Raw genomic sequence first — 57671 nt, 5'->3', positions numbered from 1 at the left:
CAATACAAGCCTTGGTTGCTTTTGGTTTTATTGGAACTCCCTTGTATTCTTTATAAGGATAATTGCCTGGAACCTCAAATGAATGGAGGCTTTTTCGATGCCTAATCACATCTTTGATCTGATTTGCATAATTAGATAACTCTTTCTTATCCGTTGTATCAGGACGTTGTGTGCCAAAATGTCGAACAATTGAATGTTCTGCATTGGCAGCTATCGCAGCACCGACTTCAAAACCACAAGCGATTGCTTCGTTCTTAAGTTCCAATAAAGCGTCATCATAAGCGCGGTTTCCAAAAACAGCAACAATAATGGCTAACGCGCCATCAGCTTGCGTTTGCTTTACACGCTCTATGGCAGTGGGAGCAACTCGTCCGCCAAAGACAGGAACACCGATGAAACAGATATCCTCTTTTTCAAAATGATAGGCGCTGTAATCTTTATCATGTTTTGACAAATCAATAGAAGTATCTAACGTGATTTCTGCAAGCAAAACATCTAAAACTTTTTCTACTCCTCCAGTGGGACTAAAATACATTGAATAGACACTCATAATTCATCCTCCTGTTTCTTCTGATGATAAGTATTCATACTCGTCTAACAATTGTTTTAACGTATAATTTGACATTGCTTCTTGAACGGCATCTGAAATGGCTAAGTAGGGTTTTTCTAGTAATTTATTGATTTTGCTTCCGACAGGGCAATCAGGTGATGGATTTGGATGAACGCCAACCAATGCATCCAAGCTAACTGTATCAACAGCTTGATAAACACGCCAAATGGAAATATCTTCTGGAGCCATTATTAACGCAGCACCTCCAGTTCCTCGTTGTACATCTACTATGCCTGCTTTTTTTAAACGTCCCAACGTATTCCGAACCACCACTGGGTTACTTCCGATACTCATTGCTAACAATTCGCTGGTAAGCTTTTGCTCTTTAAATACATCCAGTAGGATAAGTAAATGCAGTGCAATGGATGTCTTGGTGCTAATTCGCATAAGAATCACCTCTCATAATTCTCAGTATATCAAAGAAGTATTCCGTTGTAAAAATTGAATTTACAACGAGCGGAATATAAATTCATCAATAAGCAGGGGAGATAGTACATTATTTCGCTCTGTTCTTACCTTAATCAGAAAGAGGGAAGAAATATCTCACCTAATTCATGAAGATGACACTACTGCACACAAAAAACTGCTGTTAAATTAGTGTAGTCACTAAGAAATGAGGAAAGTAATCGATAAATTACTGATTGGAATCTCTAGTAGCTATTAATGCAATGACAATTAGAGAAATGAAGGCTGAGGTGACTCCCAAAAAATCTAGTAATATCTGAGATAGTGAGAATAATGGAAAATCAATATGTAGGATATCTTTTAGTTTAATAATTGCGTATAAATTTACAAACAAAACTAAAAAAAATAAGAAAGAGCGCTTATCATAAAACGATAACAGTTTGAGTATTTTCTTTAACATGTTGGATCATTCCCCATTTGTTTTTAATGATTATACCAAAGAAATAGTGGTACATCCCGATATTTTATAGGTTAAGTTGGACTGGAATGACAACCTTGTTTTTTCAAAAATTATAAGGGGTCATGAAAACTTCGTGCTATTGCTCCGGTTGCCTTGACATAGAGCCTCCTCGAATCTGATGATATTTGGCAGAAGCTCAATCATAAGTGTTTGAGCTGTCTACCCACCAGTAATCACATCCGGGCTCATTATCAAGAGGATGCTTCGCCAATCTCTGGTGACGATAAGCCAATGGTAAAAGAAAGACCTCAGATGTTCAAATAAGAACAATCAGAAAATATGAGTCCCAAAATATTGAATAAAAGAGATATAGCTCAAAAAAATCTGTTGCAAAGAATTTCATTCTAAATACTGCAACAGCTGATGATTTAAAGCTAGTTAAAGAATGGCTGGATAAGGCTGAAAAACAACTTAATACATAAAAAAATGGAGAGCTGGAAATCAGCCCTCCTTTTCTATTATCTATAGTATTTTCATGCTACTTCTTTCTATTCTTCTTTTTCAGTAACAGTTCCATTTCTTTAATTACTAATCTCTAATATTTCCTTTTGACATAAATTTTTCCATTCTTTATTTTATATATCTTTTTTTGGGAATCCATGGAAATTCTCAACTCATTAATATCAGTATTTGTGTCTTTAAGAAATTCTCTGATTGCTCCATTAAAAAAAGCTGGCTTCATTTTACATAAGAATAAAATAACGAGAATTATATAGAGACTATTATTGGAAAACAAGTATTTTAAATCTCTTTTAGATGGAGAAAAATCATACTTTAACCAGATGGAAAGAAAACTAGCTATCAAACAAGTTAAAAGATAGGCTCCCATTGCTAGTATCCAATATTTTCTATAGGTAGCATTTAATTTCTTATACATCCTTCTCACCACTATATGAGATTATAAAATACAACAAGCAAAGTATAAAGAATTAAAATAACAGTCTCTTTGAATTCTTATCCTATACCCCAAGGACTTTAACATAATCATCAAGTAATCTTTCATTATTAACAGTCGGATCAATGATCTCTCTAAACTCTCCCTGAGACTTCATAACTAGCTCTGCAAGTTTCATCTCTGTGCCTTCATTAGCCCCTGAGTTATTCAAAGTCTTTCTGATAAAAGCTAAACTTGTTAGCATCACACCCATAGTATTTATTGGTGTGAGTGTTAGCCTTTTTTGCCCTTCTTATTTCCAAATGAAACGGAGGGTTAGGTATGGGAAAAGACGTACGTGATCAATAAGCAGGGGAGATAGTACATTATTTCGCTCTGTTCTTACCTCAGTCAGAAAGAGGGAAGGAAGATTAACCTAAATATGAGTTTAGGTTCTAACACATAGAAAAAAGACTAGCCAAGCTAGTCTCAAAATAGTTAATTATAAAGCGGCTGCATAGTTGGCCACTTTTGATAGAAAATCTTTTCTTTTTCTTTCGTCGGTATTGCGAAGAAAGGGTAAAGTAATCGATCGAGTCGTCTTAATGCCACACATTTTTAGTACTTGCTTTTTAAGAACCTTGTTATAGTCTTGCTGAAAAATTTTGGCGTACATGTTGGGTGTGTCGTGAGTCGTCACTATAGTGGCAGTTTTATTCGGCAATAAAGCGATAGGCAAGACCCCTTTATATTCATAGGCAAAGCCTTTAACAAATACTCTATCAATATATCCTTTAAGTATTGCTGGCATCCCACTCCACCAAATTGGATAGATAAAGATCACATGATCCGCCCATATTAAATCATCTCGATACTCTTTTGTGGATACATTTTCCTTTAAGTCTCTGCGTCTATTGTTTTCGTCAAAATGAAGTACAGGATCAAAATTTTCTTTATATAAATCAAGAATTTTAACCGTATGCTTGGACGATATATTCTGTTTGAAAGAGTCTAAAATTGCGTAATTAAAGCTCTTCACGTTGGGATGGGAATAACCAACTAAAATATTCATGAAATTCTCCTAATGTTTTTACTAAGTTTAAAATAGTAGGGACGAATAATCAATCATACTTTAGTCTTAAAGCCTTTGTTATCGGACGAACCAACATAGATCCAGAAGCTGGAGCTGTCATGTAGAAAATAAAAAAGCTATTTGTTCAAAAACAAATAGCAATTAACTGGGAATAGAATTCTAGATAGAATCATATAAATTCAAAAAGCGATCGCCTCGTAAAATTTGATTGTATCATCTGCAGACATAAACTCATTGTCGTAGCATTTTTTTTATATAAATTTCGTATCCCAAACTATGTGCTACTTTTACAGTAGTATCTATAAAAAACTGTGTTTGTGCCCCACATATTTCTATGGATTTAGCAAATCATTGATTGTAGTAGGTTTTCAGTTCATCCCAAGTTATTTCCCCACTATCATCATGAGAAATAACTACACCCAATTTGAAAAGATGCAAACCCTGAGTTGCACTATTACTTATATTAGTAATTTTTAAGCGAACCCACCCTTCGGCATTTGGAACAGCATTTTCAGTATAACCAATATCTCTATTGCGGAATCCTATGCGACTAGTTTTATCTATAAAATCTTCACTAGTATATTTGTAATAATCATCTTCCGGATCAAAGTGAGGAATGTAATATGAGAACTCACTTCGTATATATGCACTGTGAGAAGACTCTTGTAGTGGAAGTGATGTTATATCTAATTTAAAACGAATATCTCCATTTTCATCTGTTTTAAACTTATAATAAAACTCAGCGGATTCACTATCATCTCGTTTTCCGGTATTCCCTAAAGGAAACCAAGAAACTCTTTTAAATGGATAATCTTCGAATAAGGCATTTTCCGATGAATTCAGAGGTAGGGCATCGACTTCATTGGAAGTTACTGATAACAAACTTGAATTGGAAGGTAAAGTCAAAGGTGTACTTTTAGTTTCAACAGCAGACGCGTCAACAGTTCCCAAAGACAAACAGAAAATTAATCCGAAAAAGAATGAAAGAATAAATTTTTTTCATGTTAGCCCCTCCCGCTAAATTTCTTACAATTCAATTGTAACAGATGACAAGGTACTAAAAGGGTTTTTACCAAAAGCTTGGTTCTTTTTAAGAATATCGGGAATATTCTGACAATTTAGCAAAACAACCAAAAAAGCCACCTCAAAAGAGATGACCTAGCTAAGTAAAATTATAACATATAAGGGGTGGCGATTGTGAGATTCCAATGGCTGAAAGATTATCAAGACTTAGAGGATCAAATCCTTTATTTAAAATGGAACCTTAATAAATCAAGATTAGAGCTTAATCTCTGGGTTTATGGTGATTTGTCAGATGTCAGTTTAGATGAAAACCCTTGATCTTCATCTCTTGAAAAGAGTATCAGTAAAATTGAGATGGAGATCACGCTTCAAGAAAATCAAAGAAATGAGATGATTTCCTTAATCGAAGTTTATCAAGCCTGCAAATAAAAAGTCAATCAGAAATTACTAAAAAATTTGTCTGTTTTGAGAGCATGACAAATAGAACCACCGAAAATCGCTGGTTTTTAATTTAATTCATACGTGCATGGCGCTATTCCATTTTTGGAAATGAAGCTAGGTATTCTTTTACACGTCCGTAGTAGACACGCAAGAATTTATTTGATCCAGCGGTCATATAGACATAATAAGGTTTTCCTTCTGCTCTCTTTTTAGAAATGAACGTGTATACAGGATCGTCTTCTGGGGAATTTTTAACTAAAGTATTCATGACTTGAAAAAGAGTCTTTCGAAGCTGTGCAGAGCCACGCTTAGAGGTGCGAACACCCTTTTGATTATAAGTGCCAGATTGATTCACACCAGGATCGACACCCGCAAAAGCAGTTAATGCTCCTCTGCGAGAGAAACGACTAATGTCGCCAATTTCTGCTATAAGCTGAGGACCTAATGACGCTCCAACACCTTTCATGGACATGACTACAGGATATTCCGGCAATTGTGAAGCCAGTTGGTCCATTTGTAAACGAAGTTGTTCAACGGTTTTGGAAAGAGTATTTAATTGCTCAATTGCCTGCATAATAAGCAATTTAGTCATTTTATCTTTGGGTAAAATAGCAACTAATTCTTTGGATGATTTAAGAAGTTGTTCAGGTTTATTTGGTTGAAAGTCATATCCGTTACGCTTACAAAATTTTCGATACCGTTCGGTAAATGCGTTCAAGGACATATTTCGAACACAATCAACATGCCAAAAAGTTGTAACAAAATCAACCCATTTTTGACTTCCGTTGGATCGTGCCGGACTAGAGAAAAACGTATTGGCTCCAGGGAAAGTTTGATCCAAAAGAGAAATGAGATTATTTTTAATGGCAGTTTTATTCTTCGTATAAAAATCAAATTGACGGTTCAGGGTCTTTAATTGATCTCTTTGCTTATCCACAAGATTGTACTGTCGCAGGTCGTTCCAGTTGTCAAGCGCGTAGCGAGCGATCTTAATAGCGTCTTTTTTATCAGATTTTACTTTACGTAAAGTGTTATTTCCAAAATCTTTAACGAGTTTGGGATTTACTACACTGACATAAAAGCCTGCGTCAGAAAGCCAATGTGCAACAGGTTCGTGATAGCGCCCTGTGTATTCCATGACGATCCTGATGTCTCCTTCTAGCTTTAAAAGAGAATGAATCAACTCATTAATATCACTAGAAGTATGGCTGATCTCGCGAGGACTCAAAACAACTTCACCGAAGGGACGGATAATCGAAATAACGCTTTTACCTTTAGAAACATCAACACCTACTGCGTTCAAAATAATCCTCTCCTTAAAAATTATTGCAATGAAATGCCAGCATTAGCACATTGCCGATTCAATCTACTGGGGGTGACACGAACGTACTGGAAAACAGCAGTTCAACCTGCATAAAACGAACGCTGTGAATGAGCAGCTGGTTGACAGACTTGATAGCGGACGTGATAGTCCAAGGAGGTTTTACGCCTGACCATTGCTTTCTCATTCTAACAGCTTAAGCAACATGATAGATAAAAGGGATTACTTAAGTTAGTCCCTTATAACCTATAAATATATTGTAGTAGGAGGTTTTATGAATACAAACAATACATGTGATTTTCAAATAGGGCGATTAGACGGAGAGAAATATGTAATCATGCAGAACTTTCAATCGATGGCTGAGTTTTGGAAACGGAATAACGGTGGCATTACGGTTCAATACACTTTAAGCTTCCAAAAATTGGATATGCCTGACACAGATGCAACGTTTCTGAGAGAAATCTTTACTACGGGAGGACGGCGAATGAAGACAATCAAACATAAAGTTTATAAGCATGGAAGTTATCTTTACGCCTTAAAAGGTGCAGGTTTCGAATCATTAAGTATTGATTCAGAAATTAAAAAAATGGAGAAGCTACATCAAATCGCTCCATCAAGTACGACTATAGAAAAAGTGAAATTAAACGATAATCAGCTAGGTTTACTAAAAGATATAGAAATGATGTGGACGCAACGAGAACAACATGAACTGTCTTACAAAACCGCAGCGGTTTTTGAAGTATTAAATTCTGATTTTGAATATGAAGTTTATGGAAATGATATTGACGAGGTAGTGAAGATTTTCATTGGAATTTAGTTCCGTGATCCACGCCATTGAGGAGAGGAAATCAAATGATCAAACTAATTATTTTATCGATTATTTCATCAGGAATCGTTTCATTTCTTATGATGAAATTTCAAATGAGGATGATTGAGAAATGGATGGATAGGTCTTTTGAAGAAGAAACTAAGCGAATAAAAAGCTACCTGTCTAAAGACAAATAGCGCAAAAGTTTTTACCAAAAGGAGTAATTCTAATTAGTCCTTTTTGGATTTCAGGTCCGGATAAAACTGGTACCCTATCGGCATCGATATTCGATGAGGGGAATTCGACGGCAACTCTACGGATTTCATCGTATTCATTGTTTAGTCTCTTTATTTCTTGATCAAGAAGATGATACTCTTCCGTTTCTTTAAAAATGTCGTAAATACCCTCTTTAATTTTTAGTTCTTGGTAGGTTATTTCACATAAACCTAATCTTGAGAGGTTATCTAAAGAGGGGCTAATACGACTTTGAGGAATCGACTTCTCGTTTCCTAAGAATAGGTTGGAGAATACCACATCATATCCGCCAGTGCTATAGTTCTTTTTAAGTGAACAAATAAGGGCTTCGTTTTCTGTTGTATGAATAGATAGCAGATTTTCTGCATCCAAGGGAGTCAGCTGTTTGATAATTTCAACATACGACGAATGGACGATGTCTTCTTTAGATGAATCCATAGAGGATGCAATTAATTTTGCGAACATGATTCTCAAAGGTTCGTCCTCAATGTAATATTTCGATGCTTCAAGGGCAGGACCCAATATTTTTAGTTCAGGTTCTTTTAAATTAGCAGGATCAATTTTTGATGCTTCTTCTAGTAGAGAAGTTTTATATGCGTCAATATTAGCGTTCTGTTTAGCGCGAAGCATCTCGGCCTTTTCACTCGATGTGTGACCGAAATTAATGTACCACCAGTCTTCAACAGTTTGAATTGGACCTTTGAATAGACCTGCAGAGGCTGCACCTCCTAACATTCCTGAAATAATCGGAAAAAATGAAGAAGGATCCATAATTTCAACTCCTTATTAATAGTTTAAATGAATTATATATGAAAACAGGTTACAAAAAAAGAAAATCTACATTAACTCATTCAATTGTAGAAAAGTATCTGTCAGCAACAGTTGAAAAAGCTGCTAAACATTATGATGTTACAATAAAATCCGATTCGATAGATTTCATATTTCCATATTGGCTGTTGTAAATATCTTGCGCCATATTTCCAGATCCTTTCTTAATTCGCATTATCGCCCTGAGCCGTAAAGGCGTACTATGCTTATCATGTAAGGATAGAAAAACTTTTACCATCCCATTTAATACAAATAATATCGACATTTTTGATTTTAGGTTTTGTTCGCAACATTTCTTTTGAAAACAAATACTGCAATGTTTTAATAGTAAAAGCATGAGTAACGATCAGGACGTTTGGATTATTCAAGTGAATAAAATTATCAGCTGTATCTTTGAGAAAACTTTCCAATCTATCCGTAATCATATGAAACGGTTCAACCATCCCTGTTATGTCGGATTTATAAATAACCTCATGAACTTCTGGCAGACGAAAATTAAGTTCTGAAAAATCATTTTGTATCTGTAATTCATTCATCATACTGGAAATGAACTTATCATTATTTTCTGCTTCCCAGCAGCCCAAACACCACTCACGGAGCCTTGAATCAGTAATAACTTGCAGTTCATTTTGCCCCTGTGCAGTTAATATGGTTTTTGCAGTTTGTAAAGCTCTGGATGTATCACTTGAAAATGCAGCCGAAAATTGGATATTTTTCAGTTGCAGTCCTAATTGTGTGGCTGTTTGGATTCCTCTTTCAGTTAATGGAGAATCTGCCCAACCTTGTGCTTTATTTAATCGGTTAAGTAATGTTTCCCCATGTCGAGTAACGTAGAAAGTAACTGTTGAATTCATGTTTTATCCTCCGAAATAAACCTATGTAATCGCTTCACCTTATCGGCAATAGTCGAACCAAGAAATTACTAGCATTATAGCAAAACCACTCGCTCAGAACAACGCTGTAGGAAGAAGTAATGTTGACGAAAGGGGAGTTTAAAAAAGAACTACAGGAAGTAAGGTCAAGAAAATTTGCCTACATTGAAAGCACGACAAAGCTGGGGAAAAAGAGAAAAGAGATTGAAGAATATGTTCAAAAGATCCGGTAATAGAAGCTATGACGGAAAAAGACTGCCGCATTTTAAAACGGCAGTCTAAAGGCTAGTGGGGAAGCTAATTTGTCAGTTAGTTACCTAGCCCTATGTCTATTAACTAGACTATTTCATTGTAGCAAGAGTATGTTGGCAGTTTCAAACGCGAACGGTAGTAATGAGGAAATTTTTGCAATGAAACTAAAAGAATTAATTGAGCAACATACAGTAAGAATTGTCTACTGTGGTAATTGTGAGTGTGGAGAGAGAAAGTATGATTTGATTACAGATCATAATCTTGCTTATCCACCATTTCATGAGTCGACTATTAGGGATGTGAAACCGGAGTTGTTGGAGGGGAAGGTAAATGAAAAAGCAAATCGAAATTCAAAATAGAAATGTAAAAACATTACCTGATTTGATCAAGGATAATCCTGACCTAAGAATCATGCCTATGGTTGAAAGTGAGATTGTTATTAGTGATGACTTCTCAAGTTTGCTGGGATCGTTTGGAATAACGGAGAACGAATCTATTTTAAAATCTCATGATGAAGAAGAATTGGTACAAGATGTACTAGATGATATACCAGCAGAAATAAATGACAAGATAGCTGATAAAACGGCGACAGAGGCTGTTAAAAATTACGAATGGGAAAAGGCGAATATTGTTGCCAGCGGTGGTAAAGCCGATAGATGGCGGCTCCAGTCTTGGGATATCTGTAGTTGAAACGGAGCAGAATTTGAAAATTGCGGTAAAAGAGGCGATTCATTACTCGAATCATCCTAGAATAATAATAGAAGATAAAATAGAAGGAAGAGATTTTTCTGTAGGAATACTTGGAAATCAAGTTCTGCCGGTAATTGAAATGATCCCTAAAACAGGCTTCTATGATTATCAAAATAAATATCAAAAGGGGCGAACGGAAGGGATTGTTCCTGCAAAAATAGATTATAAGTTAGCAGACCAGCTCAACGTTTTAGCAGTGAAACTTCATAAGATATTAGGGTTGTCAGTTTGTTCGAGAACAGATTTTTTAGTGGATAAAAACAATCGTATTTTTGCGACTGAAATCAATTCTTTGCCAAGTATGACCTTGAATAGTTCGTTTTCACAGGCTGCCGGGGCCATGGGGCTTGGGTTTAGTGAATTGTGTGAATGCATTATTAAAGAATCGTTGAAAAAATATGAAAAATAGGCTGTGTTGAAAGGAATACGAAGGAGCTGCAACAAGCTGGAGTTTTGGAAAATGGAGGAAAGAAAATGAATGTAGTAATTGGTTTGGGACTGTTCCTACTTGGAGGATTTATTGGAGTAGCAGTAATGTGTTTAGTACAGGTTGGAAGGTCTGATAGCAAAGAGAAACGGGAGTTGCGGGAATAGTGTGAAAAGGAATTACACGTCAGTATGACAAAAAGAAACTCTTATACGAATCGTTCATTTTTTAAAAGAATGTGGTGAGAAAAATGGAAAAGAATATAGGATTGAGGATGTTTTCATCTGAAGATGCACTGAAAAAAGAAGTTAAAGGCCTGATCGAGTCATTAGAATACAGTGCTGAAGAAACGAAGGCGATTTATTTCCAACAGCTGGGTCAATGTGAAAGTTACTCCGAATTGCAGGAGTTGATAAGTGTGATTGAGATTGGGGAACAACAGCTACGTGAAATAGAACGATCATTGTTCCAAGCGTTAGAAACTTATGTCTGGAGGATCAATGAATTTAAGTGTTTGCCGATGAATGATAAAACGCAGTGGGTTGAAAAAATAGTCGCCTGCGATTTTCCGGAAAACATGGCTGATGTATTCAGTAAAGCACTAGCGGCAGAAAAAGAAGCGAGTAAAAATATACGAGAAGCAAGCAGGGCAGTTTATGACGGCTGGACGATCTCAATAGACTATCAGCTATGAATCGGCTTAGTTTAATAGTGGAATTTAAATAACTTTTGTTATGCGGTGGGATCTCACAAGAAAGTATATTTGAGTCTAACACTAAGGAAGAGAAAAACAAATTGAATCGTCAAACCAATCAAATCTTTATTGAAAATGAAAGGAAGTTTTTTATTCGTAATTAACCCAATTTTTTTAGGAGGTATAAGAAATTTGGACAGTTGAAATGACTATTCTTATGAATTTTCACGTTAAAATAAAGTGAGTTATTTTTGAGTGATGTCAGTTTTAATGAGATGTGGCTAGCAAATGATCCGTCCAGAAGAAATGTTCAGAAAATTTGTACGATATAGTGATCATAAGGAGAGAAAGCTAATGAAAAAAAATGCAGGGAAATTATTGGTTGTCTTAATGTTGATACTCCGGTTTTTACCAGTCACTGAATTGAGTCTGGCTGCTACCACTGAGCCGGAGCCATTGCAAAATCAGCAGTCTACTATGACGAAGCCGTTGAAGGAAGCTGTGCCCGTTTCCAGTACCAGCAGCTCTTCGGTGTCTAGCGCATCAAAAATAAGTGAGATTAGCCAAACAAATCAGTCAGCTGCAAGCTCTTCTGATAAAACAACGATTTCAATATCTAAATCACAGTTGTCAGCGAAGACAGTATCCTCAACTTCTGCATCGATGGAGCCAAAGAAGAGACTGGCAAAAGCTGAGCAACCAACAATCACGATTGATTATGAACAAGAGTCATTGACAGGCTTTGATGCGGGTGCGGAATATAGCTTAAGTTATGACTCGACTACTGTTCCAATTAACGGAGCTGTCGACTATCCGATAGCAGAAGTGATGATGGGGAAAACGTTGACGATCATTCGAAAAGGGGATGGCGGCTCCATAGAGGATAGCGAGGCACAGCTGCTCACACTTCCCAAGCGTCCAGTTGTTACTTCTAGTTATGTACGTGTTTCAGATGAGAGTTCCCTTGGAGCCAATGACGGAAGTTTAGGCGCTATGGGTGCAGATATGGAATATCGGTTAAAAGGGGATGGAGAATGGTTAGTTTTACCTCACTACACAACAGGCACAGGTCCACTGGCCCCGGGAGATTACGAAATCAGGTTTAAGGCAGTCCAATCAAAGAACCAATTCAAAAGTTTGACTTATATCCAAAAGATTAAGGCCGGAATTGATCGAGAAGAAATCCCTAAGGTAACGATTGATTATGAAAAAGAAACCTTGGAGGGCTTTGATCCTGCTGGAAAATATGAAGTGAAATACGATGCGAGTACGCAGTTTACAGTGGATGGGGAGACGAGCCTCAAAATCACAGATGGTACAAATGGCACGACCAATATGTTTAGTAAGGTTTGGAAAATTACCAAAAAGAACACGGATAGTACTAGACCTGACAGTGTCGAGCAAAAGTTAACTATTAAAGCACGTCAACAAATGATGAATAATTGGGTAACCGCAAAAGACGAAACGGCTAAAGATAAAAATGATGGACAGTTGACTAGCATTTATGCTGATAGAGAATATCGCATGGTCGGCGATCAAGAGTGGATACGAGGAAATGCGAACAATTCACTTGTTACCGGACTTAAACCAGGAGAGTATGAGATTCGAATAGCGGCAAGTAATGCCAATCAACAGTTTGTTAGCAATATCATTAAAAAGACGATCAATCCAGGAATTGCGAGAGAAGAAATGCCAAATATCACGATTGATTATCAAAAAGAACTGTTAGAAGGCTTTGATTCTAGTGGGAAATATGAATTACGCTTTGGTGAAAAGGCGATACCTGTGTCAAGTGAAACTGCGCATAAAATCACTGAAGAAATGTTTGGCAAAGGCTGGAAAATTGTTCGATTGGGTGATGGGAGCACTACACAGGATAGTGAAGCACAATCATTAACGATTGCCTGGCGACCAGCATTTTTCGAATCCCATCTGTATCCACAACATGAAAGCGTGAAGGGAGCAAATGATGGTGTTTTAGCGTCCTCTACTAGAGATACGGAATATCGGAAAAAAGGGGAGATGGCTTGGATCGCTATGGATACTTCTACTGGCGAATCCGGTCCACTTGCTCCGGGAACCTATGAAATTAGGCGTAAAGCAGATCAAGCTACTGGGAAATTCAATAGTGTGATTCTTGAATGTACGATTTTGCCAGGTTTGGCAAGAGAAGAAAGACCGAATATTACGGTTGATTATGAGGAAGAGCGACTAGAAGGATTTGACGTAGCGGCGTCTTATAAAATCTCCTTTAATCAGGATGTTGTACTTGTCACTGGAGCGGCAACTTTTAAGATTCCGGAAGAAATGCTTTTAAATAGGGTGTGGAAGGTTGTCAAAGAAGGCGATGGTCAGAACACGCAGGATAGCGAACCGCAAGACTTATTAATCAAATCACGGCCATTTTTATCAGAGACATCGATCAAGGCAGAAGATGAGACAGAAAAAGATAGGCATGATGGGAAATTAACCGGTGTTAGTTTAGATCGAGAATATCGAATGCTTGGGGATACAGATTGGAACAAAGGCAGTTCCAATGGACAGGTCGGGGGACTTAAGCCGGGAGATTATGAGATTCGATATGCACCGAGTAATGCAAGTGAAAAATTTGCCAGCAATATTGTAACGAAAACAATCGAAGCGGGACTAATAACAGAAGAGACACCGGAATTTGCTATTGATTATGAAAAAGAACTACTAACGAATTTGGATCCAACGGCTACTTATGAATTAAAGGTGGTTGATACATTCCCACCTCATACTGAAACAGGAGAATCTTTTACTATCGCATCAGGGAGCAGCACCTATCAGATAAAGGATGACATGCTAGGCAAGAGATGGTTCATTATCAGAAAAGCTCGTTCAAGCGAATACAACGACAGCGTTGAACAAAGTATTTATTTGGATAAACGTTGGACTATCAACGTTACAACCTTTACGGCCATTAAAGAAACTCAACCTGGCGTAAAAGACGGCAAGCTGAAAAATATTTTCAAAAACGCTCATTATCGTAAAAAGGGAGAAATGCCATGGCTTGAGGGCGCAACTAATGGAACGATTGAAAATTTAGAAGAAACAGTGTATGAAATTCAATATAAAGCAGATGCTGGTCAACGGATGTTCGCTAGTAAGATTGTTGAAGTGGATCTTGCTCAAGGGCTGATTCAGAAGATCAAACCAGCAATTAAAATAGATTATGAACGAGAGGTGCTCTATGATTATTTACCAAATGAGCAATACAAGACTGCCTCTTATGTCGTAGATCATTGGATAAATGCGCCGCAACCTAAAAATCTAGAAGTGCCAATAACGGAAGAAATGTTTGAAACATGGACGTATATCAATATTGAAGGACAGTCGGGAGTTTCCGTTTCAAGTGATATACAGAAGTTTGTCATTCCAGCACGGCAAACGATTGATGAAAAAAACATTTCAGTTGAAAATGAAAGTTATATGGGAGCAGAAGATGGGCGATTGACTGGTATCTTTCCAACAATGGAATACCGAAAATCTGGAACCAACACTTGGCATAAAGGAACTGTGGACGGGATCATCAAGGATCTATCTGTTGGAAGCTATGAAGTTCGATTAGCAAGTAGTAACACAGCACAAAAATTTGCGAGTCTGTCCATCAATAAGCAGATCAAGGCAGGCATTCCTAAAGCGGAAACACCGCAACTCAGTGTTAATTATGAAGAGGAAATGCTTGATGGGTTGGATGAGTCAGCAGAGTATCAAATTACTGTCGAGAGCAAAAATTATCCTGTTAAGGCAATGAAAAGCTATGCTCTTCTTCCAGAAATGTTTGGCAAAACCATTTCAATCGTTCGCCTTGGAGATGGCAAGAATCGTTTGACTAGTGATCCACAGCAACTAACAATCAAAGCTCGTCCAACCTTTGACGAAAAAGCCATACAAGTAGTCAATGAGAGTAGTAAGAATAAGAAGGATGGTCAGCTAAAAGGATTAACTGCGGACATGGAATACCGCAAAGTTGGCGACACGGCATGGCATCGAGGAACACAAGATGGGGTAATTTCAAATTTAGCCTCTGGAACTTATGAAATTCGTCTCGCGAGCAGTAATGACGATCAGCGATTTGCAAGTGAAAGTATTGAAAAGACTATCAAGACGGATACCGAGAATAAGACTCCAGTTATACCAGATGATCGGACAACGAAGCCTTCTAGTGAAAAACCGGTTATAAAGCCAACAACAAAGCCGATACCAAAGTCAGTCAATGCACCAAAAACAACCAGAGTATCTAGCACTAAGACGCTGCTTAAAGCAGGTGATGAAAAGTCTATTACTGTGACTCTAATTGGGATGGGAATGTTGACAGGATTAGCTCTCTATTGGAGGAAACGTCAAAAAAAATATTAGGATCATAATAATTTGATTCTAATAGAAACTATCGGTATTGATCGGGCTGTAATCAAATCAGGTGATTCTCTCAATAGCTGAGGGGAGAGCCTGATTTTTTACATGAGAATAGTGAATAGAATTGTAAGCGTCATATACCAAGGTGTACTTAAAAGCCCAGCGTCCAACCTATAGAATAGGGAGAACGCTGGGCTTCTCTAAAGTTTGCTAATAGCTTGCACGACAATCCGCTTGGACTGTTTGATTCCACGGTAAATAAGCTGCTAGCGCAGTTTTTGTTACACTTGACAGGTTGGGGATTTGTTCGAATAAGTAGGATAACCTTCGGACAAAAAATCGTCCAGGTAATCTGAGGTTCAACGTTTACCATGGAACTCAGTTTTTTTAGGTTGAGGCGAAAGCATAGAAATTTTAAGATAAATTTGATAATTGGTATTTTAAATGTATTTCTTATTGATGAAACTGTGTTAGAATGAACTAAGAGATTTGATAATCGAATAAAAAATGCTGAAAAGACAATCTGTAAAGAATAGTAGGTGAGGACATGCCAATAAAACTAAAACAAGTAATAATTGAAAATGTAAAAAATGTGGAGTATGGAGAGATTCTTTTTAAAGAGAAAGAAAAGTTTCTAAATGTTGTAGGTATTTATGGGCAGAATGGTTCTGGAAAGACGACTCTAGTGGATGTACTTGAAATAATAAGAAAGCTCATTCTAAACGACTCGCTCAATGAGTTAGATTCTGGGATGCTAAATGCATCAGATGCTACGATTACGATTACAATTGAAGACGTAGATAATAGAATAATACGTTATATTCTTGTTTTGAGGAAAGTGGTAAAAGAGAATCAAGAAGTTATTCAAGTTCAAAAAGAGGAAATTCAAACAAGAATCCTTGAAAAGTATAAACCAACTAAGACAGTTGCTATCTTCAATAGGGACTCCGATGAATTGGTTTCTTTTAATATTAATGAAGCTCCTGCTAGCAAGGATGCATTGAATGTTATTCTTGATGTGATTACTGAGAATAAATCATCATTTCTTTTTAGCTCCAGTTTTATCAAACTTATAAGTGAAAAGGAAAAATTGAATGAATTACTTGAGTCAATAAACATACTTAAAGCTTTTTCTGACAATTTACGTATTTACACAAGCGAATATGCTGGACTGATATCCGCAAATATCTTTGCACCAGTAGGCGTTCATTTCAAAATGGGTGATGCTAATATACACGGTATCCTGCCTTTTCGATTAAGGGGCCCAGAAAGCTATGTTCCAAAGCGTATGTTAACAACGTATGAAAATGTTATTCGTCAAATGAACATCATCCTTCCAGAGATTATTCCAGGACTTTCTCTAAGCATGATTCAAAAGGATACTCGAGTAAATCAAAAAGGTGAAGAAGAGGTACAATTAGGATTTCTTTCTAATCGAGGAGAAAAACGCTTTTCATTGGTTTACGAATCAGATGGTATTAAGAAAATTATTGGATTGGTCAGCTATCTTATTGAGGTTTACAATAACCCCAGCATAATAGCAGTGATTGATGAGCTGGATTCCGGGGTCTATGAGTATCTATTGGGCGAAATAATTTCCGTGATGTCTACAGGTGCAAAAGGTCAATTGATATTCACCTCCCATAATTTGAGAGTCCTAGAAGTATTGGAAACGAATAAAATTATTGCTTCGACCTCTAATCCGATGAACCGATATATTAAGTTGAGACATGTGAAAGAATCAAATAATCTTCGAGATTTGTACTTGCGTACGATTCAATTGGGGGGACAAAAGGAAGAGCTTTACCAAGGGAAGAGTTCAGCTGATTTAAGGATTGCTTTCATGAAGGCAGGTAAGATGGTTGACTAAAAAGAAAAAGGTAATTGTGTTGATTGTTGAAGGAATTACTGATGAAATGGTAATGAATCCTATTAATAAGTTAATAGAAAACCATCAATTATTTGTAAAAGTGATTCATGGAGATGTATATTCGAATATATGGAATCAAAATAAACCGGCAAAAACTATCGTTGGAGAAATCATGAAACAAGTGAAGCAAGAAACAAAATTTAACGATAGTGATATAGAAATGGTTTTACAACTTATCGATACTGATGGAATTTTCTTAGAAAAAGATTGTTTTATTGTAAAAGAGCAAGCGGTAGTAGGTGCGAAAACATACGCCTATGATTTGGATGAAAGTAAAGTAATTTTGAGATCTGAAAAAGATAAGACACGACTTCATGAGATTTGGGATAGAAAGAAGAAACTTATTCTCCCGTTGATTGGAGGAATAACCTATGGCAAATCAAAAATTCCATTCACTCTATATTATAATTCGTTAAATTTGGATCATGTCATTGCAGATAAAATTTTGTTGGATTATGAAAAGGAAGAGAATGCTTTAGATTTTATTGTTAACCTTAACGACGACGTAGAAGCATTTAAGAGATTCTTTCGGGAAAAGTGTCCATACGATAGCTTCAAAGAGTCTTGGAAAAAGATTCAAGAAGAAACTCGATGGAATACTTCAAAATCAAATGTGATCTTTTTAATTCAGGAGATCATTCTAAAAGAGAAAGAAGCGACAAAAGAATAATGTCTTATTAGTCTGCTTAACTTAAATTCGGCAAATGAAATTCAGAATTAGAAAGACCGCTGTCCAATCGTTCTATACACTATTTTTTGAGATGTGTTAAAAAAATCTGCAATAAACCAGAGTTTCTATACTTGGAACTCTGGTTTTTTAGTTCATTGCAGTGATCAATAGTAGTTGTTGTCTTGAATGATGAAATAATCGTGTCGATTAGTATGAGCAGTAGAATATAATAAAGGCAAGCAACTTTTTTCACTAAGGGGAGTAGTGATGCCTAAACTATTAACCGCTGACGATGAAAAATAAATCGTAAAGCTATTAAAGTTTTATTTGGAAATCAGGTTATTCTCTCAATAGTTGAAGGAAAGCCTGATTTTTTATATAAAAGCAGTGAAAAGTTTTTTGTCTACTTATAATTAAATGATTTCTTCGGTAAGCGCCGGGCCAACTGAGAATCTAGATGACATTTAGCTCGATTGCTATCCTACAATCAGGAGAAAGTCGTTTTTCAATTATTTCACTTTTTTGACCGCTGACTGTACAAGAAAGGTACAAATCCAGATACTCTGTTGTAAGAACAGGCACATTTTGTAATACCTCAAATAGATATAGAGATTTTCCAAGTAAACATTTTTTAGAAAAAAGTCTCAAATTTCATTTTTCTTGATTATTGAATTCTGTTTCCGATAGTTTAGCGGTGTTATGCCAACAATATTTTTGAATATCTTCTGAAAATAGCTTTGATTCGAAAATGAAAGTTGATCAGAAATTTCAGAAATCGACAATTCTGTCAAAACTAATTTTTTCTGAGCGTCTTCTATTTTTTTTTCATTGATATAGTGAGGTAAATTTTTTCCTGTAACTTTTTTAAACTTTGAAGAAAGATATTCAGGAGAATATCCAATATTTTGGGCTATATCTGCGATTGATAATTTATCTCTAAAATTGTCCGCAACATAGTTTAAACATTTATTGATCTCTACATCAGCAATTTGATTTAAATTATTTCGTGAGATTTTTAGCAGCTTTACACGTTTGCAATAGTCGTTAACCATTGTATAACATATCGTTTTTAAATCATCAAAAGAATTGGTTTTTTCAATTTTTTTAATATAAAGGCCTCCCAATCTATAACATATGTCAGAATCTATACCTGCAGATATGGCAGCCCTTAGCGTTAAGGAGTTTAGTATAATAACAGCATTTTTATAGTGACGTAAAGAATTAGGACCTAGCTTCCCTAGGTTATCTGAGAAGCTCTCTAGCAAAGAGTTCATAGCATCGATATCGCCTTCCCGAACGCAATAATAGAGCTGAGCTTCATAGTTAATAGAATTAGTATGCTCTTTTAAATATACATTTTCACTATCAAATTCAATTACTTGTTTTTGAATGACTTCTAGAAGGCTTGTATCAATGTTTCTAGTTAATAAATTCTGTGGATAAATAATTTCTTGATTAATAAAACAATTCGCAGTACAAATCATATTTAGAAAACTTTCTAAAGGAATATAGGGTATGTTGAATGAACTATTAAGCAAGTCATTTTTATTCCCACTCCACTTATTACTCATCTTAGAAAGTAACTTATTCAGATCTTCTTCTGAAGACAAACTTATTGAAGCCGGACCAATAATAATCTCCAAATCCTTCACTGAAGATCTCAAATATCCAATTATCAGAAAATCTTCTGTTATAAAAAAATCAACTAGCTTTTCTTTTTTGAAATATGAGAGTAAATTAGCGTGACTATTTTTGAATGGAAAATTAGTAAAAATAATTTCGTTTTCCTCCAGAATAGTATAAGAAATTTGTTGAGTCTTTGATTGTAAATCAAAAAAATGAATGATCACGTCATTGTCTAGGTTCAAAAAATCATCTCCTTCATTTGAATAGTATAATATTTTCCTATAAATCACAAGAATGCGTTTTCAAATTATGATATTCTTTGTTCACAGTTTTAGAAAAGGGAGATGTTCTATTTGGAGGAAGTACAAATTAAAAATCAAAATGAAGAAAAATTGCCTATAGGTAAATTTTTTGCGTGGAAAGGTAGGGATATTTCGCTATCAGGACTGCAGGTAATTGTTTTAGGGTATTTGTTATTATTTTGTACGGATGTTTTACATTTGTCGCCAGCATTTGTTGGTACTTTATTAATGGTAAGCAAGATAATAAATGCAGTAACCAATCTATTTGCCGGTTATTTAGTAGATAATACGAATACTCGGTTTGGAAGAGGTCGGCCATATGAATTTGCGGTAATTGGGGCTTGGTTATGTACGATCCTATTATTTAGTTGTCCGCCTGAATGGTCGACAAATGTAAAAGCAATTTGGGTTGTGATTATGTATTTTTTCATTTTTTCAATATTTAACTCGTTGCTATTTGCAGCACAAACACCGTATATGGTCAGAGCATTTCCTTCTCGCTCGCAGGTGATAAAAGTATCATCTTACGGTGGTGTAATTTCTATGCTGGGATCTATGATTGTCAGCATAACTTTTCCAATTATGATGGGACGATTAGCATCCTCTGGCGATGGCTGGAGTGCTCTAATTTTAATTTATGCGATCCCTTTAGGTTTGATCGGTATTTTACGATTGATTTTTGTTAAAGAGGATACATCATTAGATGCTGGTGATGCTGGACAAAAACTAAGTGTTAAAGAAATTGGACAAATGTTTAAGAAAAATAAATACATTTGGATATATGCGGCCATTATGGGGTTATTCAATGTCATACAAGGTATGAATGTCTCTGCCCAATATTTTACTTATGTTGTTGGTAATATTTCTCTTCAAGGAATCATGGGAATGGTATCAATGATAATGCTACCTATAATGTTCATTTTTCCGAAACTGATGAAAAAAATGAGCGTAGCAAATTTGATTCAAGCTGCAACGATACTTTCTGGCTTGGGATATGTTGTGAATTTTTTCGCGAAAGACAATATTCCTATGCTAATTGTAGGTAGTATTTTAGTTAGTTTAGTAATGCTACCTTTATCGTACTTAGGAAACGTGATTATTATGAATTTAGCCACATACAATGAATCTTTAGGTTTAAAAAGAATGGAGGGTAGTACCAATGTAAGTGTTGGATTTGTTGGTCAAGTATTTAATGGAATTGGAACTGGGTTAATTGGAATTTTACTTGGTGTTGCAGGCTATGTTGGAGGAAATCCTGAACAATCTGTGAAAACACTATTAATGATAAGAAGTATTTATGCATTAATTCCATTGGGATGTATGATTGGAATATTTTTCTTTGCATGGAGATTAGGTGGTCTGGAAAAATTACTTTCACAATTAGAGCAAAATAAAAAAATAAAAGAGTAGGAAGAAAATGGTATATAAATCAATTCAACAATTCCAGCTTAGGCAGGAGTTTGGTTCGGAAAAACAAGCACTCGCTGTTCTAAATAAAGCTAGAGAGCTAGGATTTGAGCAAATCGAACTCAATGGTTTTATGTTACAGAAAATGTCACTAGGGGTTCGTGGGTTACTTAGAATTTCTGGGATGCCACTTGGAAAAGCGGGAAATTTAAACTGGAAAGAATTAATTAGTGAGAGTGGCCTTGGAGTAACTAGTATTCATCAATATTTCAACGGATTAGAAAAAGAACCAGAGAAAAGTATCGAGGAGGCAAGAAACTTTGGAACTAATAATATAGTTTTAACTGGTCTTCAAAAATTTGATTTTAGTAGTTTAGACAATGTTCTGGCTCTATGTGAATCTCTAAATAAAATTGGTGAACGATTGTCGAAAGACAAGATAAATTTTTTATATCATAACCATAATTGTGAGTTTCTTAAAGTTGATAATGAAAAAACTGCGTTTGATATTATTCTGGAAGAAACTGACAAACGTTATGTTGCTTTTGAATTTGATTCATATTGGCCAGCTGAAGCAGGATGCGACATAACCAAGTTAATGAATCAGATTGGTGAACGGTTGAAACTTTATCACATTAATGACAGAGGGAATCGACCCTCAGGCCGGACAACGTCAATTTTGAAATCGGATAGCATAGAATTGGGCTACGGAAACATGAATTTAGAAAAATACATTGAGATTGCGCTATCAAATAATGTTGAGGCAATCGTATTAGAAACGACTAAAAATTGGATTAACAATAGCGGCATTCAGTCGATGGAATTAAGTGCGCGTTTTATGAATAAATATGTTCGTTAGGAAGGATTATTAGAATGGATGAACTAAAAAAATATTTTATTACTAGTAGAGATGATGAATATGTTGAAGGGAAAGTAAATGTTTTTCTAAGCAAATTTAGCATTAATAGAAGTATTAAATCTGCTCGAATCTTTATAACAGCTTTAGGTTTGTATGAAGCGGAAATAAATGGAACAAAAATAGGTAATCAATTATTTGCGCCTGGATTTACTTATTATCCAAAGGATTTATTTTATCAAAGCTATGATATTACAAAAGAGCTGAGTACAGAAAATAATGAGTTAAAAATTTATTTGGGTCAAGGCTGGTATAGCGGTAGATTTACTCACGAGAATCTTGTGAAAATTTATGGCGATCAGACAGCTGTTTCTTGGATAATAGAAGTGAAGTTTGAAGATGGCACTTTGGCAAAGTTCGTGTCTGATGAATCTGTGCAGGAAATTTATTCTCCGTACTTATACGCAGGATTTTATGATGGAGAAATTTACGATAGACGAATAAAAGAAGAACAAATAGGATGTGCCGCTTCTTATTCTGGAAAGGTCCCTTCAAATTTAACAGAGACATATTTGAAGGTAATAGAAAAAGAAAAGATGCCTATAAAAGAGGTTTTTGATAAAGAAGGCAAAACAATCATTGATTTTGGTCAGAATTTTGCTGGGATCATCGAAGTGAATTGCGGCTTACTTCCTAAAGATGCAAAAATTAGGTTACGACATGGAGAAATATTAACACAAGATGGCGAACTATATACTGATAATTTAAGAAAAGCAAAAGCTGAAATCGTTCTATATGCTGATGGACAAAAAGGAACATATCGCCCACGTTTTACCTATATGGGATTTAGATATGTGGAGCTTACAGGTGTTGACTATCAATATGGATTATTAAATGCAAAAGCAATTTATTCTGATATGGAAGAGACAGGTAGTTTCTCATCAGAAAATAAGATGATTGATCGATTATTTAAAAACCAATTGTGGGGACAAAAATCAAATTATGTAGAGGTACCAACAGACTGTCCACAACGAGATGAACGAATGGGCTACACTGGTGATGGACAAGCATATGCTTTAACCGGTAGTTATAATTTTGACACAGAAGATTTTTGGCGTAAATTCTTCAAAGACATTAGATACAGCCAAAGTGATAATTCAGAGGGATATGTTGCACCGACAGTTCCTGCGAATGGTCCAGGAGGAATTGGATTTTTAAGTATGCTTGGATGGGGGAATGCGGTGACTATCATTCCTGAGATGATTTATTGGCAATATGGATCAAAAGAATTTCAAGAAGAGAATTATGAAAGTATGAAATTGTTTATTGATAGTGAAATTCGTCATATGACGGATGATTTATGGTTAGCTCCTAACTTAGGGGATTGGTTAATGCATGGCAAGGGGATGGAATGGATGGCTATGAACAATGGGCCAGTATCTAACTCTTTCATTATTAATGATTTACAAATTATGACTAATTTGGCACATCGGCTAAACAAAAAAGAAGATTATGATAAGTATAAAAATCAACTTGAAAAATCTACAGAAGCTTATATAAAAACATTCATCGATAGTGAGGGCGTTGTCCAAGGTGATTATCAAGGTGGATATGTTATGGCGTTAGCATATGTTGTAAGAGATGAGTCATTGAGGAAAAAGTTGCTGTCAAAATTAGTAAATGATGTTAATAATAATGGATTAAATACTGGCTTTTTTGCTACAGAATATCTATTGCCGTTGTTGATTGAAGCAGGTGAATCAAAATTAGCATATGACACTTTATTAGATGAATCTTGTCCAGGGTGGATGTATCAAGTAAAGAATGGTGCGACAACAATTTGGGAGCGCTGGGACGCATTGAAAGAAGATGGAAGCGTTAACGATCAAAAGGTTGAGCAGAGAGATGAAAATATGGTTTCTTTCAATCATTATGCTTTTGGAAGTGTCGGAAAGTTCTATTATCAATATATTTTAGGGATCAAACCATTAGAACCTGGATTTAAAAAAATAATGATTAAACCTTATATGGACGAAAGAGTTGGAAGTGTATCAGGAACTTATAAGTCTAGAGCAGGTGAAATTAGTGTTTCTTGGAAATACCAAGACGGAAAGAAAATTTCCGTATCTATTAAAACGCCTCAAAAAACATATGTTGAATTACCAGATGGACAAAATTTTGAAGTAGAACCAGGAGAGTATAAGTACGTAGTTTCTAATTAATAAAAGGAAAAGGATGATAAAAATGACATTTTATTTAGGTGCTTCAACAGCAGCACATCAAATTGAAGGTAACAATATCCATAGTGATTTTTGGGCGCAGGAACAGATGAAAAACTCTATTTTTGATGAGCCATCACTAGAAGCTGTAGATCACTATAATAGGTATCAAGAGGACATTGATTTATTAAAAGAAGCAGGGTTTAACGCTTATCGTTTTTCGATTGAATGGGCAAGAATTGAACCAGAAAAAAATAAATTTGATATGAAAGAAATGAAGCACTATTTGGATGTAATCAACTACTGTAATGAATCCGGAATTGAACCATTTATTACGTTACACCACTTTTCTAGTCCAAAATGGTTAATTACAGAAGGCGGTTGGGAAGCCGAATCAACAATTGAGTATTTTAAAAAGTACACAGAATTTGTTGTTTCAAATTTAGGCGATTCGGTTAAATATATTTGTACTATTAATGAAGCTAACATGGGAATTCAGCTAGCGGCAATTATTGAGCGGATTTTAAAACAAATGGGAATAAATCCTCAAGTTGGTATTTCGGAAGCATTGGGTGAGAGTCAAAAAGAACAAATGCTTGAGACTGAAAAAGTTTTTGGACTTAAACCAGGAGAAATGGCGAATACTTTCCTTTCGCAACGATCTGATAGAGGAGATAAAATTATTATAGATTGTCATATTGCGGCAAGAGAAGTGATTCGATCGATAAATAAAGATATAAAAGTTGGCCTAACACTTAGTTTACACGATCTGCAACTTGGTGATGACAGTAAAGAGGCAAAAGAACGTGTAGCTAAAGCATGGGATGCAGAATTCTTACACTATTTACCAGCCATAAAAGAAGATGATTTTTTTGGTGCACAGAACTATACAAGAGAAGTTTTTACAGCAGATGGAGTCCAAAAGGTCGAAGATGAAGCTCTTTTAACGGAAATGGGTTATGAAGATTATCCGCAAGCACTGGAGCATGTAGTTCGAAAGGTTTACGAAAATTTTAAGGGCGACATTTTTATTACTGAAAATGGAATTGCAGCATCCGATGATGTTAAGCGAGTAGCATTTATCGATGTGGTGGCTGATGGGGTAAAACGAATGATTTCTGATGGGTTACCAATCAAAGGGTATTTCCATTGGAGCCTGATGGATAATTTTGAATGGCAAAAAGGATTTTCAATGAAGTTTGGTCTTGTTGAAGTTGATAGAGCAAATCAGATGAGAAAACCGAAGCCTAGTTTATATTATTTAGGGAAAAAATTTAAATAATCTATTACGTGTATTTTTGTTGGAGAAATATGGCTGGTCATTTCGTACAGCCATATTTCTTGGAAAAGAAACTATAATTAGCTCAGAAATTCAATAAAATTTAATGCTTTAACTTGTTATAATAAAGTGAGAAATCGAAAGTTAGATAGTGATGAAAATAATTGATCTAATTGTCGGAAAGGAAAAATAATGTTTGAAGATCAAAACGTTGTAACCGATAACGGCACAAATTCAATGGAGTATTATCGAAAAACAACATATTGGCAGATTATTCTGTCGCAGATGAATAATGCATCAGCAATGATTTTTCATTTTTTAGTTGGAATGATTAGTTACTTAGCCAATGAAGGCTATGGCATTTTGATAGCCGTTATCGGATTAATATTGACTATAACACGAGTTTTTGATGGACTTATTGATCCTTTTATAGCTTTAATTATTGAACGAATAAATACTAGATATGGAAAAATCAGATTATTTTTGACAATAGGCTGGTTAGTGCGAGCGATGGCAACCTTAATGCTGTTTGTGTGGGGAGTGGAAAAAAATTTTGGTATAGTTCATTTTATTTGTATGTATCTCGTATTTATTATCGGCTCATCATTTTATGATATTGCAGGAAATATGATACCAACAGTTATGACTAATGACCCCCATCAGAGGCCTATCATTCAGGTTTGGAGTACAATATATAGTTATGTTGTACCTACTATTTTCACACTTGGGACAACTTTGTTCTTGTTACCAAAATTTGATAATCAATATAGTGTGGAGTTGTTGAAACTAATTGCGTTAATAACAGTGCCTGTCTCCTTCGTCTTTACAATATTATGTTGTATAGCTATCAGTGATGTGGATAAACCAGAAAATTTTATTAACTTATCAAACGAAGAAGAGCAGAATATAAATATAAAGGATATGTTAGAACTGTTTAAAAAAAATAAACCGTTCCAAATGTTTTTAATATCCTCGATTTCTGCTAAATTGGCTCAACAAACAACGAGTCAAGCAATTGTGACAACTTTATTCTTTGGTATACTGCTAGGTAATATACAATTAGGTATGGTAATGAACACTGTTTGTCTCCTACCGTCAATTATTTTTGCTTTTGCTGGAGCAAAATATGCTGGAAAATTTGGAAATAAGGAAACGGTGGTTACATGGACAAGAATTAGTATAGCCGTATCAATTTTAAGTATACTTTTCTTAATGAGTATAGATACAAGAGTGATTCCTAAAAATATTTTTTTAATGGCACTATTTTCAGTCTTGCTTATATTAAGCACAGGTTCAAAAATGTGTGTGACCATAGCGAATGGAGCTATGAGGTCTGACATTGTTGATTATGAATTAGATTTATCTGGAAAATTTATGCCAGCAGTTATTACATCAACCTATAATTTTATAGATCAATTTATTACTTCTTTAGGATCAATGATTGCAACAGGAGCAGTTGCATTGATCGGTTATTCAACTAGAGCTCCTCAGCCCACTGACAGTCTAACAAAGCCTATAAAATATATGACAATATTTTTATACTTTGGTGTTCCAATTCTAGGTTGGATAATTGGATTGTTTGTAATGAACTACTATAAATTGACACATAATGAAATGGTTGAATTACAAAAAAGACTACATATTAAACAAAAAAATAGAGAGACAGATTTTAAAATTAAGTGAGCCAGTTGAAGTGTTGTTCTTCAACTGGCTTTATTTAAGGGAGGATGATTTGCTTGTTTGTAGTAAAGCTACATTTCGTGCTAAATTATTTTTAGTTTATCCCAGAAAGGTTATTTTAATAACAATACAGGTTTAGTGAAATAGATAACAATGATATGATATGGGTAGCAAATGATGGCTTGGAGGAAAGATGGATGAATGAGAATCCTGAATGGCTCAATAAAATTGTGACGTTACCGGAGATAAACACGAATATAAAATTATTTGGCGGACATAAGCAACGAGTCGAATATCCTTGGATTGCTGAACGTGAGACACATTTCTCCTTTGAAGTGATGATCATTCTAGAAGGTGTTCAGCATACTTCGTTTAGCGGTCGGGCGTATGACTTTTCTGCAGAAAGTATAGTCTTGATCCCGCCAGGAACCTCTCATGAAAATTCTTGTGCCTCTAATGAAGGCTTGAAATATTTTTGCGCGCACTTTGATATTGATGATCCGAGTATCCAACAAACATTGCTTATGTATTGTCCAATTCTTCTCAGAAAAGAGAATGAGGCATATGGTGAGATTGCGCGTATCTTACACACCTATGTAGAGTTGCTGGACAATGAATCTTTTAGTCTGAAAGAGAAATTAATTGTGGAGAAGCTGTTGATTGAACTAGTTATTGCTCTGCTTGATTATGCGAATTACGAAAAAATCAAGATGGAATCATCGGATAATTCATCTTTGGTTTTAGCTAAAGCAATTGCGGATACCATTCAACAGAACTTTCGGAAGTTTACGAAGTATCCGACAGAAGAAAATCGGTATCTTTTATCAATGAATTATGTAGCAGCGAATCTGAACATCAGTGAAAGCACCATGCTGAAGGTATTGAAAAAGGTTTATGGTGTCAGTCCTAAAAAATATTTGGATCAGCTTCGTTATAATGAGTCCAAATTTTTACTGCATCAGCCGAATCTTTCTATTAGCGAGATCGCAGAGGTGGTCGGCTATCAAAATCTTTCTCATTTTTCTAGACAGTTCAAAACATGGTGCAATGCTTCACCGAATGAGTATAGGCATTTAAATCATAAGAATTCTAAGATTAATTAAATAGGATTTCTCACGGCTCTAAGTCAAATAGTGTTGTTTCAATCAAATCACCTTAAGGAGACGCTTCGGCGTTTCCTTTTTTTGAGTTATTAAATGATGTCACAGAAATTCTGGTGGATCAGCACTCGCTTACGGAGATGACGGAAAGTCCTGAAGCCAAAAGCAATGCGCTTAATTACTTTGATCAGATTGTTTTTCCCCTCCAACTTGCCATTGGAATACGGATACTTCAAGGCATTAATGATCGCCGTTCGATGTTTATTAAGATAGGTCACGGCTTTTTTAAAACCAGCGTTTAATGACTGAGGCAAGGAATCGATCAAGTCAAAAAAGCTGTTAAAATCTTTCGCATCAAAGGCACCTAACAAATTCTGGTAGATGTCATAACTTTGACGAAGCTGTGGATCAACGGAAAGCAGATAATCTAAAACCTCCGATTCTGTTAGATATTTCTGTTTGAATAGTGGAAATTGTTTCAATGATTGATAGTTTAGTTTGGAATTTTTCTTCAAGACGGTGCGCCAGTACTTTTTTAGTTTCCGATAGTCTTTTTGTGCTTGCGAATCACTCTTTTTCAATTGGTTCATCGCTTGAATGCGTTGTTTGTTTAAAGCGCGAGTCAGCTGTTGAATGACATGAAAACGGTCGATTGAAATCCGTGCATTGGGAAACACTTCTTTCGTCACAATGCCGTAAGAAGCATTCATATCCATGACAACGTGTGTGACTCGACGTCTCGCTTTGAAAGAAAAACGTTGAAAGTACGCTCTTAACTTGAAATTCCGACGATCATCTAGAATATCGAAGATTTTCCCGGTATCCGCGTCACTGATGATAAAACACATAGCCCCTTCACAGTCCTTGGTTCCCTTAAATTCATCGATCAAAAGATGCTTTGGTAAGTACTCAGGGTTTCTTTTCGGCTCTTTAAAAAAAGTGTCCAGTACCCGCTCAACCGTTTTCGAAGAAACAGAATAGCGTTCGGCAATATCTTTCATGGAGATTTTTTTCTTTAGATCAACGGCGATCGCAAATTTCAATGCTTGAGAAATATAGCAGTTTTCAGCGACATAATACGTTTTGGCAGAAAAAGTATGAAAACAATGCCTGCAGAGAAACCGTTGTTTATATAAATGAAGATACGTTGGTACTTCCTGATAAGGAAGCATCTGAATCCGGCTGTCTTTCCAGCCATGACGAATCACAGAATCAAAGCCGCAAAGTTCACAGTGAGGCGGTTCGTAGGACAGTGTCCCCGTAAATACGTTCGCAGATTTACCGCGGATGCGTTCCTTATTTATCGCATCTTTAGGAAACGAGATATGAGAATCTTTGATATTTAGCAACAATTTGATGGCTTTATCTGTATTTTCATCTTTAAGTTTGATATTCTTAGTTACGGACATTTGGTTGACCTCCTATGGTTTGGTTTGGCGATTTAATTATAGGACAACCAAGTGTCTTTTTGTATTATAAAAAGAAAAGGGTGTTCCTACTCACTTTTGAGTAACAACACCAAATATTATAGAACCTTTCTCACAAGACCAGTTGTGCACTGGTTTTTTTTTTACGGAAAATGGTAAAAGTTACCCGATTTTTGATATATAACTATCGTTTTGAATCTTTTATTATAAATGCATGATAAGGAAAACGATTTCAATGAAAGCCTTATGTCATTCGAATAATTAGCAGCTAGCATAAGCAGAGTTGAAAGCGTCGTCATAATTACTTATCACTTTATTCTGAAAGGGGTCCCTTCGAACCAAGTAAAGAAGACATTCAGCGATAAAAAACTATATGGCGCAACAAAAGAAATTTACGACGACTTAGCTCATAGCTAAAGAGAAAGGAACATCTAAATGGCAACTATTCAAAATCCAATTATTCCCGGCATGGCACCGGATCCATCAATTATTCGAGTAGGAGAAATGTATTATATCGCAACTTCTACGTTTCATTGGAATCCTGCGATTCAAATTTTTCAATCAACAGATTTAGCAAACTGGGAATTGATTGATTATGTACTGAAAAAGGGTGAGGTCAATCTAAGAGGGACGAATACACCTGCAGGCATTTGGGCACCGCATTTATCTTATGATGAAGCGACTAAAAGATACTGGTTAGCCTATTCGCATATGGTAAATATGGCTGGACGCGAGTTTAATTCAGATTCCTATGCTATGTGGGCGGATGATATCACTGGACCGTGGTCTGAGCCAATCTTTCTAACAGCAATCGGATTTGATCCAGCGATTTTCCATGATGAGGATGGAAAGCACTACTTGTCAATTTTAGAGTGGGAAACGCGAGAGGGATATCAAGCGCCTGGACATATTGTTATTGCGGAGGCGGACTTAGAGAATGGCGGTATTCTTGGTGATTGGCATCGGATCAATCATGGCTTTACGACAAGAGGTTGTGCGGAAGCACCACAAATTTATAAACGTAATGGCTATTACTATTTATTGATCGCTGCTGGCGGAACAGGCTATGGGCATGGGGTAGAGATTGGACGATCGAAAACTGTTTTTGGTCCTTATGAGCCGCATCCGTCAGGTGAACCAATTATCACATCTGCACCTAGACATCTTTTTTCATTGGGTGATCCTGATGCGGGACACTTTGAAATGTACAATCCTGAATCAGTCATGCAAAAGGCTGGACATGGCTCATTAGTTGAGACGACAACTGGCGAGTGGTATATCCCACATTTGATGTCGCGTCCACTTGAAGGAACCTTGCTAAATCCGCTGGGGCGAGAAACTTCTATTCAGAAAATGCATTGGACTGAGGATGGCTGGCTAGAAATGGCGGACGGGTCGAATTTAGCGAAGATGGAAGTAGAGGCCATGGTGAACAGTGGAGAACTAATCCCTCTTTCTCACGATGTCAATGATGATTTTTCTGGAGACTATGATTTACGATTTATGACGCCATATCGTGAGCAAGAAAATCGTTGGGTAAATACCCAAGAAAGAGAGGGGCATCTGCGTATTTATGGAGAAAATTCCTTCTTTTCACAGATAAACCCAGCAATCATGGCGACACGCGCTACGTCATTCAACTATGAGGTTCAGACAAAAGTAGAATTTCATCCAGATCATTATTCAGAAACTGCGGGAATGGGTCTTTATTATGATTCAAACAATTGGCTATATCTTCATTTAACTTATTCGGAAGAAAAAGAAACGACCGTGTTAACGATTTTACAAGCAAAGCTTGGACAAAGAATCGAGTATCCTTATCATCAATTATCGATTGAAGAGGGCTCAGTAGAGTTGAAATTGGTTTATGACAATGGCTTAGCAGATCTGCTTTATCTGAAGGATGGTCAATGGGAACGATTTGCTGAAAAAATCGATGTTGCCTATCTCTCTGATGAAGGGGTGAATGGGGAACCAGGAGAAATTGGCGGATTCACCGCATTATTCAATTTTATCGGTTCTGTTGATGCACATCAAAGAGATTCCTACGCGGACTTTGATTATTACACAGTGAAGAACAAAGAACGAAACAAAGGAGAATAAAAAATGACAAATACTGTTTCATTAAAACGCCTCGTACCTGGTCTGATTATTGGACCCGCATCTTGGTTAGGACCATATATCGCTGCGGCAAGTCTCTTTTTACCAGCCTTGATCCAACAAATTGATGCAGAGAATAAAATTCAGCTTGTTGCATTGTTTTCTACATGCGGAATGGTTTTTGCGGCTGTTTCTAATATGGTTGCAGGTTATCTTTCTGACCGTACGCGCTCTCGTTTTGGTAAACGAACGCCTTGGCTAGTCGGTGGTGCGGCAGCGTTTATGATCTCAATGATCTTAGCTTCTATGGCAAATAGTATCCCCTTTCTTCTAATCAGCTGGATGTTGGGACAAATCGCGTTGAATTTCATTGTTGCGCCAATGGTTGCTTGGCTGGATCTCGCACCAGAGGACGGTAAAGGAACTGCTTCAGGTGCATATGGCGGATTAGGAATGGCGTTAGGAAACAACGGCTTCACGATCTTTGCGGCTATGTTTTTAGGCCAATTTAGACTCGGCTTCATCATTTTTGGAATTATTACGTTTATCGGCACATTGCTTGCTGCGATCATTGTTAGAGAACCGTCAAATTTGGACGAAGTGCTTGAGGAATCTGCTAAGAAAGAGAAAAAGACGTTAAAGGAATCCTTAGCAATTTTTCCTAGCTGGTCGATCGGCAGAGATTATTATTTAGCCTTAATTGGAAAATTATTTCAAGGAGTAGGAAATTTCTCGATTACTGGATATCTGTTATTTATTATGACGGACTTTCTTCACAAAGGCACAGCTGGGACGCAGCAGTCTATCCAATTGATCAATACGATCATGCTGATATTTGGAATCGCGATGGGCTTCATTGCAGGCCCATTAGCTGACAAATATAAAGTGTTGAAGCTGCCCGTTGGTCTGTCTACAATCTCTTTAGGAATCGGTGCTTTAAGCATGTTCTTTCTGCAAAATGATGTTGGAATCATCATCTATGGCTTTGCAGCTGGGTTAGGGATGGGCATTTGGAATTCTTTAGATAACTTACTGAATCTAGAGGTGATACCTGACAAGAATCGAATTGCCTTTTTCCTTGGCGTGTATAATCTGGGAAACACGATTACTCAGGCCATCGCACCGGTATTGGCTGCTTTTGTTATCTCACAATTCAGCTTTTCTGCTATTTTTATTGTGTCGTTCATTTTCTCCGCAATCGGAGGAATTTCCATTCTGTCTATCAAATCTGTTACTCGCTAATTAGTGATGTTGGAAATATTTTAATAGAATCAACCTAAAAAAATCTGCAATAAACCAGAGTTTCTATACTTGGAACTCTGGTTTTTTAGTTTATTGCAGTGATCAATAGTAGTTGCTGCCTTGAATGATGAAATAAACGTGTCCATTAGTATGGGCAGTAGAATATAATAAAGGTAAGCGAATTTTTCACTGAGGGGGAATAGAGATGCCTAAACTATTGATCGCTGACGATGAAAAAGAAATCGTAGAGCTGTTAAAGTTTTATTTGGAAAAAGATCAGATGACAATATTTGACGCTCATGATGGTCAAGAAGCATTGAGAATCTTTGAAACAGAAGAGATTGATTTAGTTATATTAGATATCATGATGCCAAAGATAGATGGGTTTCAATTAACAAAAGCGATTCGAGAAAAAAGTAATGTGCCTATCATGATTCTTTCTGCTAAAACGGAGGCAACAGATAAAATTTTCGGGTTGGATCTAGGCGCGGATGATTACATTAGCAAGCCCTTTGATGCACTTGAAGTCGTTGCAAGAGTTCGGGCCAATCTCCGTCGACTATATGACTTGGGCAATGATCGGAAAATGAAGGGCAGCTTGAAGGTGGCTGATTTAGAATTGGACTTAGATCGATGCATCCTTATCCGTGAGATGGAGGAGATCGAGTTGACTTCTGTTGAGTTTAAGGTGCTGTTTCTTTTTATGAACAGCCCAGGGCAGGTGTTTTCTAAGGAGCAAATTTATGAAACTGGCTGGAAAAATGCTGACGCTGTCGATGATAATACGATCCGTGTGTGCATCAGCAAACTCAGAAATAAGGTCGGAGAATCACGAATTCATACGATTCGTGGTCTGGGCTATCGAATGGAGAAATAGTATGCAAAATTTACGGTCATTTCTAATTAAACTATTTCTAGGTGTAACCATTCCATTGGTACTGCTGAATACGGTCATTGATAGTCTGTTTATTCGCTACACGAATGCCTTTTCGGAGAGCAAATCTTTGATGATTTCAGGTTTTTTTGGTGTAACAGCTGTTAAAGTAGTTATCTTTGTTCTTATTCTATACATTTTCATCCGTATTCTTACAAAACGAATTCAGCTTGAGAATGTTGCTTATAATCAGGAGAAGACACAGTTATTTGCTACGATCGCTCACGATTTAAAAACACCGAGCACTTCGGTATTAGGCTATGCGAAGCTGTTGCTTGAGGAAAAAAATATAGATCCTCAAAAAGAAAGACAGATGCTGGAAACGATCTATGACAAAGCCGATCAAAGCAATCAAATGTTAGAGTTGATGCTGCAATATGCACGGTTGGAGGGGACAGATTATCCGCTTCATTTAGAAAGCAGTGATTTCAGCCGGTTGATCAGAGAAATTGTTGCGTCACATTATGCTGCGTTTGAGGAAAAAAAGATGGAGTTGCAGATTGATGTATCGAATACTCCTGTAAAAGCAATGATCGATCCATTGGAATTTGGTCGAGCGTTGCATAATATTCTGGTCAACGCTCTTTCACATAATCCAGCGGGAACTAAGATATTGATTCAGCTGCGTGTCGGTGATCAGCTAGAGCTGTTGATCGCAGATAGTGGTAAAAAATTGGCAAAAGAGTTTATTCCAGTAATGTTTGATCCCTTTGTTCAAGAAGATTCTTCAAGAAGCAAAACGGGAACCGGCCTTGGCTTGGCAATTACGAAGCAGATTATTGATAAGCATAACGGAACGATTCAGCTAGTCGAAAATATTTCGGACTATACAAAGGGCTTTCTGATCAAACTCCCGAAGTAGATGATTGATGGATTTTTAATCTTCAGTTAATGTTTATCGATTCTTGAATTAAGCATTCAGCATTATGCTGAGAGTAAATAAAGAATCATTAATTGGAGGAATAATCATGAAATCCAAAATAAAAAGTATTGTCGTTTGTTTGTTGTGCTTAGTTATTTCCTTTGTCACTCGTCCAGCCGCTGCCCAGTGGTTAAAGCTGTCTTTGCCATTTCAGGGGAGTATGCTTTTATTTATAGCAAGCGATCTATTACTTACGTTTATTGCTATTCGTGTCTTAATAAAACTTGCGTACAATGAGCCTTTGGCTGAATTTCGGATTGATCGAATTCATTTCAAAGCAAAGTGGTTCATCTTAGCGCTATTATTACCCCTGGGAGTAGTCGCAGCTACGATCTTATTCACCAGAGGGTCATTCACTCTAGTAAATCAGCCCATGGATCAGCTTGCTACGGTCCTTGTACCAGGAGTGTTGGGTGCTGGATTATTAGCGAGCTTAACGGAGGAAATGATTTTTCGCGGAGTAATCATGCGTGTTATCGAAAGAGAATGGTCCCCTCGAATTGCTTTTCTGGTTCCTTCGCTGCTATTTGCAATTTTACATGTATTAAACGGACGTTTATCTTTAAAGGAATGTTTGCTGGTCATTGTGGCGGGCACGTTAACAGGTATACTTTTTTCAATGGGAGCATATTTTTCTGGCACGATTTGGTGCAGCTTCTTGTATCATTTTTGCTGGAACCTGATTGTAAGCAGCGGAATCTTTATGATGAGCAACGTTGAGAATCCAATCTCGCCTATTCAATACGTGATTCAAGACAAAAATATCCTTTTGACCGGCGGAGTGTTTGGTATTCAGTCATCTGTTTTTGCAATTGTAGGGTACGTTGTCGCCATCGTATTCTTATTGGTTCAAAGCGTATGGATGAGAAACAGGTCTGATATATGACGGTATAATTATTAAGCCTTCTGATTTATTTAATTAGGAAAAATTGAACGATATTGATCTTCACAGTAAGAACAAGTCATAGTGAAAAGCTCTTTTTTTGGTTTGGTATTGGAAGCCAAAAATAACTGATTTTCACTATGATATTTTTATGTTTTAAGGACTATGAAAACATGATTACAGTTTTTTTCTATCCAAAAATTCAAAATGAAGGATCAAAAGGTAAAGAAATTTTTAAGTGAAAACGAAATAATGGAGGTAGTATATTTCACTCGAAAAGATGGATGAATTTGTCTGGAAACCCAAGTATGAAGATAGTGGTTATAGTTATTTTATCAACCGATGTGCTGTTAAAAGTTTTTTAAAGAATTTGATGGGAAGAGGGGGAGTTGATTCAAGTACTTTGGGTCTGTTGTTGAAACATATGGTAATAGTATGTTTTTGCTGAAGGCATACTGTTAACAGGAAAGATCGAGTATGAAGTTAGCTCCCCTAAGTAAGTCTATTCAGTCACTTGGAAATATGATAAAAACGTTATTTTAATTCACTTGAAAAAATAAGGGTTCAATAAGAAACATAGGTGAAAATCCTAAATTTGATTCAAAAAATTTTTTTAAAATTAAAATAATTATTTGGCGATAGAAAGCTTGACGTAAATGTATTTATTCACAAATTTCGCTCTTCTGTTATAGTGCAGATCAGAATTTTACTTGACAACTATAACAGAACGACCCATAATTTTTAGAGAAATTATGTAAAGGGTGGTTAGATAATGACAACGAGGATGGGAGTGAAGAAAATGATGCACAGTATTGGTGAAGCGGCAGAGATTTGTCACGTTTCAAGAAAGACGTTGCGCTTCTACGAGGAATTAGGATTGCTTATACCTGATCATGTCAGCCCAAAGAATGGCTATCGATATTATAGCGAAGATACCGTAATGATGATTCCGATTCTGAAGTACTACAAGCAAATGGGCTTTCGCCTGCAAGAAATGACTGGAATTTCAGACACGACGGATTACTTTTTTCATCAACGGAACTTTTTGAGTAAGCTTGATGAGCTGAAAAGGGAAGAGGAGCGCATTCAAAATTGCCATGAGTCGGTATCTGATTGGGTAGGGTTGTTAAACGAAGGTACGATGGCCATGGAAAATAATGTGAACAACATCAGTCTAAAGTATATTGATCGTGATAGTTATTACTTTTTAGAACAAAATTTTGAATACGATTACAAGGCATCAATTATAAATATTGAGTGGACCAATTATTTAGAGCATTTTGAAAGTGAGATCACAGGACCGGTTATTCTAAGTTTTTCTGACTATAAGGCAAAGGCAGAGGGCATTATCAAACATGCGACGGTCGTACAAAAGCCTGTTCGAAATAGTAAATATTTAATACCAAGGCAAGATTACGGTGGACAGATGTTTGCTTGTCTGTATCATTTAGGGGATCATAAAAATATTTCTGAAAAATATCAACTTTTAGAAGAATGGGCCGCGGATCACAACTATAAAATCGGTCCAAACTGTTATGAGCGCTATGTCATTGATTATTGGTCCACTCAAGATCCAAATAAGTTTGTTACAGAAATTATGGTACCTGCAACGAAAATGTAGTTTTAATAGCCTAGCAGCCTCGTGTTGCTAGGCTATTTTTTACGGCAAAATTTGAAAGAACGCATGGTGATTTTCTGAAAACATAAAATAACTCGCAGCATTGTCTCTAAGGGCAAGGTTTCGATAAAGAGCAATAATTTGTTTAAAAACACTGATAAAACAGGATTGTTCGTAAGGATGATAATTTTCTATCGTTTTCATTTACTAAGATTTGCTGAAAAATTTTTGCGGAAATGGCGGAAAAATAATTTTGGTGACAAAAACGAAATTAATTTTTCTAAATCCTGTACTAATTTATAAATAAGATGTTTTTCGTTGGGGAAAAAATGATTGTAAGTAAACAATTAGTATAAATTCGGGAATAAATCAATTTTGTTAAGCAAACGACGATATACCGTTCTCGATTGATACAGTTAATTGAGAATGGCCTCTGTATCAAAAATAAAGATTGTGTATCAGTGCACAATTTTTTTAAATTATTTTATTGACTTATACCGTAAGGGAACGACCTAAAGTGAAGATGCAAAAAATAAAAGCAGTTTGAGCGTGAACCGCAAACGGGAGGAACACAAATGAAGTACGATGCTTTGGGAATGGTAGAGACAAGAGGGCTGGTGGGCTCAATTGAAGCGGCTGATGCAATGGTCAAGGCTGCTAATGTTTCCTTGATTGGAAAAGAGCTTGTAGGCGGTGGTATTGTCACCGTTATGGTGCGTGGCGATGTAGGTGCTGTCAAAGCTGCAACGGATGCAGGAGCAACAGCCGCACAAAGAGTGGGTGAACTATTGTCTGTTCACGTAATTCCTCGACCACATGGTGAAGTTGAGACTATTCTTCCAGCGACAACAAATGATTAATGATTAAGGAGAATTCAGATGGACGGTGAAAAAAGTGTAATGCAAACATCCGCGACTGCGGAAGCGAAAATGAAAGCGGTCGGTAAAAAGTTTCAGATTGCTGGGCTCGGAAATGGGTTATTTTCTGGGTTAACCTACGGAATATATTCCACGTTAGTTGTGGTGGCAAGTGGTTACAATCCATTGGCCAGCGCTGCGGGTATTTTGGCGGCTCCCTTTGTGGCTTCTGGCTTAAACGATTTATTTGCCGGGATTTGGCTATTATTCTATAACGCAAAACAGGGTCGTTTAAAAGAGTTGACGAGAACATTGAAAACCAAACCGGGTCAAATGCTTGTTGTAGGTTTTTTGCTGGGCGGACCAGTTGCCAACGGTGCTTATTTGATCGGACTTGCGTTAGCAGGTGCTTATGCGATTCCGATTTCAGCGACTTGCAGCTTATTTGGTTCTTTATTCGCGTGGATTTTCTTAAAACAAAAACCAACTAAACGGGTAGTTTTCGGAATGGTTTTATGTGTGATGGGAGCTATCATTATTAATTTTGTAAAACCAGAGGGCGCACCAAACTTCACATTAGGAATTATTTGTGCGTTAATTGCCGCAGTTTGCTGGGGACTTGAAGGCGTGTTCTCAAGCTTCGGCGGTGCCATGATCGATACAGATGTGGCGGTTAATTTACGAGAGTTGATTTCGGGTCTCGCTGTTTTAGTTCTGATCGTTCCACTTATTGGCGCACTTAAGTTGTTAGGCGGGACGTTAGCTGCTGGTATCCCGATTTTATGGTTGGCATTGGCAGGCTTAAGTGCCGCAGCATCCTTCGTGTGCTGGTATAAAGCCAATTCGATGGTCGGCTGTGCGATTGGGATGTCATTGAATGTAACCTATGCCTTCTGGGGTGTGTTGTTCAGCGTTATGTTCTTGGGACAATCATTTACAACGACGATCGTCATTGGATCTGTCGTCATTGTTTTAGGCGCCATTATCGTAACAATGAATCCTTTAGACTTATTCAGAAAAGGAGATGCTTAAGATGGTTCTACCAAGTCGAATGGCTGTTTTGAACTATATGTCCGATGGAGAAGAAGTGGATGTAAAAAGTGTCATGTCCGCATTGAAAAAGGACTATGGAAACGAAGGTCAGTTTAATAAAAAAATGTATCTAGATCATCTGTTAGCTCTTGAGGCGAATGGCTTAGTAGAGATGACTAGCTACGATTTAGATAGTGAAAATGAATTAGTGATGCGTTATCAAATTACAGAAGATGGCGAGCAAACAGTCTCTAAGTATGTCGATGCCGCATATCGTAAAGGGTAAGGAGGCTTACAGGTGAGGTATAAAGGTGAAGAAGCACTAGGATTAGTCGAAACAGTCGGATTGGTTCCAGCATTGAAGGCCTGTGATGAAATGCTGAAGGCGGCGAATGTAGAATTGATTTCTTATGAAAATATCGGTTCTACTTTGGTTACGATCATGATCAAAGGCGATGTCGCTGCGGTTGAAGCCTCTGTTTCAGCTGGTGCCAAAGCTGCAGCAGAAATCGGCACATTAACGGCACAAAATGTGATGCCAAGACCAATTCACGCTGTAGGAGATATCGTTTCAGTTCATGATATTGACCAATAAGTAAGCAAATAGGACGATATACGGCATGAGAATAGGACTCATATTTCGGTTTATGAAAAATGAATACATTTATACGAATAAGGAGTGAAAAAATGGAAAGATACGAAGCAATCGGAGCGATCGAGACATTCGGTTTGGTGTTTGTTTTAGAAGCAGCCGATGCGATGTGTAAAGCAGCTGATGTTGATTTAGTCGGCTATGAAAATGTGGCCTCCGGCTATATTTCAGTCATCGTCAGAGGCGATGTCGCCGCGTGCAAAACAGCGGTTGAATCTGGGGTCGCAGCTGTAGAAGAAATGGGTGCGGAGGTTTATAGCTCGGTAGTTATTCCTAGCCCGCACATTGATTTAGGGAAAATCATCGATCGCTATTCATTGGAGCAATTACTGCCAGCATAAGGGTTTCAGTCCAACTTTTTCAAGTTTGTCGAAAATGGGAACAAAAAAAGGATCAGGAAATGACTGGTTTAAGAATCTAGTTGGATGATATACGGCTTGAAAATCGGACTTATTTTTCCTGAATTTAGAAAAATGAATCCATCAATATGAAAAAGGAGTAGGGAACATGCAGTTTGTGGATAAAGATTTGAAATCGATCCAAGAAGCCCGCATCTTAACTGAATCCGCTCGTGATGCTCAGTTTTTGTTAAAGGATTATGATCAGCAAACCATTGATCGTATGCTGAAAAAGCTTATCACAGAGGTGAAAGAGAGCTTGCCTGAGCTCGTTGCCTTTGAGGTTGCCGCTACAGGCAAGGGAAATGAAAAGGATAAATTATCTTTGTGGCAAATTTTCTTAGATCAATTTGCTGAATCGTTGCATGAACCGGTCCTTGGTGTTTTAGAGGATACTGGCGAATTGAAGCAAATCGGTGTGCCGTTAGGAGTGATTGCCGCTATTCTACCGGGGGAAAATATTTTGTTGAATGCCTTTTTTGCCACGATCAGTGCATTGAAGGGTGGAAATACGATTATTTTGATCCCGCAGGCACGAACAGAAGCAGTCGTTGCGAAGCTTTATGATGTTTTCCAACAAAGTAACGCCGGCTTTCCAAAGTCCAGCTTTTGCTTTATGGAAAATACGGCGATTGAAGGAATCAGTGTGCTAACCGAGCAGGCGGCGGTCGCCTTAGTAGTGAATATCGGACATTCGTCCTATTTTGACTGCTCCAAACCGACCATTTATGGTGCCGTCGGTTCGACGCCAGTCTTTATTGAACGAACGGCAGATATTGACCACGCGGTAGATGAAATCATTACTAGCCGCGGCTTTGACAACGGCTTGCTGCCAGCGGCGGAGCAATTTGTGATCGCGGAAAGTGTGATCGCCAGCGAAGTCAAAGAAAAGATGATTCGTGCTGGGGCACATTTTATGAGCTCTGATGAAGAAAAGCAGCTTTTGAGTAAATTATTTCTAGATAACGAAGTGAATCCGACAGTGATTGGTAAAGATGCGAAAACATTGGCGAAGATTTCTGGATTTCCAGTTGCTGAAGGAACGCGTGTTTTAGTATCGGAACAGCCTTACATTTTTGAAGAGAATCCATTTACGAATGCGCTGCCTTGTCCGGTAATGACCTATTATCTGGAATCGGACTGGATTCATGCCTGTGATAAATGCATTCAGTTGCTGAAGGAGAAGCGGAACGGTCATACCTTGGCGATTCATTCGAAAAATTCGGCGATCATTCGTGAATTTGGTCTCAAAAAGCCCATCGGACGTATGCTGGTCAATACAGGAGCAGGCTTTGCCGGAATCGGGCTTGATTCGACTTTGCCGGTGTCCATGATATTAGGCGGCATGACAACAGGTCGAGGATATGTGGCGAAAAACATTACCGCGAAGGATTTCACTTATGTTCGGGAAATCGGCTACAGTACGACTAAAGAAATAGGTCTTGCAGGTGAAAAAGTAGAGCCGATCACGATCGATCAGCAAGCACTTTTGGAAAAAATCTTAAGAAAAATCATTGAATAAAGTGGGGGAAATAGATGGACATCAAAGAATTTTCAGCGAAATTAGCTGAGGCGACAAAAGAATTAAGCTCAGAAGAAAGACAAGCCTTGATGAAAATGTTCGCTACCGTATCAGACGAAGTAAAAAAAGATGATGTTGCGATAGAAATCTTGGCATCTGACGAAGGGACCACGATTCCTGATGGGATCACCAAACGTTTGCAAGCGCTTAAGGACAATTATTTGGAGCAAGTACCGTCAATCACGACTTATCGTGCACGGGCAATCACTAAGATTGCCAAAGAGAATCCCGGTATGCCAAAAATTGTCTTGCGAGCTAAATGCTTCCGTTATTGCTGTGAAACGGCACCGTTAGTCATTCAAGATCATGAATTAATCGTGGGTGCACCAAACGGCAAACCGCGGGCTGGGGCTTTTTCTCCGGATATTGCATGGCGTTGGATGGAAGATGAAATTGATACGATCGGCAGCCGTGCGCAAGATCCGTTCTACATTTCGGATGAAGACAAAAAAATTATGCGTGAAGAGCTTTTCCCATTCTGGAAGGGCAAATCTGTTGATGAGTATTGTGAAGATCAGTACCGCGAAGCAGGTGTATGGGAATTATCCGGCGAATCATTTGTATCCGATTGTTCCTACCATGCATTAAATGGTGGTGGCGATTCGAACCCTGGTTATGATGTTATTTTAATGAAAAAAGGCATGATCGACATCCAAAATGAAGCGAAAGCGCATTTGGAGGAGTTAGATTATGAAAATCCAGATGATATCGAAAAAATCTATTTCTATAAGTCAATCATCGATACAACTGAAGGGGTTATGATCTATGCGCGCCGGATGGCAGACTATGCCGCAGAGCTTGCTGCGAAGGAAACAAACCCTAAACGGAAGGCTGAGCTATTAAAAATCTCCGAAGTGAACCGCAGAGTCCCAGCTCACAAACCAGAGAACTTCTGGGAAGCCATTCAAGCAGTCTGGACCATCGAATCCTTGCTGGTTGTAGAAGAAAATCAAACAGGTATGTCGATTGGACGGGTCGATCAATACATGTATCCATACTTTAAAGCTGATTTGGAAGAAGGCCGCATGAACGAATTCCAAGCCTTTGAATTAGCTGGCTGTATGCTGATCAAAATGTCAGAAATGATGTGGATCACCAGCGAAGGCGGTTCGAAATTTTTCGCAGGTTATCAACCATTCGTCAATATGTGTGTCGGCGGAGTTACTCGTCAAGGACGTGATGCAACGAACGAATTGACTTACTTATTGATGGATGCTGTGCGTCATGTGAAGGTTTATCAGCCATCACTCGCTTGTCGAATTCACACCCATTCACCTCGGGAATATCTGAAAAAAATTGTTGATGTTGTTCGTGCAGGGATGGGCTTCCCGGCATGTCACTTTGACGATACACATATCAAAATGATGTTGGCTAAAGGAGTATCCATCGAGGACGCGAGAGATTACTGCTTAATGGGCTGTGTTGAGCCGCAAAAATCTGGTCGTCTATATCAATGGACGTCAACAGCCTATACTCAATGGCCGATCTGTATTGAGCTTGTGATGAATAAGGGCGTGCCGTTGTGGTATGGCAAACAGGTTTGTCCAGATATGGGAGACTTGTCTCGTTTTGCGACATATGAAGAATTCGAAGAGGCTGTGAAAGAAGAAATCAAATATATCACCAAATGGACGGATGTCGCTACGGTGATTTCACAACGTGTTCATCGTGATCTTGCTCCAAAACCATTGATGTCAATCATGTATGAAGGCTGTATGGAAAATGGAAAAGATGTGTCCTCCGGCGGTGCGATGTATAACTTTGGACCAGGGGTGGTTTGGTCAGGTTTGGCAACTTATGCGGATTCGATGGCGGCGATCAAGAAGCTCGTTTTTGATGAGAAGAAATACTCGTTGCAGGAACTAAATGAGGGACTAAAAGCCGATTTTGTTAATTATGATCGTATGAGAACTGATTGTCTGAATGCACCGAAATATGGGAATGATGATGATTATGCCGATTTAATTGCGGCTGACTTGATCAACTTTACCGAAGCGGAGCACCGTAAATATAAAACGTTGTATTCCGTATTAAGTCACGGAACATTGTCTATTTCAAACAATACTCCGTTTGGTCAAATGACCGGAGCTTCTGCGAACGGCCGGAAAGCTTGGACGCCATTGTCTGACGGAATTAGTCCAACACAAGGGGCGGACTTTAAAGGCCCGACTGCGATTATTAAATCGATTTCCAAAATGTCTAATGACAGCATGAATATCGGAATGGTCCATAACTTTAAGATTATGTCTGGTTTGCTTGATACACCAGAAGGTGAGGAAAGTCTGATTACGCTGCTGAAAACAGCTTGTCATTTGGGTAATGGAGAAATGCAATTTAACTATTTAGATAACAATACATTGGTTGAGGCGCAAAAACATCCTGAACAATATCGCGATCTGATCGTCCGAGTTGCAGGGTATAGTGCATTCTTCGTGGAATTATGTAAAGACGTGCAGGATGAAATCATTTCACGGACAATGTTGACGAAATTTTAGAATATAAGCTGGAGCTTGGAATGGATGGTTGATGTGATAGAGGAACGGATAGAGCGGCAAGCAATGGTTTTCAATGTACAAAAATACAGCCTGTATGACGGTCCTGGGATCAGAACTATCGTCTTTTTCAAAGGCTGTCCATTGCGCTGCCAATGGTGTGCCAATCCAGAAGGAATCAAGCGTAAGTTTGAAGTCATGTATAAGGAAAGTGTCTGTAATGATTGCGGGGCATGTGTAGAAGCGTGTCCTTTAGGGATTCATTACGTGGATGAAAATGGCAAGCATCAGGTTCGGCGTGATATTTCCTGTAATGGTTGTCAGAAATGTGTGGAGGCCTGTCCGAAGCAGGCCTTGAACATCACTGGGACAATCAAGACTATTTCAGAATTGATGGAGGTCATTCATGAGGATGACGCCTTTTATGAAATATCTGGCGGCGGGGTGACATTTAGCGGAGGCGAGTGTACGGCACAGCCTGAAGCGGCACTTGCCCTTTTGAAGGCCTGTAAGGCGGATGGTATCAATACAGCTATTGAGACTTGCGGGCACAGCAATATGAAGAAGCTGATGGAAATAGCCGATTACACAGATCTTTTCTTATATGATATGAAGCATATGGATCCAGTTCGACATAATGAACTAACGGGAATCAGTAATGAGAAAATCTTAGAAAACTTGAAAGAATTACTGGTTCGCGGATATAAGGTTCAGATCAGGATGCCGATGCTGAAGATGATCAATGATAGTCATGAAGAAATTAAAGAGATCGTGGATTTCTTGTTGCCGTATAAAGACATGCCGAATTTTAAAGGGATCGATTTATTGCCTTATCACAAATTGGGGGTCAATAAATATGGTCAATTAGGTATGGAATATCCAGTTGAAGGAGATCCGAGCCTGGCTGAGGAGGATTTAGATCGAATCGAAGGCTGGATCGCCGGGTATGATTTTCCAGTACGCGTCGTTCGACATTAGGGAGGAAGCAGTCATGTCAGATTTGATAGCACAACGGGTAATCGAAGAATCGGTACCCGGAAAACAGATTACGCTGGCTCATGTAATCGCAGCACCTATCGCAAGTGTCTATCACTCTTTAGGGCTGGATGAAGCTGGAGCCATAGGCATTTTGACGCTTTCCCCTTTTGAAACAGCTATGATTGCGGCCGATACGGCCGCAAAAGTGGCTGATGTTGAGATTGGATTTTTGGATCGATTTACAGGATCTGTTGTGATCACTGGTGACGTAGAAAGCGTTGAAACGAGTTTGAACGAGGTCCTGCGAGTCTTTAAAGAAGTCTTGAAATTTACTGTGGTGGATGTGACGAGAACATGAGGGTGCTTTTGGTGGGACCAAGGAATAGCGGCAAAATGAAGTTGGCGAATTATCTGGAGGGAACAACAGCGGCCCCTTTAAAAAAAGTGGCTAGTATCGTTTACCATAAGCGAACCATTATCGTTCCTGACAGCTATTTGGAAAGTCCTTGGATGCATAAACATGTGATCGCTTTGCAGCAGTCGGCAAGCTGCGGATTTTTTTTGCAGCCTGTGACAGCTCGGTATCGCAGTTACCCGCCAAACTTTGCCAAAGCTTTTCGGATTCCGCTTTATGGCATTGTAACGTTTGAGAAAACCTATACGCAGGAGGCCTTGCAGCAAGCCAGAGAGCAGCTCTTGGCCTGCGGTCTGGAAAAAATCGACTGGACTCTTGATTTGGACAAGGAAGATTTAAGTCAGATTGAACAATATTTTTAGGAAGGAGGAGAGAGTGTGGGAAGTTTTAAAATGGCAACAAAAATTTATTCTGGCAGTCAAGCCACGGCTTGCTTAAAAGAATGTCATTATCAACGAGTTTTAGTGATCTGTGATCCTTTTATGCTGATCAGCGGTATGGTAAAAAAAGTGACGAATCTTTTGTCTGAAGCCAGCATACCGTATCAGCTATTTTCTGAAATTATACCGGATCCAACGATTGAAGTGGTGACGAAGGGTGTGGCTTACGCAGCAGCTTTCCAGCCGGACGCGATTATTGCTCTAGGAGGCGGTTCTGCTTTAGACACTGCAAAAGCAGTAAGGCAGATTTATCAGCAAGCAACTGAGGATATTGCAGTGCAATTGGTTTGTATTCCAACAACAAGCGGAACAGGAAGTGAAGTGACCTCGTTTGCTGTGATCTCTGATCCATCGGTCAACGGCAAGTACGCGCTGGTGGATGATGCGATGATCCCAGATATCGCTATACTGGATCCTGATTTTACCTTAACAGTGCCTAGTAATGTTACTGCGGATACTGGAATTGATGTCTTGACCCATACATTAGAAGCCTACGTATCAACTGAAGCGACTGACTTTACCGATGCTTGTGCGGAAAAAGCGATGCGAATGATCTGGCAGGATTTGCCTAAGGTCGTCGCAAAGGGTGAGAATCGGGAGCTGCGGGAAAAAGTCCATAACGCCTCTTGCTTAGCAGGGATGGCATTCAGCGAAGCTTCATTGGGGATTTGTCATAGTTTAGCTCATGCGTTAGGCGGCCGCTTTCATATCCCACATGGGCAAGCCAATGCACTATTGTTGCCTCATGTTATCGGCTTTAATGCTGGAATCGAGACTAATGAGGACTCATTGGCTTTATGTAAGTATGCTGAAGCAGCTAAGTTGCTGGGCATTCGCTCCATGACAGATAGAGCGACTGTCAACTTACTCATTGCTGGAATTCAAAAAATGACAAGAACATTCGGTATCCCAAAATTAGTTACAGAGCTGGGAATTGCTGAAGCTGAATTTGTTAAAGCAATTCCAGAAATGGCCGCAGCTGCGCTGAAGGACAAATGCACGCTAACAAATCCGCGAAAAGTAACAGAAGCGAATTTGGCCGATATTTATTCTAGAATTTGTCGAGGTGGGTATTGATGCATTTTATCACTGAACAAGAGCTGCAGCTCAAATACCGCCAAGGAAAGCTGAAAACTATCATGCTCACAGACGAGGAGCGCTTAACACCGGGGGCAAAGCAGTTTTTAAATGACCATCAAGTGCCTTTGGTTTCAAGCGATACTCTAAGTTTGTCAGGCGAAGTAACAAATGATACAAGTGCAGAAATGACCTTAGCCAATAGGCGAGAAACTTTTTTTCTTCTATTAGAAGTAGAACTTTGGGAAGCTGCTGTGAAGGCACATGACGTGCATTCAGCAAGTTGCGAACGAATCGCTTGTCTTGCACAGTCTATAAGAGTCATTATGACGGAGGATTTTCCGGAGCTGGTATTTCCAGAAGTTGAGGACTGTGAAGAAACAGTACTTGATGAAATCACTAAAGCAGAAGTGTTTTGTCCAGGTGGAAAAGTCATCTTGAAGCTGAGACGGGCGATTATACAGGCGACTGCTTTACAAACTTGTGTTACTTCAGAGCAGAAGCTTGCTCTGGAACAATCGATTGATTTAATCAAAACAGAAATTTGTCTACTGGGCAAGCTTTAAGAATATTTGTTAAACATTGGAGGATAAGCATGTGATGACGATGACCGATATGAACGCCTGTGACCAATTAGTCGCGGAGTTCGAAGCAGTAATTAAGAAACCAAAAAAGAGTTCAACGGGTGTTTACTATACTGGTGTCGACCTAGGTACAGCGTGTATCGTCTTAGCTGTCATGGATGAAAACTATCAGCCTGTAGCAGGTGCTTATCGTTATGCCGATGTTGTTAAAGATGGCATGGTCGTAGATTACATTGGTGCCATTCAGATTGTCAAAGAACTGAAAGCTGAGCTAGAGGAAAAGCTGGAAACGGAGCTGCTATATGCTGCGGCGGCGATCCCTCCTGGGACAGGTGATTTGGACGGCGGGGCAATAAACAATGTCGTGCTGGGAGCGGGCTTTGAATTAACGAATGTCTTGGATGAACCTACGGCAGCGAATCAGGTGCTGCAGATACAAAATGGGGCAGTCGTTGATATTGGAGGCGGAACAACCGGAATTTCCATCGTTAAGGATGGGGAAGTTGTAAGAGTAGCAGATGATGCTACTGGCGGTACGCATTTGACCTTGGTTACAGCCGGCGCGTATAAAATTTCTTTTCAAGAAGCTGAGCTGTACAAGCGAGATCAGAAAAACCATCAAGAGCTAATTGGTGTTTTAAAACCAGTAGTAGAAAAAATCGCGACGATCATCACGACGCAAACTAGCGGCTTCGAAATTGATGGCTTGTATCTAGTCGGCGGCACTGCTTGTTTGACTGGAATTGAAGGGATCATTGAAGCGAAGACGAAGATCAAAACCTATAAACCGTTGAATCCAATGTTTGTGACACCGCTTGGTATTGCCTTAAGCTGTACAGATGAAATCATGTAAACAGATTTGGCGATGGGATAAAAGGTTCAAGGCGGGCCCTTTACTCTTTTATCCTGTTGCCAGATTGAATTATGGAGGAGGGTACGAGAATGGATTGTCGGATAATTAAATCACCTGGCGAAGATACGCTTGCTATCTTGAACCGCCGCAAAGGATCGGGAGCCAAAACGGCTTTGGAGACACCAGATGCAGTAGGGCTGGTTCAAGGAAAATTGATCGAAATGGTTTGTGCGGCGGATGTCGCTGAAAAAGCAGTTGGGGTGACTGTGGAGGATATTCGCGGCAGCTGTCCGCAAAATATGATCATGCTGGCGATTTTTGGCGATACCGCATCCGTTGAATCAGCGATCGAAGAAATAAAACGAAGAGATAAGGAACGAAAATGGTAACGGCGCGATTGATCGATAATATTTGGGCAACACGAAAATCAGAGCAGCTGAATGGTCTAAAGCTGATGATCGCAGAAGTCATTGGAGGTTCTCGCGATGGAGAACAGATGATTGTCTGTGATGTCATTGGTGCCGGGATTGGCGATCGAGTGATCGTTACTTGCGGCAGTGCGGCTAGAAGGATGCTGGAAGATGATGCGATTCCAGTAGATGCTGCAGTGATTGGTATTATCGATGATAGCTGTGAACTTGTTTAGGAGGATCAGTGACAATGAAAAAACTAATTTGTGCTGATGATGTGACGAAAGCACATGAAGCTGGCGAATCCCTCTGTGTAGATTCGGATACGATTATCACACCAGCTGCTGAAGATTTGATCGATGAGCTGCAGGTATCGTTGAAGGAATGCAGTGCAGCAGAGAAATCAGCGGATGTACTGCCAGATAGTCTCAGCAAAGAAACATTGTTGGATTTACTAAAGATGATTCTGGCTGGTGAAACAGTTCCTTTTCAATGTGAGAAGCACGAGAGCGGTTTGAAAGTTGTGAAGGGAAACAGTGTTGATATGCGTACCTTTGACACGGGAAATCCTAATGCAAAAGTGTTTTATCAGGAGCTCGTCAACAAAGAGGAAGCAGACATCAGAGCCGGTTTTCTGGAGATCGATCATTCGCAATTTGATTGGGAATTGCCATATGAGGAAATTGATTACGTGATCAGCGGAACCTTAGAAATGACGATCGAGGGCGTAAAATATACGGCACACCCTGGTGATGTTGTCTTTGTACCCAAAGGCAGTAAGGTCACTTGGGCTTCGCCAGATAAAGTGAAATTATTTTACGCAACGTATCCAGCCAATTGGTCGGATTTAGTGTAAGTAGCTAGTAAGCGATGAACGAGATCTAGCGGAAGGAGCAGAGAATGAACGCATTAGGATTAGTCGAGACAAAAGGCTTGATTGCAGCGATTGAGGCCAGTGATGTCATGTTGAAAACAGCCAAAGTCAGTCTGCGGCAAAAGGAAATTGTTGGGGGCGGCTTGGTAACTGTGATGGTAACCGGAGATGTCGGAGCTGTGAAAACAGCAGTAGATGCAGCGTCTTTGGCCGTGTCCAATCTTGGTGAAGCATTGCTAGCTTCGATCCACGTGATTCCTCGTCCGGATGAAGGCTTAGCGATTTTTGAATCCGCTGAAGAGAAATCGGTTGAAGCATTCGATATTAGCCCGACTTTGGATACAGAAAAGGCACTATCAGAAGAGGAAGCTCAAGCAGAAGCGGAACCACAGGCAATGATCAGTGAAGAAAGCGAAGTACCTGCGGATCAAACAGAAACAGCAGCTGAATCGACAGAAGTTTCAGCTGGACAGCCAATCACGGAAGCAGATTTTTTGAACTGGCGTAAGGCGGGAAAGACTGCGGAAATCAGTGAAGCTTTAGCAGCGATGAAAGTAATTGACCTGCGTAAGCTGGCTAAAAAGCAAACGAACTTCACCATCAGCAAAAAGGATGTCCACAAGGCTAATAAAGAACAGCTGGTTGCCGCGTTGATGAAGCATTTTGAACAGCATTAAAAAGGATTTTCCTGACTACGCTATTAGGAATAAGGCGTTTAGTTTCTGTTTTTGCAGTGAAGCTGAATCATAGAATAGCTACAGACCCAAAAATCATCAACGAAGGATTTAAAAATGATGGAGGGCTAAAAAATAAGTACCTCAATGTGAAAAAGGAGTAAAAAGAATGAATAAGTTTGACAAAGATTTATGCTCCGTTCAAGAAGCACGTGATTTAACTCGAGCAGGTCATGTTGCCGCTCAAGAGCTTGCGACGTTTACCCAAGAGCAAGTGGACAAAATTTTGAAAAACATGAAAGAAGCGGCAGAAAAATTTTCTGTTTGTTTAGCGAAAGCAGCGGTTGATGAAACTGGCTTTGGGAAAGTAGCAGACAAAGCCTATAAAAATCATGCGGCCGGGGCATTATTGTACGAAGAAATCAAGGATGAGAAAACGGTTGGAATCATTCACGAAGACACGACCAAGGGAACGTTTGATGTGGCGGAACCAGTTGGTTTAGTGATGGGGATCATTCCTTCAACGAATCCGACTTCTACGGTGATTTTCAAAGCGATGATCGCCTTGAAGTCCAGAAACGCGATTGTCTTTGCACCGCATCCAGCGGCTGCCGAATGTACAAAAAAAGCGGCTGATATGATGAGCCGTGCAGCCGAAGCAGCCGGTGCGCCAAAAGGAGTGATCAGCTGTGTTTCGACTCCAACGATGGCCTCCACCAATGAGCTGATGCACGCGGAGGAAGTGAAGCTGATTATTGCCACCGGCGGGCCGGGAATGGTAAAAGCGGCTTACAGTTCAGGAAAGCCGGCAATTGGTGTGGGAGCGGGAAATTCCCCTGCGTACATTGAAAAGAGTGCGGACGTGAAAAAGGCTGTTGCTCAAATAATTGCCAGTAAAACATTTGATAATGGGACGATTTGTGCTTCAGAGCAATCGATTATCTGTGAAGAAAGCAATGAGGCGGAAGTGATTGCCGAATTGAAAGCACAAGGCGGCTACTTCATGTCAGAAGAAGAAACCAAAAAGGTTTGCGGATTGCTTTTCAAAGGCGGCGGTCACGCAATGAATGCTAAATTTGTAGGCCGGACGCCGCAGGTAATTGCCGAAGCCGCAGGGTTCACAGTGCCGCAGACAACCACCGTCCTAATTGGTCGCCAGAAGGGTGTCGGAGCAGGTAGTCCTCTTTCATTTGAAAAGCTGACGACTGTGCTGGCATTTTATACCACGAAGGATTGGCAAGAGGCGTGTCAACTAAGTATAGATTTATTACAAAATGGAATTGGGCATACAATGAGTATCCACACGAATGATCGAGAGATCGTCCTAAAATTTGCCGCAAAACCTGCTTCGCGAATTTTAGTAAATACAGGCGGCAGTCAAGGCGGCACAGGTATCAGCACAGGCCTGCCGATTTCCTTTACCTTAGGTTGTGGAACCTTTGGCGGCAGCTCCGTTTCTGAAAATGTCAGTCCGAAGCACTTGTTGAACATAAAGAAGGTCGCTTACGGCTTGAAGGATGTGACAAGCATAGTGACTGAAGATACCAGTTTTTCTCATCCAGAACTGGATGGACCAATCTCGGCTTCTTTAGCAGCCGGCGCCTCAACGGTTGAGCAGTCTGCTGAGCCGCAGGCAGAAAATGCGGACGATCCGAACTTTTCTGCCGCAGAGCTGAGCGAATTAGCAGAAGTAGTAAGAAAAGTTTTGACTCAAATGAACGCCTAAGGATTTCCAGGCAAATAACGAATTGAAGGAGTACCAATGGAAGATTATGAAGCGATATTAAATGCGATTATGGCACATTTAAATCCTAACGATATCCCCAAAGACAAGACGATTCCAGTTGGAATTTCTAATCGTCATATCCATTTAAGCCAAGCCGCGGTAGATAAATTATTTGGCAGTGATTACCAATTAACCAAATTAAAGGATTTATCTCAGCCGGGTCAATATGCCTGTAAGGAATGTTTGACGATTTGCGGACCCAGAGGTGTGATTGAAAAAGTTCGCATTTTAGGACCAGTCAGAGGGGAAACGCAGGTAGAAATTTTGCAAAGTGATACCTTTAAGCTAGGGATTAAGGGAGCTTTGCGATTATCTGGCGATTTACGGAATACCCCTGGACTCACATTAATCGGTCCAAACGGTTCTTATGAGATCCAGCAGGGCGTCATTATTGCCAAACGTCATATCCATATGCTGCCGGAAGAGGCAGAGCGATTTGGTGTGACCGATGGGCAAATTGTCTCGATTGATTTTGAAGGTGAACGAGGCGGCAGCTTAAACAATGTAGTAATTCGCGCGACTGCGAATTCAGGCTTGGAGTGTCACATTGATACTGAAGAAGCCAATGCTCTTGGCGTGGTACCAGGAACATCAATAAAAATCAGAAAATAATTTAGGAGGAATACAAAAATGAAATCAGATGCATTAGGAATGATCGAAACAAAAGGCTTAATTGGCTCTATTGAGGCAGCGGACGCAATGGTGAAGGCGGCAAATGTTACCTTAGTCGGTAAAGAACGCGTTGGCGGCGGAATCGTAACGGTCTTGGTTCGTGGCGATGTTGGCGCAGTGAAAGCTGCTACAGACGCTGGTGCAGCAGCAGCGCAACGTGTGGGTGAGTTATTATCTGTTCACGTTATTCCACGTCCACATTCAGAAGTGGAAACCATTTTACCAACGACAAATGCCTAATTTTAAACACTTAAAAAGAGTCATACTTTAAAGTAAAAGACCTACCCACTTTCTTGATGAGCTGGCAGATCAGTCAGCGGTCATTGAAGCGGGCTAGGTTTTTTTTGCGGCTTCAGGCACGTGGCTGTTAGTAGGCGGGATTTTTTTGAATTTACGATCAGAATCGGTTCTACATTCTGGTAGTAAAGTTATTTATAATTATGACATTAGTTATTAAATGAAATTGAATTTAATCTAAAATTAAAAAATAGTCCAATTAGGATAACAATTATTCGAATAAATAAATATTTTAACTTGTCTAAAGAGGCGATTTTTCTTTGTAACATAAAATAATATTAGGTAAAAGGGCTTTTTGGTTAAAAAAATAGAATATTCCCATGCGGATAGTTTTGTGATATGATTAGCAAAAAATAATGAAAGTACATTTGACGGATAGGGTTTTATTAAGTTATGTCGTCTGTTTTTTATAGTTAAGGTGTAATCTATGAGAGAAGAAATAAAAAAAGCGGATATTATTGTTATAAAAGTTGGGACTAGTCTGCTAGTATCCCCGGAAAGCGGTGTTCTTGAGTCCGCGATCGAGAAGCTGGCAGATGTATTGTCGGAGCTGATGGCATCAGGAAAGAGGCTTCTTTTGGTTTCTTCAGGAGCGGTCGGAGCAGGGGCGATTCAATTAGGCGAGGTCTCCAAATTTACGGCGGCGGCTGTGGGGCAGGGCCTGCTTACTAGCTTATATGAGTCCGCCTTCAAAAAGCAGAATCAAAAGATTGGTCAGCTGCTGCTAAGTCGGGATAATTTGACGGTCTCGGAGGATCGGCAGGTCTTCATTCAAACGATCCATGAGCTTTTAGACAATCGTATTTTACCGATTATCAACGAAAATGATGCGGTGACGGTAGCTGATGGAGCGCACAGAACGAAGTTTGAAGACAATGATGAATTGTCCTTATTGATTGCTGAGGCGGTTGAAGCGGATCTGCTGATCATGCTGACGGATGTAAATGGTCTTTATTCGGAGAATCCTTTGGTAAATGAGGAAGCAAAAATGATTCGACATTTGAGTGAGATTGATCAGCGCCTATTAGAGGAATCTGATCCTCATTTAGGAGAGCTGAGTCGCGGCGGGATTCGCAGTAAGCTGAAAACAGCGACTGGTGCGTTGACGGCAAATATCTCAATGGTGTTGGCGAATGGTCGAAACCCTCATGTGCTGTTTGATATTTTGGCAGGACGTGAGATTGGTACATTATTCAAAAAATAGTAGCAGGGAGGAATGGAAGTGCTAAAAGTAGATGGACAGCTGTCCTTTTTCGAACAGCGGGAAACGATTCAAGCCGCATTGTTCGCTGGATTTACCTCTGAGAATGCCACGTTTCCAATTGCCAGTACGGAAATAGGCGAGGAGGTTCCGACGAAAGAGGCATTAGCAGCTAAGCTAAAAAAAGCGTTGACGACAAGTGAGCAGCCTGCGGATTATCATGCGGCGAGTCAGTATTCTGAAGCGGTGATCGATTTTGAATGGCGTGAAGCAACGGGTTTGGAAAAGCTATTTAGTACGGGGCCTTTCTTGGCGGATCGTGATTATGATTTTTTACCGGATGATTTGACAGTAAAAATGGTTTTGCCAGAAAAATGCAGCGGTTCCTTCATGGTTGCTGCGTGCAATGTTGCTTTTCGTTTGGGAATGGAAACGACGGGGATTACGGATTGGCTGCTGACTGAGAAATATGAGGGTGGCCCAGCAATTCTGTTTCGTGAGGCGGCGGCTTGCCAAATGGTGCAAGAGGATGAACTGGTTATTATAGAAGGTACTGGAAAAGAGTTAGAAGATTTTTCAGCGATAGTGTGCGAGCAATTTCCGAAGCTCTCTGCTTTTGAAACATGGACTAGCTATCTGCAGAAATTGGTCGACAGTTTCTTAATGAAGAATCTAGATGGTCAATTGGCCTACACTGCTAGCCTTTCTTCGGCAAAAGCGACTGCCTATGTATCGCCTGAGATCAATCAACGCCGTGAAGAAGTCGAACAGGCCTTTCCAGATACGACTTTTATTGATCACCGATCTATGGTGAAGGTTTACCAGCAAGAGTTTGATTTAACCTGGGAAGTGGATGAGTTTCTGAAGCTTCTATCCTCTGCGTATTCGGAAATCAAAGCAGGTGATCAGGTGGAAATCACCGGGGTTTTGAGTGAAAATCCGCTCGTACGTGAGGAACTAACGCAAAAAATTCAAGCGGAATTGGCGGCACGAAAGGCTGAAGGCACGGTCGAATTGGTTTGTGCTCATAAGCAGGGCTATTCATGGATCAACGACATCCTCCTGCCTAAACTAAAAAGTCAGAAAATTAAAAAGATTACAATTGCTTTCAAACCCTTTTTACCAGCTGGTGTGACTGAGTGGACCGACGAATCAGGAGCGACCCCAACCTATAATAATGTGGACGGTCATGATTCTGATAAATGGAATGATCTGCCGATTCGGTATTTGCAGGAGCTGTATCCGATTCAAGATAATCTGATGACGGCTTTTGATTTATCAGCGGATCAGGTTGAATTTGTCACCTATTCTGGATCAGAAGATTTGACCTATGAGGTTTCGGTTCAAACAGATCGTGAGGTAAAGAAGTGGAGCTATTTGGCCAGCTATTCTGAACGGCCGTATTTATCCGCCTATCCTGGCATGGGGAAGGTTCATCCGCCGACTGGGCGAGTGCAAGTAAAGGTCAATGGAGTCCGTTGTCTGGAGGAAACCTTTGCTACGGATGTTGAAAAAATCTGGAGGGCATATCAGGATGAGGTTCTGCCAGAATGTCGTGCTTGGATCGAGGAGCAGGGAGAATTAACGCAAGCGCAGCAACCATTTTTTGCACAATTGCAATTAGAAATTGCAGCCAGTGAACCGGATGAACGGCTTTCAAGTCGAAACGATCTTTTATCCAGCTTGGATGCGTTGCATGAAGATTTGTATTTTGCAGGGGCGGATTATTTCAAAAATTACGGCATGGAAGTTAGCGGCAAGATGTTCGAGGAGCCGGGTCTGATTTTACCAATAATCAGGCAAGAAATCGGCAGGCCGAGATTCAAAGCGACACTTTTAAAACAGGTGAGTAAAACGGCTCAAATTATTGCAGATGATCAAGTTGTGTCCCATCCGACCAAACGCAAGGATGTTCATTGCACTCTTCAATCAATCAGTTATCAGCAGCAGAAGCTTACCGCGGCAATCCAAGTCGAGGGAGCCTCGGCTCAGGTGGTGGAGGCCTACGCCAAGCTTTTTGAACAGGGCTTAATCGCGCAAGAGTTTGATTTTTGTTCGTTTGATCAAGTAGTCTTTCAGGTAGAAAATCAGCGATTTATTGCTGAAAGCCGACCAAAGCAGCCGGAAATCGTCCAGGATTTGACGATCGATCAGATTGATTTATTTCCTGATCAGGTGATTGGGTATGAAGAATATTTGGCAATCATCCAACAATTGAAGCGAGTGCCGCAGATCGCGGTTTATCAGATTGCTACGTCTTATTTGGGTCGCGAAATATACGCGATTGAATTACTGCCGCGGGCTGCTGCTTCAGGGTATGTCTCAAGAACGAAGCGTTTGACAAATTATCCGTCCGAAATCATCAACGCTCGTCATCATGCCAACGAGGTGTCGGGGACGAATGGCGCTTTCTTACTATTGAAGGAATTGCTGACGAATCCCAAGTATGAGGACATGACTGATCGCTTAAATCTAGTGATCGTTCCTTTGGAAAATGTGGATGGCGCGGCGATTCATTACGAATTGCAGAAGGAGACCCCTGAGTGGAAGCTGCATGTGGCTCGCTTTAATGGTGTAGGAAAAGAGTTCTACCATGAGTATTTCAATCTCGAAACGCAGCATACCGAGGCTTTAGGAATGACTCGCTTA

The 57671-nt window shown here is 38.9% G+C and carries 54 protein-coding genes and 1 pseudogene (2 of these 55 running past the window's edge); 44 read left to right on the top strand and 11 right to left on the bottom strand.

Annotation, left to right across the window (positions count from 1 at the left end):
* The 7 genes and pseudogenes from IGI67_RS24610 to IGI67_RS24580 all read right to left on the bottom strand — a co-directional run.
* Positions 1-550: the 5' portion of an EFR1 family ferrodoxin gene (locus IGI67_RS24610; RefSeq protein ID WP_429959701.1), read on the bottom strand. 212 nt of this gene lie to the left of the window's left edge; only the first 550 of its 762 coding nucleotides appear in the window; its start codon is at positions 548-550; its stop codon lies beyond the left edge, outside the window.
* 3 nt (positions 551-553) lie between these two features.
* Complete coding sequence (locus IGI67_RS24605; RefSeq protein ID WP_429959700.1) at positions 554-997, bottom strand: Rrf2 family transcriptional regulator; 444 nt, start codon at positions 995-997, stop codon at positions 554-556.
* Positions 998-2070: 1073 nt separating this feature from the next.
* On the bottom strand, positions 2071-2412 hold the full coding sequence (locus tag IGI67_RS24600) for a hypothetical protein (protein WP_429959699.1): 342 nt from the start codon (positions 2410-2412) through the stop codon (positions 2071-2073).
* Positions 2413-2911: 499 nt separating this feature from the next.
* Entirely contained in the window at positions 2912-3481 is a 570-nt protein-coding gene (locus tag IGI67_RS24595) for an NAD(P)H-dependent oxidoreductase (RefSeq protein ID WP_207110201.1), read from the bottom strand.
* Between the two features lie 200 nt (positions 3482-3681).
* Positions 3682-3841 (bottom strand): annotated as a pseudogene (locus tag IGI67_RS24590) (cysteine hydrolase family protein); the annotation flags it as partial.
* Positions 3842-3850: 9 nt separating this feature from the next.
* Positions 3851-4459 carry a hypothetical protein gene (locus tag IGI67_RS24585; RefSeq protein ID WP_429959698.1) on the bottom strand — a complete coding sequence of 203 codons (609 nt, stop codon included), beginning with the start codon at positions 4457-4459 and terminating at the stop codon, positions 3851-3853.
* Positions 4460-5057: 598 nt separating this feature from the next.
* On the bottom strand, positions 5058-6269 hold the full coding sequence (locus tag IGI67_RS24580; protein WP_429958075.1) for an IS110 family transposase: 1212 nt from the start codon (positions 6267-6269) through the stop codon (positions 5058-5060).
* Between the two features lie 292 nt (positions 6270-6561).
* On the opposite strand from IGI67_RS24580, the gene IGI67_RS24575 reads away from it, so the two are divergent.
* Together IGI67_RS24575 and IGI67_RS24570 are read left to right on the top strand one after the other, a co-directional pair.
* Positions 6562-7104, top strand: a complete 543-nt coding sequence (locus IGI67_RS24575) for a hypothetical protein (RefSeq protein ID WP_242550247.1) — start codon at positions 6562-6564, stop codon at positions 7102-7104.
* 35 nt (positions 7105-7139) lie between these two features.
* Positions 7140-7292: a hypothetical protein gene (locus tag IGI67_RS24570; protein WP_429959697.1), complete on the top strand. Its 153-nt coding sequence runs from the start codon at positions 7140-7142 to the stop codon at positions 7290-7292.
* Here IGI67_RS24570 and IGI67_RS24565 read toward each other — a convergent pair.
* Together IGI67_RS24565 and IGI67_RS24560 are read right to left on the bottom strand one after the other, a co-directional pair.
* Complete coding sequence (locus IGI67_RS24565) at positions 7279-8121, bottom strand: DUF4393 domain-containing protein (protein ID WP_207107729.1); 843 nt, start codon at positions 8119-8121, stop codon at positions 7279-7281. The two genes, IGI67_RS24570 and IGI67_RS24565, sit on opposite strands and share 14 nt — an antisense overlap.
* Positions 8122-8387: 266 nt before the next feature.
* Complete coding sequence (locus tag IGI67_RS24560; protein WP_207107728.1) at positions 8388-9032, bottom strand: histidine phosphatase family protein; 645 nt, start codon at positions 9030-9032, stop codon at positions 8388-8390.
* A 428-nt stretch (positions 9033-9460) separates the two neighbouring features.
* On the opposite strand from IGI67_RS24560, the gene IGI67_RS24555 reads away from it, so the two are divergent.
* From IGI67_RS24555 to IGI67_RS24520, 8 genes are all read left to right on the top strand, one after another.
* The gene (locus IGI67_RS24555; protein ID WP_207107727.1) at positions 9461-9661 is read left to right on the top strand and encodes a hypothetical protein; all 201 of its coding nucleotides are present in this window, start codon (positions 9461-9463) and stop codon (positions 9659-9661) included.
* The gene (locus IGI67_RS24550) at positions 9633-9992 is read left to right on the top strand and encodes a hypothetical protein (protein ID WP_207107726.1); all 360 of its coding nucleotides are present in this window, start codon (positions 9633-9635) and stop codon (positions 9990-9992) included. The genes IGI67_RS24555 and IGI67_RS24550 overlap by 29 nt, the downstream gene beginning before the upstream one ends.
* Positions 9943-10461 (top strand): D-alanine--D-alanine ligase family protein, encoded by a 519-nt coding sequence (locus tag IGI67_RS24545; protein ID WP_429959826.1) that lies wholly within the window; start codon positions 9943-9945, stop codon positions 10459-10461. Before IGI67_RS24550 ends, IGI67_RS24545 begins: the two co-directional genes overlap by 50 nt.
* A gap of 65 nt (positions 10462-10526) precedes the next feature.
* Positions 10527-10646 (top strand): DUF3789 domain-containing protein, encoded by a 120-nt coding sequence (locus IGI67_RS24540; protein ID WP_429959696.1) that lies wholly within the window; start codon positions 10527-10529, stop codon positions 10644-10646.
* A gap of 83 nt (positions 10647-10729) precedes the next feature.
* Complete coding sequence (locus IGI67_RS24535) at positions 10730-11173, top strand: hypothetical protein (RefSeq protein ID WP_429959695.1); 444 nt, start codon at positions 10730-10732, stop codon at positions 11171-11173.
* A gap of 354 nt (positions 11174-11527) precedes the next feature.
* The gene (locus tag IGI67_RS24530; protein ID WP_429959694.1) at positions 11528-15556 is read left to right on the top strand and encodes an LPXTG cell wall anchor domain-containing protein; all 4029 of its coding nucleotides are present in this window, start codon (positions 11528-11530) and stop codon (positions 15554-15556) included.
* A 544-nt stretch (positions 15557-16100) separates the two neighbouring features.
* Positions 16101-17423: an ATP-binding protein gene (locus tag IGI67_RS24525; RefSeq protein ID WP_429959693.1), complete on the top strand. Its 1323-nt coding sequence runs from the start codon at positions 16101-16103 to the stop codon at positions 17421-17423.
* The gene (locus IGI67_RS24520) at positions 17416-18153 is read left to right on the top strand and encodes a hypothetical protein (RefSeq protein ID WP_429959692.1); all 738 of its coding nucleotides are present in this window, start codon (positions 17416-17418) and stop codon (positions 18151-18153) included. The genes IGI67_RS24525 and IGI67_RS24520 overlap by 8 nt, the downstream gene beginning before the upstream one ends.
* 644 nt (positions 18154-18797) lie before the next feature.
* Here IGI67_RS24520 and IGI67_RS24515 read toward each other — a convergent pair.
* The gene (locus IGI67_RS24515) at positions 18798-20021 is read right to left on the bottom strand and encodes a helix-turn-helix domain-containing protein (RefSeq protein ID WP_429959691.1); all 1224 of its coding nucleotides are present in this window, start codon (positions 20019-20021) and stop codon (positions 18798-18800) included.
* Positions 20022-20132: 111 nt separating this feature from the next.
* Here IGI67_RS24515 and IGI67_RS24510 point away from each other — a divergent pair, with 111 nt between their 5' ends.
* The 6 genes from IGI67_RS24510 to IGI67_RS24485 all read left to right on the top strand — a co-directional run bounded on the left by IGI67_RS24510 (position 20133) and on the right by IGI67_RS24485 (position 28625).
* Positions 20133-21491, top strand: a complete 1359-nt coding sequence (locus IGI67_RS24510) for an MFS transporter (protein WP_429959690.1) — start codon at positions 20133-20135, stop codon at positions 21489-21491.
* Between the two features lie 7 nt (positions 21492-21498).
* Positions 21499-22347, top strand: coding sequence for a sugar phosphate isomerase/epimerase family protein (locus IGI67_RS24505; RefSeq protein ID WP_429959689.1), 849 nt, complete (start codon positions 21499-21501; stop codon positions 22345-22347).
* Between the two features lie 14 nt (positions 22348-22361).
* Entirely contained in the window at positions 22362-24566 is a 2205-nt protein-coding gene (locus IGI67_RS24500; protein WP_429959688.1) for a family 78 glycoside hydrolase catalytic domain, read from the top strand.
* A 22-nt stretch (positions 24567-24588) separates the two neighbouring features.
* The gene (locus tag IGI67_RS24495; RefSeq protein ID WP_429959687.1) at positions 24589-25845 is read left to right on the top strand and encodes a glycoside hydrolase family 1 protein; all 1257 of its coding nucleotides are present in this window, start codon (positions 24589-24591) and stop codon (positions 25843-25845) included.
* 189 nt (positions 25846-26034) lie between these two features.
* Positions 26035-27525: an MFS transporter gene (locus IGI67_RS24490; protein WP_429959686.1), complete on the top strand. Its 1491-nt coding sequence runs from the start codon at positions 26035-26037 to the stop codon at positions 27523-27525.
* Between the two features lie 194 nt (positions 27526-27719).
* On the top strand, positions 27720-28625 hold the full coding sequence (locus IGI67_RS24485; protein ID WP_429959685.1) for an AraC family transcriptional regulator: 906 nt from the start codon (positions 27720-27722) through the stop codon (positions 28623-28625).
* A gap of 89 nt (positions 28626-28714) precedes the next feature.
* Here the strand turns inward: IGI67_RS24485 and IGI67_RS24480 are convergent, their stop codons facing one another.
* On the bottom strand, positions 28715-30031 hold the full coding sequence (locus IGI67_RS24480; RefSeq protein ID WP_429959684.1) for an ISL3 family transposase: 1317 nt from the start codon (positions 30029-30031) through the stop codon (positions 28715-28717).
* A 453-nt stretch (positions 30032-30484) separates the two neighbouring features.
* Here IGI67_RS24480 and IGI67_RS24475 point away from each other — a divergent pair, with 453 nt between their 5' ends.
* The 28 genes from IGI67_RS24475 to IGI67_RS24340 form a co-directional block, all read left to right on the top strand.
* The gene (locus IGI67_RS24475) at positions 30485-32152 is read left to right on the top strand and encodes a family 43 glycosylhydrolase (protein ID WP_429959683.1); all 1668 of its coding nucleotides are present in this window, start codon (positions 30485-30487) and stop codon (positions 32150-32152) included.
* Between the two features lie 3 nt (positions 32153-32155).
* Positions 32156-33391 (top strand): MFS transporter, encoded by a 1236-nt coding sequence (locus IGI67_RS24470; RefSeq protein ID WP_429959682.1) that lies wholly within the window; start codon positions 32156-32158, stop codon positions 33389-33391.
* A 205-nt stretch (positions 33392-33596) separates the two neighbouring features.
* Positions 33597-34268, top strand: a complete 672-nt coding sequence (locus tag IGI67_RS24465; RefSeq protein WP_207107718.1) for a response regulator transcription factor — start codon at positions 33597-33599, stop codon at positions 34266-34268.
* 1 nt (position 34269) lies between these two features.
* Positions 34270-35187 carry a sensor histidine kinase gene (locus IGI67_RS24460; protein ID WP_429959681.1) on the top strand — a complete coding sequence of 306 codons (918 nt, stop codon included), beginning with the start codon at positions 34270-34272 and terminating at the stop codon, positions 35185-35187.
* Between the two features lie 106 nt (positions 35188-35293).
* On the top strand, positions 35294-36133 hold the full coding sequence (locus tag IGI67_RS24455; protein WP_429959680.1) for a CPBP family intramembrane glutamic endopeptidase: 840 nt from the start codon (positions 35294-35296) through the stop codon (positions 36131-36133).
* A 769-nt stretch (positions 36134-36902) separates the two neighbouring features.
* On the top strand, positions 36903-37751 hold the full coding sequence (locus tag IGI67_RS24450) for a MerR family transcriptional regulator (RefSeq protein ID WP_429959679.1): 849 nt from the start codon (positions 36903-36905) through the stop codon (positions 37749-37751).
* Between the two features lie 572 nt (positions 37752-38323).
* The gene (gene eutM / locus IGI67_RS24445) at positions 38324-38608 is read left to right on the top strand and encodes an ethanolamine utilization microcompartment protein EutM (RefSeq protein ID WP_429959678.1); all 285 of its coding nucleotides are present in this window, start codon (positions 38324-38326) and stop codon (positions 38606-38608) included.
* An 18-nt stretch (positions 38609-38626) separates the two neighbouring features.
* Positions 38627-39637, top strand: coding sequence for a DMT family transporter (locus IGI67_RS24440; protein ID WP_207107713.1), 1011 nt, complete (start codon positions 38627-38629; stop codon positions 39635-39637).
* A 1-nt stretch (position 39638) separates the two neighbouring features.
* Positions 39639-39923 (top strand): hypothetical protein, encoded by a 285-nt coding sequence (locus tag IGI67_RS24435; protein WP_207107712.1) that lies wholly within the window; start codon positions 39639-39641, stop codon positions 39921-39923.
* Between the two features lie 12 nt (positions 39924-39935).
* Positions 39936-40232 (top strand): BMC domain-containing protein, encoded by a 297-nt coding sequence (locus IGI67_RS24430; RefSeq protein WP_429959677.1) that lies wholly within the window; start codon positions 39936-39938, stop codon positions 40230-40232.
* Positions 40233-40324: 92 nt separating this feature from the next.
* Complete coding sequence (locus tag IGI67_RS24425; protein WP_207107710.1) at positions 40325-40630, top strand: BMC domain-containing protein; 306 nt, start codon at positions 40325-40327, stop codon at positions 40628-40630.
* A gap of 166 nt (positions 40631-40796) precedes the next feature.
* Positions 40797-42209, top strand: a complete 1413-nt coding sequence (locus tag IGI67_RS24420) for an aldehyde dehydrogenase family protein (RefSeq protein WP_429959676.1) — start codon at positions 40797-40799, stop codon at positions 42207-42209.
* Between the two features lie 14 nt (positions 42210-42223).
* Positions 42224-44764: a choline trimethylamine-lyase gene (cutC, locus tag IGI67_RS24415; RefSeq protein WP_429959675.1), complete on the top strand. Its 2541-nt coding sequence runs from the start codon at positions 42224-42226 to the stop codon at positions 44762-44764.
* 24 nt (positions 44765-44788) lie between these two features.
* The gene (cutD, locus tag IGI67_RS24410) at positions 44789-45739 is read left to right on the top strand and encodes a choline TMA-lyase-activating enzyme (protein WP_429959674.1); all 951 of its coding nucleotides are present in this window, start codon (positions 44789-44791) and stop codon (positions 45737-45739) included.
* Positions 45740-45752: 13 nt separating this feature from the next.
* Positions 45753-46097: a BMC domain-containing protein gene (locus IGI67_RS24405; protein ID WP_429959673.1), complete on the top strand. Its 345-nt coding sequence runs from the start codon at positions 45753-45755 to the stop codon at positions 46095-46097.
* Between the two features lie 11 nt (positions 46098-46108).
* Entirely contained in the window at positions 46109-46516 is a 408-nt protein-coding gene (locus tag IGI67_RS24400; RefSeq protein ID WP_429959672.1) for a EutP/PduV family microcompartment system protein, read from the top strand.
* 15 nt (positions 46517-46531) lie between these two features.
* Entirely contained in the window at positions 46532-47671 is a 1140-nt protein-coding gene (locus IGI67_RS24395) for a 1-propanol dehydrogenase PduQ (protein ID WP_429959671.1), read from the top strand.
* Positions 47671-48237 (top strand): hypothetical protein, encoded by a 567-nt coding sequence (locus IGI67_RS24390; RefSeq protein WP_429959670.1) that lies wholly within the window; start codon positions 47671-47673, stop codon positions 48235-48237. The genes IGI67_RS24395 and IGI67_RS24390 overlap by 1 nt, the downstream gene beginning before the upstream one ends.
* A 34-nt stretch (positions 48238-48271) precedes the next feature.
* A complete protein-coding gene (eutJ, locus tag IGI67_RS24385; RefSeq protein ID WP_429959825.1) occupies positions 48272-49108 on the top strand; it encodes an ethanolamine utilization protein EutJ in 837 nt (278 codons plus the stop codon).
* Positions 49109-49197: 89 nt separating this feature from the next.
* The gene (locus IGI67_RS24380; RefSeq protein ID WP_207107702.1) at positions 49198-49497 is read left to right on the top strand and encodes a BMC domain-containing protein; all 300 of its coding nucleotides are present in this window, start codon (positions 49198-49200) and stop codon (positions 49495-49497) included.
* Positions 49491-49754 carry a EutN/CcmL family microcompartment protein gene (locus tag IGI67_RS24375; protein ID WP_429959669.1) on the top strand — a complete coding sequence of 88 codons (264 nt, stop codon included), beginning with the start codon at positions 49491-49493 and terminating at the stop codon, positions 49752-49754. The genes IGI67_RS24380 and IGI67_RS24375 overlap by 7 nt, the downstream gene beginning before the upstream one ends.
* Before the next feature lie 14 nt (positions 49755-49768).
* A complete protein-coding gene (locus IGI67_RS24370; RefSeq protein WP_429959668.1) occupies positions 49769-50374 on the top strand; it encodes a cupin domain-containing protein in 606 nt (201 codons plus the stop codon).
* A 44-nt stretch (positions 50375-50418) separates the two neighbouring features.
* Positions 50419-51069, top strand: coding sequence for a BMC domain-containing protein (locus tag IGI67_RS24365; RefSeq protein WP_429959667.1), 651 nt, complete (start codon positions 50419-50421; stop codon positions 51067-51069).
* A gap of 166 nt (positions 51070-51235) precedes the next feature.
* The gene (locus tag IGI67_RS24360; RefSeq protein WP_429959666.1) at positions 51236-52792 is read left to right on the top strand and encodes an acetaldehyde dehydrogenase (acetylating); all 1557 of its coding nucleotides are present in this window, start codon (positions 51236-51238) and stop codon (positions 52790-52792) included.
* A gap of 36 nt (positions 52793-52828) precedes the next feature.
* A complete protein-coding gene (locus IGI67_RS24355) occupies positions 52829-53464 on the top strand; it encodes a phosphate propanoyltransferase (RefSeq protein WP_429959665.1) in 636 nt (211 codons plus the stop codon).
* Positions 53465-53482: 18 nt separating this feature from the next.
* Positions 53483-53764, top strand: a complete 282-nt coding sequence (locus IGI67_RS24350) for a BMC domain-containing protein (protein WP_207107696.1) — start codon at positions 53483-53485, stop codon at positions 53762-53764.
* A gap of 484 nt (positions 53765-54248) precedes the next feature.
* Positions 54249-55025, top strand: coding sequence for a glutamate 5-kinase (proB, locus tag IGI67_RS24345; protein WP_429959664.1), 777 nt, complete (start codon positions 54249-54251; stop codon positions 55023-55025).
* An 18-nt stretch (positions 55026-55043) separates the two neighbouring features.
* A protein-coding gene (locus IGI67_RS24340; protein ID WP_429959663.1) for a M14 family metallopeptidase crosses the window boundary here: on the top strand, positions 55044-57671 show its 5' portion. It continues 606 nt past the right edge of the window; 2628 of the gene's 3234 nt are visible here — the first part of the coding sequence; the start codon lies at positions 55044-55046; its stop codon lies beyond the right edge, outside the window.

Origin of the sequence: Enterococcus sp. AZ196, from assembly GCF_050498845.1 — a bacterium.
In the GTDB taxonomy this organism is placed as follows: Bacteria; Bacillota; Bacilli; order Lactobacillales; family Enterococcaceae; genus Enterococcus_A; species Enterococcus_A murrayae.
This window is presented reverse-complemented; position numbering and strand designations above follow the sequence as displayed.

Bases quoted from the DNA above. Each gene is read 5' to 3' on its own strand.
- IGI67_RS24605 (WP_429959700.1), bottom strand. From the start codon at position 997: ATGCGAATTAGCACCAAGACATCCATTGCACTGCATTTACTTATCCTA.
- IGI67_RS24500 (WP_429959688.1), top strand. From the start codon at position 22,362: ATGGATGAACTAAAAAAATATTTTATTACTAGTAGAGATGATGAATAT.
- IGI67_RS24450 (WP_429959679.1), top strand. From the start codon at position 36,903: ATGACAACGAGGATGGGAGTGAAGAAAATGATGCACAGTATTGGTGAA.
- IGI67_RS24360 (WP_429959666.1), top strand. From the start codon at position 51,236: ATGAATAAGTTTGACAAAGATTTATGCTCCGTTCAAGAAGCACGTGAT.
- IGI67_RS24535 (WP_429959695.1), top strand. From the start codon at position 10,730: ATGGAAAAGAATATAGGATTGAGGATGTTTTCATCTGAAGATGCACTG.
- eutJ (WP_429959825.1), top strand. From the start codon at position 48,272: ATGACGATGACCGATATGAACGCCTGTGACCAATTAGTCGCGGAGTTC.
- IGI67_RS24540 (WP_429959696.1), top strand. From the start codon at position 10,527: ATGAATGTAGTAATTGGTTTGGGACTGTTCCTACTTGGAGGATTTATT.
- IGI67_RS24495 (WP_429959687.1), top strand. From the start codon at position 24,589: ATGACATTTTATTTAGGTGCTTCAACAGCAGCACATCAAATTGAAGGT.
- IGI67_RS24350 (WP_207107696.1), top strand. From the start codon at position 53,483: ATGAAATCAGATGCATTAGGAATGATCGAAACAAAAGGCTTAATTGGC.
- IGI67_RS24560 (WP_207107728.1), bottom strand. From the start codon at position 9,032: ATGAATTCAACAGTTACTTTCTACGTTACTCGACATGGGGAAACATTA.
- IGI67_RS24390 (WP_429959670.1), top strand. From the start codon at position 47,671: ATGCATTTTATCACTGAACAAGAGCTGCAGCTCAAATACCGCCAAGGA.
- IGI67_RS24485 (WP_429959685.1), top strand. From the start codon at position 27,720: ATGAATGAGAATCCTGAATGGCTCAATAAAATTGTGACGTTACCGGAG.
- IGI67_RS24455 (WP_429959680.1), top strand. From the start codon at position 35,294: ATGAAATCCAAAATAAAAAGTATTGTCGTTTGTTTGTTGTGCTTAGTT.
- IGI67_RS24405 (WP_429959673.1), top strand. From the start codon at position 45,753: ATGTCAGATTTGATAGCACAACGGGTAATCGAAGAATCGGTACCCGGA.
- IGI67_RS24550 (WP_207107726.1), top strand. From the start codon at position 9,633: ATGAAAAAGCAAATCGAAATTCAAAATAGAAATGTAAAAACATTACCT.
- IGI67_RS24465 (WP_207107718.1), top strand. From the start codon at position 33,597: ATGCCTAAACTATTGATCGCTGACGATGAAAAAGAAATCGTAGAGCTG.
- IGI67_RS24565 (WP_207107729.1), bottom strand. From the start codon at position 8,121: ATGGATCCTTCTTCATTTTTTCCGATTATTTCAGGAATGTTAGGAGGT.
- IGI67_RS24460 (WP_429959681.1), top strand. From the start codon at position 34,270: ATGCAAAATTTACGGTCATTTCTAATTAAACTATTTCTAGGTGTAACC.
- IGI67_RS24425 (WP_207107710.1), top strand. From the start codon at position 40,325: ATGGAAAGATACGAAGCAATCGGAGCGATCGAGACATTCGGTTTGGTG.
- proB (WP_429959664.1), top strand. From the start codon at position 54,249: ATGAGAGAAGAAATAAAAAAAGCGGATATTATTGTTATAAAAGTTGGG.
- IGI67_RS24595 (WP_207110201.1), bottom strand. From the start codon at position 3,481: ATGAATATTTTAGTTGGTTATTCCCATCCCAACGTGAAGAGCTTTAAT.
- IGI67_RS24530 (WP_429959694.1), top strand. From the start codon at position 11,528: ATGAAAAAAAATGCAGGGAAATTATTGGTTGTCTTAATGTTGATACTC.
- IGI67_RS24505 (WP_429959689.1), top strand. From the start codon at position 21,499: ATGGTATATAAATCAATTCAACAATTCCAGCTTAGGCAGGAGTTTGGT.
- IGI67_RS24600 (WP_429959699.1), bottom strand. From the start codon at position 2,412: ATGTATAAGAAATTAAATGCTACCTATAGAAAATATTGGATACTAGCA.
- cutC (WP_429959675.1), top strand. From the start codon at position 42,224: ATGGACATCAAAGAATTTTCAGCGAAATTAGCTGAGGCGACAAAAGAA.
- IGI67_RS24355 (WP_429959665.1), top strand. From the start codon at position 52,829: ATGGAAGATTATGAAGCGATATTAAATGCGATTATGGCACATTTAAAT.
- IGI67_RS24435 (WP_207107712.1), top strand. From the start codon at position 39,639: ATGGTTCTACCAAGTCGAATGGCTGTTTTGAACTATATGTCCGATGGA.
- IGI67_RS24480 (WP_429959684.1), bottom strand. From the start codon at position 30,031: ATGTCCGTAACTAAGAATATCAAACTTAAAGATGAAAATACAGATAAA.
- IGI67_RS24570 (WP_429959697.1), top strand. From the start codon at position 7,140: ATGATCAAACTAATTATTTTATCGATTATTTCATCAGGAATCGTTTCA.
- eutM (WP_429959678.1), top strand. From the start codon at position 38,324: ATGAAGTACGATGCTTTGGGAATGGTAGAGACAAGAGGGCTGGTGGGC.
- IGI67_RS24470 (WP_429959682.1), top strand. From the start codon at position 32,156: ATGACAAATACTGTTTCATTAAAACGCCTCGTACCTGGTCTGATTATT.
- IGI67_RS24440 (WP_207107713.1), top strand. From the start codon at position 38,627: ATGGACGGTGAAAAAAGTGTAATGCAAACATCCGCGACTGCGGAAGCG.
- IGI67_RS24555 (WP_207107727.1), top strand. From the start codon at position 9,461: ATGAAACTAAAAGAATTAATTGAGCAACATACAGTAAGAATTGTCTAC.
- IGI67_RS24490 (WP_429959686.1), top strand. From the start codon at position 26,035: ATGTTTGAAGATCAAAACGTTGTAACCGATAACGGCACAAATTCAATG.
- IGI67_RS24370 (WP_429959668.1), top strand. From the start codon at position 49,769: ATGAAAAAACTAATTTGTGCTGATGATGTGACGAAAGCACATGAAGCT.
- IGI67_RS24525 (WP_429959693.1), top strand. From the start codon at position 16,101: ATGCCAATAAAACTAAAACAAGTAATAATTGAAAATGTAAAAAATGTG.
- IGI67_RS24380 (WP_207107702.1), top strand. From the start codon at position 49,198: ATGGATTGTCGGATAATTAAATCACCTGGCGAAGATACGCTTGCTATC.
- IGI67_RS24365 (WP_429959667.1), top strand. From the start codon at position 50,419: ATGAACGCATTAGGATTAGTCGAGACAAAAGGCTTGATTGCAGCGATT.
- IGI67_RS24420 (WP_429959676.1), top strand. From the start codon at position 40,797: ATGCAGTTTGTGGATAAAGATTTGAAATCGATCCAAGAAGCCCGCATC.
- IGI67_RS24375 (WP_429959669.1), top strand. From the start codon at position 49,491: ATGGTAACGGCGCGATTGATCGATAATATTTGGGCAACACGAAAATCA.
- cutD (WP_429959674.1), top strand. From the start codon at position 44,789: ATGGTTGATGTGATAGAGGAACGGATAGAGCGGCAAGCAATGGTTTTC.
- IGI67_RS24475 (WP_429959683.1), top strand. From the start codon at position 30,485: ATGGCAACTATTCAAAATCCAATTATTCCCGGCATGGCACCGGATCCA.
- IGI67_RS24575 (WP_242550247.1), top strand. From the start codon at position 6,562: ATGAATACAAACAATACATGTGATTTTCAAATAGGGCGATTAGACGGA.